Annotated in this window: 54 protein-coding genes and 1 tRNA gene (2 of these 55 cut by a window edge); 24 read left to right on the top strand and 31 right to left on the bottom strand. The window is 33.9% G+C overall.

Features of this window, described 5'->3' with window-relative positions:
• The 3 genes from CDH49_RS08120 to CDH49_RS08105 form a co-directional block, all read right to left on the bottom strand.
• Positions 1-521 carry the 5' portion of an LLM class flavin-dependent oxidoreductase gene (locus CDH49_RS08120; protein WP_100615013.1) on the bottom strand. 487 nt of this gene lie to the left of the window's left edge, so 521 of the gene's 1008 nt are visible here — the first part of the coding sequence; the start codon lies at positions 519-521; its stop codon lies off the left edge, out of view.
• Positions 522-607: 86 nt separating this feature from the next.
• Positions 608-1891: an NAD(P)/FAD-dependent oxidoreductase gene (locus CDH49_RS08115; protein WP_100615235.1), complete on the bottom strand. Its 1284-nt coding sequence runs from the start codon at positions 1889-1891 to the stop codon at positions 608-610.
• 275 nt (positions 1892-2166) lie between these two features.
• Positions 2167-2946 (bottom strand): PIG-L deacetylase family protein, encoded by a 780-nt coding sequence (locus tag CDH49_RS08105; protein ID WP_157805285.1) that lies wholly within the window; start codon positions 2944-2946, stop codon positions 2167-2169.
• A gap of 559 nt (positions 2947-3505) precedes the next feature.
• On the opposite strand from CDH49_RS08105, the gene CDH49_RS08100 reads away from it, so the two are divergent.
• Positions 3506-3874: a cupin domain-containing protein gene (locus CDH49_RS08100; RefSeq protein ID WP_100615010.1), complete on the top strand. Its 369-nt coding sequence runs from the start codon at positions 3506-3508 to the stop codon at positions 3872-3874.
• Positions 3875-3963: 89 nt separating this feature from the next.
• Here CDH49_RS08100 and CDH49_RS08095 read toward each other — a convergent pair whose 3' ends face one another.
• Both CDH49_RS08095 and CDH49_RS08090 read right to left on the bottom strand, forming a co-directional pair.
• Positions 3964-4458 carry a DUF7000 family protein gene (locus tag CDH49_RS08095; protein ID WP_193434724.1) on the bottom strand — a complete coding sequence of 165 codons (495 nt, stop codon included), beginning with the start codon at positions 4456-4458 and terminating at the stop codon, positions 3964-3966.
• Positions 4459-4482: 24 nt separating this feature from the next.
• Positions 4483-4857, bottom strand: a complete 375-nt coding sequence (locus CDH49_RS08090) for a VOC family protein (RefSeq protein ID WP_100615008.1) — start codon at positions 4855-4857, stop codon at positions 4483-4485.
• A gap of 296 nt (positions 4858-5153) precedes the next feature.
• On the opposite strand from CDH49_RS08090, the gene CDH49_RS08085 reads away from it, so the two are divergent.
• Positions 5154-5633, top strand: a complete 480-nt coding sequence (locus CDH49_RS08085) for a hypothetical protein (RefSeq protein WP_100615007.1) — start codon at positions 5154-5156, stop codon at positions 5631-5633.
• A gap of 274 nt (positions 5634-5907) precedes the next feature.
• Here CDH49_RS08085 and CDH49_RS08080 read toward each other — a convergent pair whose 3' ends face one another.
• The 9 genes from CDH49_RS08080 to CDH49_RS08045 form a co-directional block, all read right to left on the bottom strand.
• On the bottom strand, positions 5908-6297 hold the full coding sequence (locus CDH49_RS08080; RefSeq protein ID WP_100615006.1) for a hypothetical protein: 390 nt from the start codon (positions 6295-6297) through the stop codon (positions 5908-5910).
• Entirely contained in the window at positions 6297-6713 is a 417-nt protein-coding gene (locus tag CDH49_RS08075; protein WP_100615005.1) for a GreA/GreB family elongation factor, read from the bottom strand. Before CDH49_RS08075 ends, CDH49_RS08080 begins: the two co-directional genes overlap by 1 nt.
• A gap of 11 nt (positions 6714-6724) precedes the next feature.
• A complete protein-coding gene (locus CDH49_RS08070) occupies positions 6725-8029 on the bottom strand; it encodes a Glu/Leu/Phe/Val family dehydrogenase (RefSeq protein ID WP_100615004.1) in 1305 nt (434 codons plus the stop codon).
• A gap of 113 nt (positions 8030-8142) precedes the next feature.
• A complete protein-coding gene (locus tag CDH49_RS15625; protein ID WP_157805284.1) occupies positions 8143-8322 on the bottom strand; it encodes a hypothetical protein in 180 nt (59 codons plus the stop codon).
• Positions 8323-8513: 191 nt separating this feature from the next.
• Positions 8514-9833 carry a sigma-54-dependent transcriptional regulator gene (locus tag CDH49_RS08065; protein ID WP_100615234.1) on the bottom strand — a complete coding sequence of 440 codons (1320 nt, stop codon included), beginning with the start codon at positions 9831-9833 and terminating at the stop codon, positions 8514-8516.
• Between the two features lie 5 nt (positions 9834-9838).
• A complete protein-coding gene (locus CDH49_RS08060; protein ID WP_100615003.1) occupies positions 9839-10924 on the bottom strand; it encodes a sensor histidine kinase in 1086 nt (361 codons plus the stop codon).
• Positions 10925-11940: 1016 nt separating this feature from the next.
• Positions 11941-13638: a RagB/SusD family nutrient uptake outer membrane protein gene (locus CDH49_RS08055; RefSeq protein WP_100615233.1), complete on the bottom strand. Its 1698-nt coding sequence runs from the start codon at positions 13636-13638 to the stop codon at positions 11941-11943.
• Positions 13639-13651: 13 nt separating this feature from the next.
• The gene (locus CDH49_RS08050) at positions 13652-17032 is read right to left on the bottom strand and encodes a TonB-dependent receptor (RefSeq protein WP_204524809.1); all 3381 of its coding nucleotides are present in this window, start codon (positions 17030-17032) and stop codon (positions 13652-13654) included.
• A 112-nt stretch (positions 17033-17144) separates the two neighbouring features.
• Positions 17145-18287 carry a FecR family protein gene (locus tag CDH49_RS08045; protein ID WP_100615002.1) on the bottom strand — a complete coding sequence of 381 codons (1143 nt, stop codon included), beginning with the start codon at positions 18285-18287 and terminating at the stop codon, positions 17145-17147.
• Positions 18288-18505: 218 nt separating this feature from the next.
• Here CDH49_RS08045 and CDH49_RS08040 point away from each other — a divergent pair, with 218 nt between their 5' ends.
• The 3 genes from CDH49_RS08040 (at position 18506) to trxB (ending at position 21303) form a co-directional block, all read left to right on the top strand.
• A complete protein-coding gene (locus CDH49_RS08040; protein ID WP_239970618.1) occupies positions 18506-19171 on the top strand; it encodes an RNA polymerase sigma factor in 666 nt (221 codons plus the stop codon).
• Positions 19172-19232: 61 nt separating this feature from the next.
• Positions 19233-20096 (top strand): AraC family transcriptional regulator, encoded by an 864-nt coding sequence (locus CDH49_RS08035; RefSeq protein ID WP_100615000.1) that lies wholly within the window; start codon positions 19233-19235, stop codon positions 20094-20096.
• A 226-nt stretch (positions 20097-20322) separates the two neighbouring features.
• The gene (trxB, locus tag CDH49_RS08030) at positions 20323-21303 is read left to right on the top strand and encodes a thioredoxin-disulfide reductase (protein WP_100614999.1); all 981 of its coding nucleotides are present in this window, start codon (positions 20323-20325) and stop codon (positions 21301-21303) included.
• A gap of 78 nt (positions 21304-21381) precedes the next feature.
• On the opposite strand, the gene CDH49_RS08025 is transcribed toward trxB, so the two are convergent.
• Both CDH49_RS08025 and CDH49_RS08020 read right to left on the bottom strand, forming a co-directional pair.
• Complete coding sequence (locus CDH49_RS08025; RefSeq protein WP_239970617.1) at positions 21382-23754, bottom strand: TonB-dependent receptor; 2373 nt, start codon at positions 23752-23754, stop codon at positions 21382-21384.
• Positions 23755-23804: 50 nt separating this feature from the next.
• Positions 23805-24941, bottom strand: a complete 1137-nt coding sequence (locus CDH49_RS08020; protein ID WP_100614997.1) for a DUF4249 domain-containing protein — start codon at positions 24939-24941, stop codon at positions 23805-23807.
• Between the two features lie 297 nt (positions 24942-25238).
• On the opposite strand from CDH49_RS08020, the gene CDH49_RS08015 reads away from it, so the two are divergent.
• From CDH49_RS08015 to CDH49_RS07985, 7 genes are all read left to right on the top strand, one after another.
• A tRNA-Pro gene (locus tag CDH49_RS08015) sits at positions 25239-25312 on the top strand.
• 1052 nt (positions 25313-26364) lie between these two features.
• On the top strand, positions 26365-26718 hold the full coding sequence (locus CDH49_RS08010; RefSeq protein ID WP_100614996.1) for a cupin domain-containing protein: 354 nt from the start codon (positions 26365-26367) through the stop codon (positions 26716-26718).
• A 142-nt stretch (positions 26719-26860) separates the two neighbouring features.
• The gene (locus tag CDH49_RS08005) at positions 26861-27421 is read left to right on the top strand and encodes a helix-turn-helix domain-containing protein (protein WP_100614995.1); all 561 of its coding nucleotides are present in this window, start codon (positions 26861-26863) and stop codon (positions 27419-27421) included.
• 935 nt (positions 27422-28356) lie between these two features.
• Complete coding sequence (locus CDH49_RS08000) at positions 28357-29556, top strand: sensor histidine kinase (RefSeq protein WP_162296712.1); 1200 nt, start codon at positions 28357-28359, stop codon at positions 29554-29556.
• A gap of 471 nt (positions 29557-30027) precedes the next feature.
• A complete protein-coding gene (locus CDH49_RS07995; RefSeq protein WP_239970615.1) occupies positions 30028-30558 on the top strand; it encodes a YceI family protein in 531 nt (176 codons plus the stop codon).
• 48 nt (positions 30559-30606) lie between these two features.
• Positions 30607-31881, top strand: a complete 1275-nt coding sequence (locus tag CDH49_RS07990; RefSeq protein WP_100614993.1) for a hypothetical protein — start codon at positions 30607-30609, stop codon at positions 31879-31881.
• Positions 31882-32004: 123 nt separating this feature from the next.
• Entirely contained in the window at positions 32005-32586 is a 582-nt protein-coding gene (locus CDH49_RS07985) for a YceI family protein (RefSeq protein ID WP_100614992.1), read from the top strand.
• A 71-nt stretch (positions 32587-32657) separates the two neighbouring features.
• Here CDH49_RS07985 and CDH49_RS15620 read toward each other — a convergent pair whose 3' ends face one another.
• The 6 genes from CDH49_RS15620 to CDH49_RS07960 all read right to left on the bottom strand — a co-directional run bounded on the left by CDH49_RS15620 (position 32658) and on the right by CDH49_RS07960 (position 36979).
• Entirely contained in the window at positions 32658-32831 is a 174-nt protein-coding gene (locus CDH49_RS15620) for a hypothetical protein (RefSeq protein ID WP_157805283.1), read from the bottom strand.
• A gap of 11 nt (positions 32832-32842) precedes the next feature.
• On the bottom strand, positions 32843-33316 hold the full coding sequence (locus CDH49_RS07980; RefSeq protein ID WP_100614991.1) for an arsenate reductase family protein: 474 nt from the start codon (positions 33314-33316) through the stop codon (positions 32843-32845).
• Positions 33317-33479: 163 nt separating this feature from the next.
• Positions 33480-34265 (bottom strand): head GIN domain-containing protein, encoded by a 786-nt coding sequence (locus CDH49_RS07975; protein WP_100614990.1) that lies wholly within the window; start codon positions 34263-34265, stop codon positions 33480-33482.
• A gap of 108 nt (positions 34266-34373) precedes the next feature.
• The gene (locus tag CDH49_RS07970; protein ID WP_100614989.1) at positions 34374-36146 is read right to left on the bottom strand and encodes a PspC domain-containing protein; all 1773 of its coding nucleotides are present in this window, start codon (positions 36144-36146) and stop codon (positions 34374-34376) included.
• On the bottom strand, positions 36143-36484 hold the full coding sequence (locus tag CDH49_RS07965; protein WP_100614988.1) for a PadR family transcriptional regulator: 342 nt from the start codon (positions 36482-36484) through the stop codon (positions 36143-36145). Before CDH49_RS07965 ends, CDH49_RS07970 begins: the two co-directional genes overlap by 4 nt.
• A gap of 48 nt (positions 36485-36532) precedes the next feature.
• A complete protein-coding gene (locus tag CDH49_RS07960; RefSeq protein ID WP_100614987.1) occupies positions 36533-36979 on the bottom strand; it encodes a DUF4870 domain-containing protein in 447 nt (148 codons plus the stop codon).
• 168 nt (positions 36980-37147) lie between these two features.
• Here CDH49_RS07960 and CDH49_RS07955 point away from each other — a divergent pair, with 168 nt between their 5' ends.
• Both CDH49_RS07955 and CDH49_RS07950 read left to right on the top strand, forming a co-directional pair.
• Complete coding sequence (locus CDH49_RS07955; protein ID WP_100614986.1) at positions 37148-37603, top strand: DUF4442 domain-containing protein; 456 nt, start codon at positions 37148-37150, stop codon at positions 37601-37603.
• Between the two features lie 127 nt (positions 37604-37730).
• Positions 37731-38531 (top strand): TIGR00266 family protein, encoded by an 801-nt coding sequence (locus CDH49_RS07950; protein ID WP_100614985.1) that lies wholly within the window; start codon positions 37731-37733, stop codon positions 38529-38531.
• 78 nt (positions 38532-38609) lie between these two features.
• On the opposite strand, the gene CDH49_RS07945 is transcribed toward CDH49_RS07950, so the two are convergent.
• Positions 38610-42059: a proprotein convertase P-domain-containing protein gene (locus CDH49_RS07945; protein WP_100614984.1), complete on the bottom strand. Its 3450-nt coding sequence runs from the start codon at positions 42057-42059 to the stop codon at positions 38610-38612.
• A 351-nt stretch (positions 42060-42410) separates the two neighbouring features.
• Here CDH49_RS07945 and CDH49_RS07940 point away from each other — a divergent pair, with 351 nt between their 5' ends.
• From CDH49_RS07940 to CDH49_RS07920, 5 genes are all read left to right on the top strand, one after another.
• On the top strand, positions 42411-42608 hold the full coding sequence (locus CDH49_RS07940) for a hypothetical protein (protein WP_100614983.1): 198 nt from the start codon (positions 42411-42413) through the stop codon (positions 42606-42608).
• A 93-nt stretch (positions 42609-42701) separates the two neighbouring features.
• Positions 42702-43085, top strand: a complete 384-nt coding sequence (locus tag CDH49_RS07935; protein ID WP_100614982.1) for a hypothetical protein — start codon at positions 42702-42704, stop codon at positions 43083-43085.
• Positions 43086-43161: 76 nt separating this feature from the next.
• Positions 43162-43953 carry an MbnP family protein gene (locus tag CDH49_RS07930; RefSeq protein WP_100614981.1) on the top strand — a complete coding sequence of 264 codons (792 nt, stop codon included), beginning with the start codon at positions 43162-43164 and terminating at the stop codon, positions 43951-43953.
• Positions 43954-43983: 30 nt separating this feature from the next.
• The gene (locus tag CDH49_RS07925) at positions 43984-45030 is read left to right on the top strand and encodes a cytochrome-c peroxidase (RefSeq protein ID WP_100615230.1); all 1047 of its coding nucleotides are present in this window, start codon (positions 43984-43986) and stop codon (positions 45028-45030) included.
• On the top strand, positions 45005-46015 hold the full coding sequence (locus CDH49_RS07920) for a transporter family protein (RefSeq protein ID WP_100614980.1): 1011 nt from the start codon (positions 45005-45007) through the stop codon (positions 46013-46015). The genes CDH49_RS07925 and CDH49_RS07920 overlap by 26 nt, the downstream gene beginning before the upstream one ends.
• A 137-nt stretch (positions 46016-46152) precedes the next feature.
• Here the strand turns inward: CDH49_RS07920 and CDH49_RS07915 are convergent, their stop codons facing one another.
• Positions 46153-47094 (bottom strand): LysR substrate-binding domain-containing protein, encoded by a 942-nt coding sequence (locus CDH49_RS07915; RefSeq protein ID WP_100614979.1) that lies wholly within the window; start codon positions 47092-47094, stop codon positions 46153-46155.
• A gap of 105 nt (positions 47095-47199) precedes the next feature.
• Here CDH49_RS07915 and CDH49_RS07910 point away from each other — a divergent pair, with 105 nt between their 5' ends.
• Positions 47200-47679 carry a Dps family protein gene (locus tag CDH49_RS07910; protein WP_100614978.1) on the top strand — a complete coding sequence of 160 codons (480 nt, stop codon included), beginning with the start codon at positions 47200-47202 and terminating at the stop codon, positions 47677-47679.
• Between the two features lie 65 nt (positions 47680-47744).
• Here CDH49_RS07910 and CDH49_RS07905 read toward each other — a convergent pair whose 3' ends face one another.
• The 6 genes from CDH49_RS07905 to CDH49_RS07880 all read right to left on the bottom strand — a co-directional run bounded on the left by CDH49_RS07905 (position 47745) and on the right by CDH49_RS07880 (position 53662).
• Positions 47745-49076 carry a DUF58 domain-containing protein gene (locus CDH49_RS07905; RefSeq protein WP_100614977.1) on the bottom strand — a complete coding sequence of 444 codons (1332 nt, stop codon included), beginning with the start codon at positions 49074-49076 and terminating at the stop codon, positions 47745-47747.
• Positions 49077-49207: 131 nt separating this feature from the next.
• Positions 49208-49567, bottom strand: a complete 360-nt coding sequence (locus CDH49_RS07900) for a DUF805 domain-containing protein (protein ID WP_100614976.1) — start codon at positions 49565-49567, stop codon at positions 49208-49210.
• Positions 49568-49696: 129 nt separating this feature from the next.
• Entirely contained in the window at positions 49697-50764 is a 1068-nt protein-coding gene (locus CDH49_RS07895) for an AAA family ATPase (protein ID WP_193434723.1), read from the bottom strand.
• A 2-nt stretch (positions 50765-50766) separates the two neighbouring features.
• Positions 50767-51969 carry a DUF4350 domain-containing protein gene (locus CDH49_RS07890; protein ID WP_100614975.1) on the bottom strand — a complete coding sequence of 401 codons (1203 nt, stop codon included), beginning with the start codon at positions 51967-51969 and terminating at the stop codon, positions 50767-50769.
• Entirely contained in the window at positions 51969-52637 is a 669-nt protein-coding gene (locus tag CDH49_RS07885) for a hypothetical protein (protein WP_100614974.1), read from the bottom strand. Before CDH49_RS07885 ends, CDH49_RS07890 begins: the two co-directional genes overlap by 1 nt.
• A gap of 50 nt (positions 52638-52687) precedes the next feature.
• Complete coding sequence (locus tag CDH49_RS07880) at positions 52688-53662, bottom strand: stage II sporulation protein M (protein WP_100614973.1); 975 nt, start codon at positions 53660-53662, stop codon at positions 52688-52690.
• A gap of 24 nt (positions 53663-53686) precedes the next feature.
• Here CDH49_RS07880 and CDH49_RS07875 point away from each other — a divergent pair, with 24 nt between their 5' ends.
• Positions 53687-54406, top strand: a complete 720-nt coding sequence (locus tag CDH49_RS07875; protein WP_100614972.1) for an RDD family protein — start codon at positions 53687-53689, stop codon at positions 54404-54406.
• A gap of 140 nt (positions 54407-54546) precedes the next feature.
• Here the strand turns inward: CDH49_RS07875 and CDH49_RS07870 are convergent, their stop codons facing one another.
• Positions 54547-55254 carry a peptidylprolyl isomerase gene (locus CDH49_RS07870; protein WP_100614971.1) on the bottom strand — a complete coding sequence of 236 codons (708 nt, stop codon included), beginning with the start codon at positions 55252-55254 and terminating at the stop codon, positions 54547-54549.
• A 5-nt stretch (positions 55255-55259) separates the two neighbouring features.
• Between CDH49_RS07870 and CDH49_RS07865 the strand changes: the two genes are divergently transcribed.
• From CDH49_RS07865 to CDH49_RS07855, 3 genes are all read left to right on the top strand, one after another.
• Complete coding sequence (locus tag CDH49_RS07865; protein ID WP_100614970.1) at positions 55260-55901, top strand: NUDIX hydrolase; 642 nt, start codon at positions 55260-55262, stop codon at positions 55899-55901.
• Positions 55902-55950: 49 nt separating this feature from the next.
• Positions 55951-56748, top strand: a complete 798-nt coding sequence (locus CDH49_RS07860; RefSeq protein ID WP_100614969.1) for a lysophospholipid acyltransferase family protein — start codon at positions 55951-55953, stop codon at positions 56746-56748.
• Positions 56749-56894: 146 nt separating this feature from the next.
• Positions 56895-57671 carry the start of a SulP family inorganic anion transporter gene (locus CDH49_RS07855; protein WP_100615228.1) on the top strand. The gene runs 870 nt beyond the window's last position, so 777 of the gene's 1647 nt are visible here — the first part of the coding sequence; its start codon is at positions 56895-56897; its stop codon lies beyond the right edge, outside the window.

Below are 57671 nucleotides of genomic sequence, written 5' to 3'. Positions count from 1 at the left end.
GTGCTTGATCCTAAAATATACAGCGGTACATCCACGCCTTCTGCTACGGTGGCGCGTACCTTTTCGTTGAGGTTGTCTAGTGAAAAGTAGTTTTGTATCTGTTGCACGTTGTCTGGAAAGGACATCGCTGCTTCGTAAAAGTCGGAGCGAATGGCTTGTGCCGTTTCTCTATCGGTGCCCGGAGCGCGTCCCAATCCCAAATCAATGCGATGGGGATATAAGATTCCCATGGTGCCAAATTGTTCGGCAATGATTAATGGGGAATGGTTTGGTAACATGATGCCACCCGATCCCACACGGATGTGCTTGGTGCCTTCGGCAATCTTACCGATTAAAATGGACGTCGCACTGCTACCAATGGCATCGGAGTTATGGTGTTCTGCCAACCAATAGCGCGTATAGCCCACTTCCTCGGCAGCTTGTGCCAATGCTAGCGAATCGTTAAAGGTGTCTTGCAACGAGCGTCCTTTAGATACAATGGCAAGGTCTAATATAGAATAAGCAATTTTTTTATTTTGCATGAATTTTTGTGTTTATACATTTAAAAAGCAACATGTATTAAAGCATCTGAAAAGGTTCTAGTTATGGGTGATGCAACTAAAAATAGCTACTTTTTTTGTTCACTCTTCCTTTCAGTGGGTTTAATAATCATTCTAAAAGATTGGTCTTTATAAATGTAATAACCTAACCAATTGTACAAGGTTCTTATCTTATTTTTAAAATTGACAAGACTCATGATGTGTACAAAAATCCAAATCAACCAAGCGCTAAAACCTTTTAAGTATTGTTTTTGATTTGGAAAATCCAATACCGCTTTGTTTCTTCCTATGATGGCCATCGCTCCTTTATCGGTGTATTGAAATGGCTTCCAATTGGTGTCTTTCCTAAGTAAGTTGTCTGCCAAATTTTTAGCCTGTTGTAACGCGGGTTGTGCTAATTGCGGATGTCCGTTGGGATACTTTTCATCACCAACAATCAAAGCACAATCGCCCAAAGCATAAATGTTATCGTAGGACTGAACAAGATTGAACCGATTTGTTTTCATGCGTCTGCCCGCCCCAAAACAGTCTTTTGAAAATCCGTCAAATGTTTTTGCCGATACGCCTGCTGCCCAAATAAGGTTTTTCGATGGAATTTCATGTCCGTTGGATAAATACACAGTTTCCCCATTAAAATCCTTCACCAAGGCATTCATGGTTAAGGTCACGCCAAAATCGGTTAATTTTTTAGAGGTGTATGCTTGGGCATTTTTAGACATGGCTGCCAACACAGAAGCCTGTCCGTCAACCAAATGAATGTCTCCCAAGTCTTGTGCTATTAATTCAGGATAGTCTTGTAAAATAATGGACGCTTTCATTTCAGATAATATGCCCGAAAGCTCCACGCCCGTTGGCCCAGCCCCTGCAATAACAAAGGTTAGGTATTTTTTCCGTTCTTCAAGGTCATGGATGCGTGTGGCACGGTCTAGTCGGGTAAGAATCACATTTCGTAGTGACAAGGCATCACTAATCGTTTTCATTGGTAAACTTTTTTCCTCAATGTTTTTGTTGCCAAAAAAGTTGGTTTCCGTACCAGTTGCCATCACCAAAATATCGTATGTCAACTCACCGTTACTTAATATCAATTTGTTCTCTTCCGGAACTACTTTTATAAGAGCGCCCAGTCTAAAACGGACGTTTTTTAATTTCCTTAAAATTTTCCGGAACGGATAACTAATGGCAGAGGGTTCCATAAAACCTGTGGATACCTGATAAATTAAAGGTGGAAAGAAATTATAGTTGTTACAGTCAACCAAAACAATCTGGTAATTGGGATAATTACCCAATCTTTTCACCAATTCCAAGCCTGCGAAACCACCGCCAACAACCACTAGCTTTTTAGTGTTTTTCATAACCATCTTGCTGTTTTTTATATAACGCAAAGGTAGTTAAATGAGGTATTTTAAATAGTGGGTTGGTTTAATAATGTTGGTTTTGTTTTTATTGGAATGGGGTGGTTTTATTTAATGTTGGATTTTTGGGTTTTGAGATTTTCTTGTGAGGCTGTTGTTAAATTGTCTAACGTGTTCGTGTATGGAAAGTTGAGTGTTTGGAGGCGAGGACTTTCCGCGAGGAAAGTTAGAAGCAAAGAGCTATGGCCGGTGTTGTACGCAGTTATTATTAATTATTAAAATTTTTCCTTTCGTTTCTTCGATAGAATTAACTGTCTAAAATACAGAGTATTTGTGGTGTCTTTTATTTCGGCCGTTTTCCACTCACTAATTTCATTTTCACTAAACTGACTTTTATAGCAATCTAGAATTTTCAAGGCTTCATTTTCTTCATCTTGAGAATATTTAATAGAAACGTTTAAATAGTCAGGATGTACGGTATTTAAACCACCAATCATTTTAAATTTTTCGCTATCAGCTTTGGTCCATCCCAGATAGTACAATGGATAAGTGCTTGCCCATTTATTGCTCAAAATGATTTCAGTAGTCATATCGCTTACCATTCGATGGTCTGAATGCCCCGTATCGCCATCTGGACCAAAAGTCAAAATAAATTCAGGGTTAATATCCTTAATTTTCTCAGTAATTTTTTCTTTGAGTAGTTTTGATTGTTTGAAATATTCAGGAATTCCTAAACTCGAATCAAAACCATCAGTAAATCCTAAAAAGACGGGTGTCTCCAGGCCAAGAAGGTTACAAGCACATCTGGTTTCATTTTTTCTTATCTCAATTAAGGAATCGACCGGAATAGCCTTTTTGGGCTGTCCATATCTGCCGTCTGTAGCAATTAAAAGATATATTTTATGCGTCTTACTATATTTTTTCAAGACGGGTGAAAATGCAGTTTCATCATCTGGGTGTGCTAAAACCACCAAAATGTTCTCTTTTTTAATGTGACTTGTTTTGAATGAAAAAAGAAAAACCATAAAAAATATAATTGAGAATAGTCTTTTCACATCTAGATTTGTTTTAATTGCATACAACTAGTTTATATGCGAAACTTTTTCTTCTTTTTTATAAATCAACCAAACTTAGCCTTTTCTTACAACAAATCCAAGCACTGACTTACTATTTTAGAATGTCATTTTCCTAGGTTTTATCGATGGTCTTGTACGTCGAAGCTATCCGTCATTGCGAAGGAGGCACTAATGCGGCAATCTGTTTGTTGCGTCATTGCGAGGAGGTACGACTAAGCAATCTTTTTAATGGTAGTTCTGCATCATGAGATTGCTTCGTGCCTCGCAATGACGTTGGTGAGATTGCTTCGTGCCTCGCAATGACGTTGCCGTAGAGAATTAGTTTACTCCACCCATTGTTCGTACAAAGCCCCATTTTTAAAAAATACACCAAACCTGTCCTCGAACAAGACACCAACAAAACCCTCTTTGTTATATTGATAGAGGGTGTTGCTAAGCAAGAATGATACAACCTTTTCCCTAAATCATGTAACTGTTTTTCAGCATAATAGCTTGAAATTTGTTATTAACGGACGTTTACACCTTAAAATGAGATACCATGGATACAAAAGAACTGGAAAAATTACCAAGCAAAGATGGAGCGATTGATAAAGGCGATGCCCATATTATTGTGGAGTTAATAGAATATGAACATGATTCTGTGGTAAGTAAGTCCATCATGAAAAAAGCAACTGGTTCTATAAATGCGCTCTCTTTTGCCAGTGGCGAAGGACTAAATGAGCGGACGTCTCCTTACGATACTTACGTACAACTTATTGATGGCAGCGCCATTATTGAGATTGATGGTAAGGCATCTACACTTCAAACGGGTGATGGCATTTTGATACCCGCCGATAAACCTAGTCATATTAAACCTAACGGACGTTTTAAATTAATCTTAACCGTTATAAAAAGTGGCTATGAATAAAACAAAGTATGTTCAACTTTATGTGAGGCGTTGTTTAGTGGTTTATTGCCACTAAGGGCAGACTTTAAAACATACAACTGGCTGTGCTTTTAGGTTAGTTTACTTCTTTTTATGTCTTGTATGATGTCTTGGGTTACCAACACTAAATTGTCTTCAATTTGTTTAGAAAGCACGTCCAAATCGTTAAAGTTTGGATTTTCAATTAACACAGTCTCGAGAATGGCATATTGGGGTTTGGTTGTTCTGTGTTCATTCCACTTAGTTGTTTTAAAATAGTGCCAGTATTTTTCTTGGATGGGAATCGTTTGTCCTAAAAGCCAAACTTCAAATTGCATTTTCGAATGATTTAATACAAGTCCCATTTTCAGTTTTCTCTTTTTTAAGAAATCGTTGGAGTAATAAAAATAGGTATAATCCATATAACCTTGGAATAGGCTTCCAAATGAATAGCTTTCAGAAAGATTCTTGGAAAGCGTTGTGCCAAGTCGCGTTACATACTTTACAAGTGCTGTATAGGCTTCTTGAATGTCGCCCTTTTTCAGCTGTTCTTTATATATATCTACGTAATGATTTAAATCTTTCATTATGCAAAATCCTGGTTCATTAGTTTACTTTATGGTTCTATCTTGCACGTTAAATACGGTTCCTGCCGGATCTTGAATCCAGTGCATGTTTTTTGGAAGTTCTTCAATGTCGTCGCAAGTCTCCACACCATTTGTTTGTAAATACAGTGTTGCTTCTTCTATATCAGGAACGGTAAGTTGTAACCACGTTTCGGAATGGGTGTAGTTGTCCACACAGTCCAACCAAAGAATATTATTGCCGAATGTCACTTCATGGGTTCTTGAAACGGTTGGATTATCTATGGGTTTTTCTTCGACTTTCAGCTTTAAAATATCCCTGTAAAAAGCAATTGTTTGTTCGTATTTGTGTTTAGGTATTTTTATGGCGATGTTAATGCCTGCTTCAAATTTTGGGTTCATTGTTTTTAGTTTTTCAAGTTGCTTTTTTCTTTTTTAATACAAACCAAACATAGCCCTTTCCTACAAAACATCCAAACAATTTCTGTTTTTCGCAAATCAGTTTATTTGGTTTTTTCGCTGTTTTGCAACTTGGTATTCGCCTAGCTTAAAGTATGTAATAGGCATATTTGTCAATCATCTTCTTATTTCAATTGTGTTAATAACCTATTGTTTTTGAGGTACTTATTAAATAGATAAAGCACGTACATTTTATAAAGTAGTCTTAATTTGGCGGTTAAACTTAAAAACAAATAGATATGAAAAATGGGATCAAAATTTTACTGAGCATGTTTGCTTTATTAGCAATTTCATGTGGCAATTCAACCAAACAGGCGGGAACAGAGGGGGCGTCAGATACCTCTTACACGAGAGATGCTCAAGAAATTGATAATTTGAACGGGGAGGATAATATCAATAGCGGTAGTAGTGCTATGAATACTGAGGCAACAAATAGCTCCCTACAAGATCGAGGTCTTACTCAAGAAGAACAAGAAGCATATGATAAACAAAGGAATGCGCAAATGTATACGTCTTTAAATATGACAGAGGAACAAATTGGGAAATATGAAACCGAAACACGTATGTCCATGGATGCATGGAAGCAAGATAATCCTCAAAAAATGATGGCCATAGAAGATAGAATGAAACATCAAAGCGATCATTTGAAAACCATTCTAAATGAGTCACAGTTTATAAGCTATGGGCAATGGACCACTTCCAATCCCTATAGAAATTAATTTATTCATAAATCAAAAAAAGAGCCCTTTGTACCTAGTGTATAAAGGGTTTTTTAATTTATAGTAGACGTTTGCGAGCCTCTGTATTGGTTGAAGTTTGTCAATTTGGGCTATCAGAATAAAAAAGCCGCAGAAAAATAGTCTTCCACGGCTTTAAAAACACACTAACATAATAAAATCAACTCTCACATCTGGTCTATAGAAGATTTGGAATTTCTATTTACAAGATACCATCAAACTATAAAATAGTTGTTGGCAATCCTGGTACCTAACATTATAATTTTTGAAACGCATTGTCATACAAGGTATTTTTAAGCCTTTGGTATTTTTCAAGATGGTATTGAAAACTTTTTCGAAGTTGTTCGTACTCTCTTAAATAAGCAATATCACATTGTATATCATCACATTCCGTTACTTTTGTATAGGTGTTGGAATATGATAGAACGGTCTCTAAAAGTTGTTTATTGGCTTTTTTACGTTTAGAAAATAGCATTAAAATGTTCTTTGGAATCTCATTGCCATGAATAGATTGCGCATATAAATTCAACAGTTTATCTATTTCATTATCTATGTATTGCAGCTGATTTGCCCAGCCTTTTAGTTCTATAAAGTTGTATTTGTGTAACACATCTACATCGGAGTCGTGATTTTCAATTTTTTCCATTAGTAGTATATTAAATTTTTTTCTTGTGCTTGTTGATTAACATCAATCACCTTTAGTTCTATCTCTCCCGTTGGGAATTCCCAATGTACAATATCATTTACGGAATACCCAAACAAAGCGGCTCCCATGGGTGTAAGTATGGAAACCTTATTGTTTTTTATATCTTTCTCTGAAGGTTGAACAATCTGAATGGTTTTTTCCCATTTATTATCAGACGTTACGGTTACGATACTATTTAAGCGTACCACATCTTGGGGCATGTCTTCTTCGTCCAGAATGTGCGCCGTTTTTAACTCTTCTGTAAATTTTCTCAATGATTTTTGAATTTCATGATCCCCTACATATCCAGAAATGTTGAGTATGCGCTTAATATATACATACTCCTTTTTTTCTAACATTAAATTTCCGTATTTCATTTTTTCATTATTTATGGGAAAATCCCGCGTTGTACATAAGCTTTTTCAATTCTTGTGATGGCAATGCAATAGGCCGCTGTTCGCATATCTATGCCTTCATTTTTGGCATATTCATGAACTTTATCAAAGGAATTTTTTAATTTCTTTTCCAGTTTATCCATAACCTCGTCTATATGCCACATTTCACCACTTCGGTTTTGTAGCCACTCAAAATAGCTAGCAATAACACCTCCCGAATTACATAAAATATCAGGTATGATGGTAATTCCTTTGGCTAAAAGAATTTTTTCGCCTTCTATATCTGTAGGTCCGTTGGCGCCTTCAGCTACTAATCTTGCCTTAATTTTTGGTGCGGTTTCTTTTGTTATTTGATTCCCGAGGGCTGCTGGAATACAAATATCACAGTCCACGCCAAAGAAATCATCCTTGTCTATAATGGATGCTTCTGGAAAACCTGCAATGTTTCCTTTGTTGGATGTGCTATAGTTATATAGCTTTTCTACCTGAATTCCTTCAGGGTTATAGAGGCTTCCAAAAACATCTTGAACCGCTACTAGTTTAGCGCCTTCTTGTTCTAAAAAGTAAGCCGCCCAATATCCAACATTACCGAAACCTTGTACAATAAAGCGCTTTCCTTTTAGTGTCTCATGGTTACCATGTAGCCAGAATTTAATACTCAAATACACACCGAACCCTGTTGCTCTATCACGGCCTTCCAATCCGCCACTTTCTACAGGTTTACCTGTTACAACGTGTTGGTTTGCCGAACGTTCGGCTGGTGGTCTGGTACTCATATAGGTATCAGCAATCCAAGCCATGGTTTGGCTGTTCGTATTAAGATCGGGTGCAGGAATATCATGCTCTGGTCCTATATTGTCAGCCAAGGCAAACGTGAATCTTCTCGTAATACGTTCCAATTCACCTTGCGAATATTTTGAAGGATCTAATTGGATACCACCTTTACCACCACCATAGGGCAAACCGGCAAGCGACGTTTTCCAGGTCATCCACATAGCAAGGGCTCTTGCTGCATCAATATCAACCGTGGGATGGTAACGTAAACCGCCTTTATAAGGGCCTAATGCGTTATTATGTTGCACACGATACCCTCTAAATATCTCAACGTCCCCATTATCCATTTTTACTGGAAAATGAATGACGAGTTCATTGTTGGTGATGCTTAAAATCTTACGGATGTTTGGGTTTAAATGGATGTGATTGGCTGCACGGTTAAATTGCTCCATCACATTATCCATCATCCCTCTTTTTAACACATTTTTTGTCTTAGAATTTAATTCTTCTGTCATTATTTCCATGATGCTGTTCTTATATTTTTTAATACTTCTAAAGTCTGTTCCAACTAATGTTGGTTATATGTAACTCAGTAGTTTACTTTTTTATCCTTACCGTTGTTTAATAATGAATTTTATTAATAATGTATCTGTTGATAATCTATGTTTTGATTTATATCCATTTTGTTGGATACCATAGGTTTTACTATCAATTCATCATATTCACTGCATGCCCATACCAGACTTTTTTGCTTGGTAAGCACACAAGTCGTTACATGCATACAGGAGGGGCATATATTAAATTGATTTGTCTTCATAGGTATAATTGTTTTTCTACAATAAGACAATATATATGCCAGTGCGTGCCATAAAAAGCCCAAACACAGTAAACCCCTTTAAACACAAGGGGTTTAAGGGTTTTATGATTGTAAATAAAAAGTAGAGGAGTGGTACATATTTACCCAGCTGGGGCAAAATGTTCCAAAAATGCTATTATAATTTAGTTAGTTTATTCTGAAAGCTTTTGACGAATGGTCTTTCTGTCAATTCCAAGAATTTCAGCAGCTTTGGTTTTATTGTTATTGGTACTATTCAAGACCTTTTGGATGTACCGTTTTTCCATGTCCTTCAGCGACATGAGTTTTTCACTTGAAAATTCAATAGTATGCTTTAGGGCGTGGGGAAGATGTTCTACGTCTATTATTTTATCGCACATGATTACGGCACGTTGAATCACGTTTTCCAATTCCCGGATGTTTCCAGGCCAATCGTAGCGTTGCAGTATATTTAATGCTTCCGGACTTATCTTCACAAAGCGGTCTTTGTATTCTACGCCGTATTTAAATAGAAACTTATCTACCAACAACGGAATATCTTCTTTGCGTTCCCTTAACGGTGCTACATGGATTTCCACAACGGTAAGTCGATAATACAAATCCTCCCTAAATGTTTGTTTTTTTATTAGGTCCCTTAAGTTGCTATTGGTGGCTGCAATAATACGTACATCTACTTTTTCGGTTTTTTGGGAACCTACTTTGACAACCTCTTTTTCCTGTAAAACACGTAATAATCTGGATTGAACCGCTAAGGACGCATTGCCAATTTCATCCAAGAAAATGGTGCCTCCATGGGCGGCCTGAAAATAACCATCCCTATTGGTATCCGCTCCTGTAAATGCGCCTTTAACATAGCCAAAGAGTTCAGCTTCCAATAGGTTTTCGGGAATGCCTCCACAATTCACCGAAATAAACGGAGCTCTGGCATATTTACCTTGATAATGAATGGCACGTGCCACTAATTCTTTACCAGTACCACTTTCGCCATTTATAAAAACAGTGGCTTTGTTGTCCTTTACCCGTTCAATAATTTGAATGACTTTATCAATCTTTTGGGAAGCGCCTATAATGTCCCCGTATGCTTTTTTATCTTCTGGCTGAATGATGGTTTTAGAGTGTTTTTCACTTTTGGACAAACTATTATCCATAGCAGCCTTTAGCTCTTCTTTTGTAAAAGGTTTTGTAAGATAGTGTACATTAGATTTTATGGCCGCTAACGAATCCTGTATGGATGGGTACCCTGTAACCACTAATTTAGGAAGTTTGGGGTAATGTTCAGAAACAAATTTAATGAGTTCAAACCCATCTATCTCTGGCATTTTTAAATCCGTAATCAGTAAATCAATAGACGTGTCCCTTAAAATAGCAACCGCTTCTTTTACCGAAACAGCTTTATAGGTATGATAGTTCCATGATTGCAAATGACGATGTAATAACTCCAAAATATGGATATCATCATCTACAACCAATATATTTTCTTTTCGGAACTGCATCATGGTTATTTTGGTAATGTGACTGTAAAGGTAGAGCCTTTAAGCGGATTATTCTTTACTAAAATAGTACCCTTATGACTCATAACAATACCATGAACTACGCTTAAACCCAAGCCCGAACCTTCTCCAACAGGCTTTGTACTGTAAAAAGGTTGAAATACTTTTTCTAAAGCCTCATCACTTAACCCAGTGCCTTCATCAGAAATTTTAATGATGACGGCCTTTTTATTTTGTGAGGCCGATATGGTTACCAATCCGTTTTCTGGTGAAAAGTAGATCGCATTGATTAATAAATTAAAAATTATTTGGGTCAATTGAACCGAATCTGCCCGCAACATGATGACGTCGTCATCAATCGTAGCAATGTATTTAACTTGGTTTTTTCGAAACGTTAACTCCAACAAATTCATCGCATTTTTTATGATGGGCACAATGTTTACACGTTTCATTTCCTGCGGCATTTCACAAGCAAAAAACATTAGTTTTTTAACAACTTCTCGAGAATAAATAGCACTATTAATGATTTTATCTAAATCGGCTACCGACGCTTCATCTGTCTTTAGTTTTGACTTTAACAATTCTGAAAAGCCTAAAATATTAGCAAGCGGAGTATTTAGTTCGTGGGCGATACCAGCTGTTAGTTCACCTAAAATAGCCAATCTGTCGGCTTTCTCCATTTGGCGTTTTAAGGCTATTTCATTATTCCTGATTTCAATACGTTCTAATAAATCACCAATTTTTAATGCCACATTATTAATTAAAAGTTGTTCTTCTTTTAAAAAAACAAATGGGGTATTTACGTCTTCTTTATACGTCACATAAATGCAGCCATTTTTTTTATTAAAAACCAAAATATCACTATGTATGGAAACGGCTTCCGTTTTATCTAAAACTTGACTGATGGCATCTTGCGTGTCAATAATGACTTCCATCTGCTCAGGAAACTGAAAGGCCTCTTTCAAACAGGAAGCGATCGCCTTTAATGTATTGTCAATACTTTCAGCATGAGCCATTGAAATTATGGACGACACTTTATAAAGACAGGTTAATTCCTTAATACGCTCTTTTAATGCCGTTTCGGTTGAATTCATGATACTGTATTTAATTGATAAACCTTTGTGTTATTTGGAAACCTCGGGCTTTATGAAAATAATCAAAAAATTATCATTGTAGCGAAACTTTCATCAATTTTTTAAATATGTCTAAACACATAATTATATAATGGTTCCTTTTAATCCTAATTTATATTGATGGTCACAATGATTATTGGCATTAATAATTAGGATTCATTTTAACTACCTGGAATTTAAGAATATATTAACTGTCTATGATATATAATTTTTTATGTTTGCAGTTAATCTTCTAGGTTTGCTATGGTATTTAGAAATTTTAAAAATAGTAGTAGTTTTCTAAAAAGTAGTAAGGCTTTTGGCTATTGTTTTACAAGTCAAAAAATCTTTCAAATCCATAAATTGAAAATCATCTTCCCGGCTTTATAAGCACGACGAGGGTGCTTCATACAGTCCGATAATCTTAATACTTATTATAACTATATCAATCGTGAGAACTATTGATAGATGCCTCGTGGTTTAAGGTTTGGTCTGCAATACATTGTAATCATATATAACATTAAATTTTATAAGTTATGGCAAGAGGAAAAACTTTAAAAGCTCCTAAAGTTGACTTAAAAACTAAGAAACAGGAGAAAATTAAAATGAAACTGGAAGCTCAGCAAACTAGAAAACGCAAATAGACCTATTTGCAAACCAAAGTAAGATTAACTTAATATAATAATGTAGAAACCCTGAAGTTTAAGTTTTAAGCTTCGGGGTTTTTTATCACATTTAATTATTTTAATTCTTGAGCCGTGAAACCCTGAAACACAAATCCCTGCATTAATTATTGTGAATGACTATATAACACCATAGACCATGACAAAAGAAACCAAAGCAAAAGTATTCTCAAACGGCCTAAGAAATACTCAGTTTTTTGGTTAATATTTAGCTTGTAAAGTTGTTCTTAGGGTGAAAAAAAAATGTGCCATTTGAACAAAGCAAATGACACACTTTTATTAACTAAATATATAAACTAACTAAAATTTTAATTATTACCAACCAGGTGTTTGGCTTATACTATTATTGTTCCTATTAAGTTCATTTGTCTCAATGGGTAGTAAATACATTTCTGGCAAAAATGTTCTCTCTAGTAGTAAAATAGGTGTATACGTTTTTGTACTACCATCTAGAATAATATCCATACCATAAATGGGCCTACTTTCAATATCCTCGGCAATTTTCCATCTTCTAACATCCCAATATCTATGCTCTTCAAACGCTAATTCTATTCTACGCTCGTTGTATATCCTTTGTCTTAATTCCTCCCCTGTAACGGTATCTGGAATTTCAGGCATATTTACCGTAGGTCTTGCTCTAACCATTGAAACATAGTCTCTAGCCGTGTCTTCATCACCAAGTTCAAATTTAGCTTCAGCATAGTTTAGGTAAATTTCACCCAAACGGAAGAATATCCATGGGTTGGTATAGTTATATTGCCAACTAATGTCAGTATTATCATCTGGCATAAACTTTCTCATTTGATAATTTGAACGGGGGTTGTCACTGCTGTTTTTGTAGGAATCATATCCATATGTGCTACCATTGGGAGATACCCACATTTCAAAAGTGTCTCCGTGATATATGCTAGCATCATGAATGATTGAAGCCTCTAAACGGGGGTCTCTATTAGCATAAGGATTTTGAGGGTCATAACCCGATGTTGGGTTGATGGTTTTCGTGTATGAAGCACCAGAGCCAGAATAGATAAAGGGAGGCTCACCATTAGTCATATCATAATCATCTACTAAGTTTTGAGAAGGTCCATTGCTGGACCACCATCCACCGTAAGCTCCATAACGGCGCCCTAAATTGTGCATAGGGGCTTGGTGAAAATTAGTGACTGAAAACTGCCTAGTAAATATTAGTTCATTGTTTGCAGAACCGCTCGGTTGGTTAAACAAAGTAGTGTAATCTGGATGTAATGAGTAGCTAGTTAACAAGTCCTCAGCGGCATCTGCAGCTTTTTGCCATTTTGTTAAATCATTGGATGGGTTCCAAAGCGGTGAAGCTGCATATAAAAACATACGGGATTTTAATGCTTTACAAGCATCTGCAGTAGCTCTACCAAAATTACCATCCGTTGAGGCATATTTGGCAGGTAAATCTGGAATAGCAGCATTTAAATCATTCTCTATGAATGTTAGGCATTCATCAAAAGTGTTTCTTGTAAAGCTAAACTCATCACCTAAATTATAGGTTTTATCTATAATAGGTACACCTCCAAATCTTTTAATAAATTCAAAATAAATAAAAGCTCTCAAAAATTTTGCTTCGGCAATTAACTGGTCTTTATTGCTAAACTCTAAAGTGCTAATTTCCATTTGCTCAAGGAAAAGGTTTATTTTTCTTAGATAGGAAAAACCCGTATTCCAAAAATAAACATTACCGCCTCCAGTCCAATGGTTGTTTGCTACACTGCCAACATTGTCGGCATTCATATTGCCTCTAGGTATGTTGCCAATATCCCATGAGATACTGTTGAAAGCTTCATCTGTTGCTTTAGACTGCATGTGTATTTTATACCCATGCTGTAAAACATTATATAATTCGGTATGGTATGCCGTTGTAAGTTTGGCATCACTCCATACTGAAGCTTCGCTAATTCGATCAATTGGCGTGAGGTCAAGAATGTCATCACTACATGAATAACATGCAAAAAACACTGTGATTAATAAAATTAATTTTTTCATTTTTCTGCTTTTTTTAAAATTTAACATTAACACCTAAGTTTATAGTTCTTAGTTGAGGATAAACCAATGCGGTTGTACCTTCAGGGTCAGACCATTTCTTTTCTTTAGCCCAAGTAAGTAGATTGAATCCACTAGCGTAGAAACGAACACCAGTAACACCGGTTGACTCAATTAATTTATTTGGTAACGTCCAACCCAATTCCATACTTTTCAACCTAACAAAAGTAGCGTCATATAAAAAGAATGTATTGGCTCCAGGAGACCAACTATCTGCTCTAGGCATAGTACCATTGGGATTGCCCGGAGTCCAACGATTAGCAGCTCTTGAAACAAAACCATTACTGAAATCTGCATTTCCTAAATTGGCAAAATCACCATCATAGGTATAAGCATTAGTTTGTCCTTGAAAGAAAAGATTTAAGTCTATGTTACGCCATTCAAAATTCATGCTCATACCAAATACAATTTCAGGAGTCGCCGTTTTATCAAACCTAAATTGATCATCTTGGTTAATAACGCCATCGCCATTATAATCAACAATTTTAACGTCTCCAAGTTGGGTGCCATTTTGATGCGGATATGCATCCAATTCTTCTTGGTTATTGAATATACCATCAGCTTGATAATATAAACCGGCACCTACTGGATGGCCTTCCACACTTTTCCATAGTGCGTTAGGATTTGGCGTTTCATCCAAAAACACAACATTACTCCTTACATAACCCATATTTGCTGAAACACTATATGTTAAATCTTTAATGGTGTTTCTGTGGTTTAATATAATTTCAAAACCTTTATTGTCAACCTTTCCAATATTTTCAGGTGGTAAGCCAGGAAACCCTAAAATGCTTGGTATGGAAAGATTTCTAGCTGTTAAAATTTCAGTTCTTTTTTCCATGAAATAGGTAAAATCAAATCCTAACAATCCATTCCAAAGAGAGCCAGATAATCCAACGTCTGTTTTCCGACTCACTTCCCAAGTTACATTGGGATTGGGTAACACATTTGATGTTACACCAGGTGCATCACTGCTGCCAAACACATAATTGCCTCCTAAAGAAAATAATTGTAAATATTGAAATTGCCCTATACGGTCGTTACCAACTTCTCCATAGGTTGCTCTCACTTTTAAGTTACTAACAAATGGAAGCGCCTCTTGAATGAATTTCTCTTGAGATAAAACCCATCCACCTTGAATAGCAGGGAAGAAGCCGTAACGTTTACCTTCAGGGAAATTTTGAGAACCTTCATAGCGGAAAGAAAACTCAAATAAGTATTTGGATTGAAAATCATAATTAAAACGACCAAAATAATTATTTCGAGCCGTAGCCGTAGCATTACCACTATTATTTTTATCGTCTGGATCAGTGCTTCCCGCATTGATTTGGTGAATGGCCGGGCTTACAAAATTTCTACGGTAGGCTTCGGCAAAAGAAGAGGTATTTTGTTGAGTTTCTTGACCAACCATAGCCGCTAAATGATGATCTCCAAATGTATTATCATAAGAAAACCTATAGTTAAACAATTTAGTTGTATATCTGGTATATCTATCCCAAAGTTCTACAGTTGAAGCCCCAGTACCTTGTTTTAAATCATATTCTTGCGTATTAACATTATACTCATGATACGTATAGGGTAAACTAAGTCTTTTTTGAAATACATGGCTTAAATCGTAATTGTATGAAGCATCAATACTTAATCCTTTTACAAAAGGTACCTTATAAGCAAGTGTAAATGTAGAATAGATAGGCTCATCATAAGTTTTGTCATAACCTCTTTGGTCTAATAACAGAGGGCTTTCACCAAATCTACCAGGTGCAATCAATCCGTTTGGATACTTAGCCACTAACAACGGACTAGCTTGTAATAAGTTTACGAAATTAACATTATTTGGAATGTTTGTGTATTCTTTTTTTGAAAAGATGCCACTTATATTTGCACCTATACTAAGATTTTCATTAACATCTACATCAATTTTTCCTCTAAAATTAAATTGTTTATAATCAGTAGGATTGTATTTGAAATCTCCATCTTGAGTGATGGCGCCAAAAGTAAGCAAATATCTAACAGCTTCCGATCCACCGGTTACTTGCATATTGAGGCGTTGTTGAAGAGAGTAATCCTTCAATACTTCACCCATCCAATCTGTGTTTGGAAATAAAATTGGATCTGAACCATCAGCGTATTTTTGAATATCACTATCAGAATAAAAAGGAGTATAGCCACTAGCGGGTCTGCCGGCTCTATAAAAGGCACCTTCGTTATAAACTTGAGCATAAGTTGGTGCATCAAGCATATTAGGAATTTGTGCTGGACGGTTAAAAGCACTATTATAAGACACACTAAATTCTGGTTTTCCTATTTTGCCCTTTTTAGTAGTTACCAGAATAACGCCATTTCCACCACGTGCACCATAAATAGCGGCAGAGGCATCTTTTAAAACAGAGATACTTTCAATGTCTTCTGGATTTAATCTTCCTATTAAACTACGTTCTACACCATCTATAATTATGAGAGGTGAATTGTTACCGGTTGTTCCATTACCACGAATTAAAATGTTGGCGTCATCTCTACCAGGTTCACCAGAACGTTGTACGGCAACTAAACCAGGTAATCTACCTTGAAGTGTTGCCGTAACGTTGGGATTTGGTGATTTTGTTAGTTCTTCACCATCTACATCCACCACAGATCCCGTAAGGGTTATTTTTTTCTGAGTTCCATATCCAACGACTATGGTTTCTTCAAGACTCATAGCGTCCCCTGCCAATACTATGTCAATTGTTGATCTATTATTAATATTTATAGTTTGAGTTGTATAGCCTATATAACTTATTATTAGTTGGCCATTGTTGGGGGCTGAAATGGTAAAATTTCCATCAAAATCGGTTGTTGTTCCTGTTGACGTCCCAGAAACAATTATAGTAGCACCAAGTAATGGTTCACCAAATTCATCTTTTACGGTTCCAGAAACTTGAAATTGTGGAGGTTCTGTACTAAGGACCGGTTCTGAAATTTTTTCTGGAACCGATGTTTCAGAATAAGAGAGGACTATTTGTTTTTCAACGACCTCATATTTGGTATTTGTGTTAGTGAATAATAAATTTAATATGATATTAATGGGTTGTTTTTTTACTTTTATGTTCGTCAACCTGGTAACATCAAGTTTTTTTGGATTGTAAAGAAATCTGAATTCAGTAGTGCTTTCTATTTCGTCAATGACACTAGCTAAAGTCGCGCCTTTCATGTCTAGAGAGATTTTTGTGTTTTGGCCATACGTACTGCTAGCTTGTACTTGTAGTAGAGCCATGATTAGAAACAGAAAAAAAAGATTGATTTTTAATTTAAAATTAGGAATAGAACAATAGTCAATTCCGTTAGGATTGATTTTTTTCATAATTAGTTAAATTTGTTTTAGTTTAGTTTGATTTTAATTATTTTAATAATCGAAAAATGTGGCTTTTATCGAGTATTATTTTGGCTTGAGTTTTTTTATCATAGGCAAATTATTATTTAGTTATTGTTATAGTAGTTCCTTCATAGGTATAATTAAATGCAGTATAAGTTTGAAACGTTTTCAAAATTTGATTTAGATTCTCAGTTTCAAATGTGCCAGTTAAATATTCTTTATCTAGGGCTGCATAGGTATTGTTGATTGAAACGTTAAAGTGGCGTTCCAGTTTTTTAAGAATCAAATCAAACCTGTCTTCAACAAAAAACAGCTTTCCCTCAGTCCAAGCAGTATACTTTAGAATATTAACTTGTTCTACGTTAATATTGTTTTCATCAAAATAAGCACGTTGACCAGGTTTAATACTGATAGCCTTATTTAGGTTATAATTTTCTGAAGCGTTGTAAACATGAATAGCTCCAGAAACCAAAACAGAGGATGTGTTGTCCTCATTTTTATAACTTGATACATTGAATTTTGTTCCAAGAACACGGGTGTTCATTTTCTCAGTAATAACGGTAAAAGGATGTGCCGCATCTTTTTTTACTTCAAAATAAGCTTCTCCATCCAAATAGACATCTCTGTTTAGTTTATCAATAAATTTTACAGGGTAGCGCAATGAAGATCCAGAATTAAGAAATACATGCGTGCCATCAGATAGTACTATTTGGAATTTTTTTCCGTAAGGAATCGTTAATTTATTGTAAACAAGTTTTTGTTCCTCATGATGGACTTCGTTAGAATATAATAGAAGATTTTGTTCTTGACTCACTATTTTTTCGCCTTTTGAATCGGTAATTATTTCTGAGTTAGTTTCGTTAAGGGTTTTAATACTGCCATCTTCTAATTCTAAAGTTATAAGAGGAGCCGTATTTAATATAGGTGTTTCACTTTGCTTTGTGATTATATAAAAGCCTACGTATGATATTGATAGAGAGATTAATACAGCGGCAACAAATTTAAACCAGTTAATGTTTAAAATCTTTGCAGGCTGGTTTTTGGGTTGACCCAAAAGTTTTTTTATTTTAGAGTAAGTTTGTATTGAACTTGGTTCTTGCAAAGCAGCATAAGTGTCTCTAAGGTCCCGTAAATAAGCCTCAAACGCTTCTTTGTTTTTTTTGTCTTTTAACAAAAATTGTAACTCTTCTTCCTCTTCAGGAGTTAGGGAATCACTTAAAAATTTATCGTAAAAATTATACATATACGTTTTTAAAAAAATGTAATGGTTGGTATATGTTTACGTATGGGTTTTTAAAATCCCGTAATTTTTTTAACAAAAAATTTTAGTTTGGCGGGTTTTAGTGATACAGAAAATGATTTTATAGGTGTCTTTTATTACTATTTGTTTTTTTAAGGCAAAAAAAGTATCACTAGTGGTCAAATATTAGGAAGTAACACCTTTTGATAATTTGTACTATTGTGAAGGAGATCTTGTTGATTAAAGACTATCAAAGCAAATATTGTACAGACGTGAAGGTAAAATGTGTTGAAAATAAACGATTTGAGTTTTCTATGGATTCGTCAATGGATAGCGAAAAATTGGTTACGGCTTTAAAGCATGGTGATGAATTGGCGTTTGAGTTTTTATTTAATCGCTACTACAAATCTTTAGTGGCATTTATTACAACTTATACAAGAAGCACTGAACTATCTGAAGACATCGTACAGCAAAGTTTTATTTTATTATGGAACAAAAAAGAGGATTTGCAACTTAAAAGATCTCCCAAAAATTATTTGTATACCATAGCCTATAACCAATTTGTAGACCACCATAGAAAATCTATACGCAAGAATGATTTTTTAGAAGAATTGAGGTATGAGTTTTTACAAAATTCAATTGAAGAGAATGATGAGCTTTTAGAAAAACGGATTAATAAGCTAAAAACAATAATAGAAAAGTTACCGCCAAAATGTAAAAGGATACTTATTATGAGCAAGCAAGAAGGGCTTAAATATAAAGAAATTGCAGATAAACTGGATATTTCCCCTAGGACGGTGGAAGAACAAGTTCGTATTGCATTCAAAAAAATAAGAAAAGCATTTGAAGAAGATAACCTATTTTTGTTCTTTATGTTCAAAAAATAGAAGTATTTTTCGCGTATTGCAAAGCGCTGTTTTTTAGTGTTAATTTTAAGTAAAAACCTTTATGAAACTTCATTTTTTAGATAGAAGTTGTTTAGATAATACTTCTTTTAGTACTCAGGTTAATAAAATGCCTTATTTTTTAAAAATATGGCATTACCACCCAGAGCTAGAACTTGCTCTTAATTTAGAAAGTGAGGGTACCCGTTTTATAGGTGATAGCATAGAAAAATTCGAACCTGGTGAGCTCATTTTAATTGGAGAAAACTTGCCACACATGTGGTTGAATGATGAAAAATATTTTAAAAAGGACTCTAACCTTTTGGCAAGAAATATAGGGGTTCACTTCAAAAAAAACTATTTAGGAAACACCTTTTTTTCAACCCCAGAAATGTCACATCTTTTGGAACTTTTTAACAGGGCTCAATATGGGATTAAATTTTTGGGGGTAGACCAAGAATTAATTGATGAGATTCAAGAAATGGCCAGCTTGGAAGGTTTTAATAAATCTGTAAAGTTTTTAATAATTCTAGATAAATTGGCAAGGCATAAAGAGTATAAGTTTTTGGCTAGCCAAGGATATATTAATTCATTTAAGATAAACGAAAACGAGACTCTAGATAAAGTATATGCTTATATATTTAAAAATTTCAATAAGGCAATTACTTTGCAAAATGTCGCAGAAATAGCGCATATGAATGCCTCTGCCTTTAGTAGGTTTTTTAAACGGGTAAACAATAAAACATTTTCTCAATATGTTGCCGAAATTAGAATTGGATATGCCTGTAAACTATTAATTGAAAACAAATATAACATCACCGAAATTTGCTACGAATCAGGGTTTAACAATATTTCTAATTTCAACCGAAAATTCAAGTTAATTAAAAACTGTACGCCTTCAATGTATACCAAGCAGCATAAAAAGTAGAGGGTATATTTTCTAGAAAACTTTACTCATATAGTATACATTCTGCTCGATGAGTATAATTTCGATCTAGCAGTGTTTTTATAGCGGTCCCATTTCAACAAAATGCCTAAAAGCTTTTTGGTTTGAAATAGATTTTAAATATGGCATTATAACCAAGTGTTAATAAATTACTAGTAAGGTTTAAAACAAAAAAACTACTTTTACAGTATTAAAAGAATTATTGATTATGGCAGAACCTATTGAAAAAGTAAAATGTTTAATTATTGGGTCTGGACCTGCAGGTTACACAGCAGCAATTTATGCAGCGAGAGCTAATATGGCTCCTGTTTTATACCAAGGGACACAACCAGGAGGACAATTAACAACCACCAATGAAGTTGAGAATTTCCCTGGCTATCCAACAGGGATTACCGGACCGGAAATGATGATGGAATTACAAAAACAAGCAGAGCGATTTGAAACCGATGTGCGACATGGTTGGATAACTAAAGTTGATTTTTCAGGTGATATCCATAAAGTTTGGGTGAATGATGAAAAAGAAATTCATTCTGAAACCATTATCATTGCAACAGGCGCTTCAGCAAAATATTTAGGATTGGAATCTGAACAAAAATATTTGAAATTAGGAGGCGGCGTATCTGCTTGTGCTGTGTGCGACGGTTTCTTTTATAGAAATCAAGAAGTCGTTATTGTTGGGGCGGGCGATTCAGCTTGTGAGGAAGCCCATTATCTATCCAAACTTTGTAAAAAAGTAACCATGATTGTAAGACGTGATGAATTCAGGGCTTCTAAAATCATGGCAGACCGTGTTAAGAAAACACCTAATATTGAGATATTGTTTAATACGGAAACGGATGAGGTTTTGGGTGACGGACAAGTAGTCACAGGTGTTAGGGTGTTTAATAATATAACTAATGAAAAACACGAAATTCCAGCAACTGGGTTTTTTGTTGCCATAGGACATAAGCCTAATACCGATATTTTTAAGGACTATTTAGAATTAGACGAAACGGGTTATATCATTAATGTTCCGGGAACATCAAAAACCAATATTGAAGGGGTATTTGTTTCGGGTGATGCAGCAGACCATGTGTATAGACAAGCAGTTACTGCAGCGGGCACGGGCTGTATGGCAGCTTTAGATGCGGAACGTTATTTAGCGGCGAAAGATTCTACTTTTGAAGTATCTACATCTACTTACAATTAATAATTGTATTAATTGTAAGTAGAATATGCCTTAAAGTATTTAGTATTTATAGAACCTAGTGAGCCCTAAAGAGCAAATTTAATCAAATACAAAATTGTAAGTTAGGGCAAATAGGGGACTATTCATTATAGTTAGTTCATAAGAACCTAGAGGGCTTCCAAGAAAAATATGGGAATTCACATCACCAGTTCGTTGTGTATAATAAACATTATATGAATTCTTTCTGGCGTATAGATTGTAAATGGTAAATGTCCAATCACCTACCCAGCGTCTATTTAATTTTTTGCTATACTTTACTTTCCAAGATAGATCAAGACGGTGATAAGGTTTTAAACGCGCATTATTACGTTCTAAGAATATAGGTATGTCAATGCCTTCTAAATCGAAATAACCATTGGCGACAGAGTATGGGCGACCAGTTTGGGCGGTAAAATTGAAACTCCAAGTATTGTATTTATCACTTTCAATATTTATGGTGCCGTTAAAAACATGGGGCCTATCAAAATCTGAAGGATGCCATTGGTTGTTGTTAATTCTATCACTTAATTTTAAGCTGTTTGTTTTCATAAAGCTCCTAGACCACGTATAGTTAAGCCAACCATTAACTGGTCCATTAGGTTTTTTTAAACTAAATTCCACACCATAGGCTTTGCCTTGAGCTTGCACAATATCGCGCTCTAAAAATTCCTCTAAAAAGAAATCGGCTCCTGGTTTGTAAGTTAAATTGTTTTGAATGTCTCTATAATAGCCTTCAACACCAAGTTCTAAATTATTGTCATCTAAATTTTGATATACACCAAAGCTGTAGGTATCGCTTTTTTGAGGATCTATATTTGGATCCGATGTTTTCCAACGTGAGGTTGGCAAGGGCGTGGTAGAATTATAAATATTTTGTAGGTACTGGTTCAAACGAGCGTAGCTAGCTTTAACCGAAGTGTTTTCTCCTAGTTTTAAATTCGCACCCAATCGAGGTTCTATAGAATTGAATGTTTTAATCTTTTCACCTTTGCCAAATTCGGTAATGTTGGTGATTTCTTCTGTACTTTCATCAAAAGTGGCTTGGGTATAAGGGCCGACAAAAGAAAAATTATTCAATCGCAGTCCACCAGATAGCGCTAGTTGCTCAAAAGGACTCCAATTAACATTGGTGTAAGCCGATAACTCGTAACTTGTTTCATCATCTAAAGTAACTGGTAGAATGCTGTTACCGTTACCAGGGTCTAGTTTGCCAGGTTTAATTTTATATCTGTTGCCTTGTATGCCTACGTAATAATTTAACTTATCATTTATTCTTTTAGAGTATTCAGAAAAGAGACTTAAAAAATTAATTTGAGATTCATACTCAATGACATTACTATTCTCACTTTCAGGAAATAATGTTTTTGGAGTATATCTACTATGCAATAAAACAGTTCTTATACTTGAATCATCAGTAAATGAGTGCGTCCAGTTAAGCGTGTTGTTGAAGGTTTTAAAATCGTATTGATTGCTTTTGGCATTGATATTCTCAATTTGGGAAATCAAATCAAGTTGGTAAAAATCCTTGCTGTAAAAATTTGTAAACGAAATTTGGTCTTTGTCCGTTGGTAAATAAAGTAACTTTATGGTATGATCATAAAACCGAGCTTTCGTGTTTTCAAGCCGTTTCGAAACAATGGGCAATAAAAAGTCAGTAAATCCAGCTCTTGTACCAGCATATAAAAAAAGCTTATCCTTAATTAAGGGTGCTTCAACAGATAATCTGCTGGAAACAAGTCCGATGCCACCACTTAATTTTAACTTATCAACGTAAGGGTTTTTTACCTTAACATCTAGTACAGAAGTAATTCTTCCTCCATAACGTGCAGGTATATTGGCGCGATAAAGGTCGGTTGAGGCAATGGCTTCTGGTGTAAATATGGAGAATAAACCAAATAAGTGGGTAGGATTAAATACTGGGGCATAATCGTATAGCAAAAGGTTTTGGTCTAGTGAGCCACCTCGAACCGATAAGCCATTGCTAACTTCTCCAGCATTATTTACCCCAGGTAAAAGTGTCATGCTTCTTAATAAGTCTACTTCTCCTATGGCTGCGGGCATTTTATTAAGTTCTACAGCCGTCATTTGTACGGCACCCATTTGTGGAGATTCCAAACGTTCGCTAACCCGTTTAGCCCTTAGCACAACCTCCGATAGTTGTTGTTCTTCATCGGCAAGTGTTAAACGCAATCTTTTGTCTTGGTCGAGTGTAACTTCTCTTTCCGCTGTTTTGAAGCCAATGAAAGAGACTTTTACTAAATACGTATTTTTGGGTAAATTAATTGAAAATTCCCCATTAGTATCTGTAACACCGCCACATGCACAAGGCGTGATTATTATTTGAGCATTATCAATAGGCCTATTATCAGCTTCACTTAGTATCTGGAAAGATAGTTTGTATTCTTGAGCTGAAAGTAGCTGAGTTGTAAACAAAAAAACTATTATTACAAACCAGCTTCGGATTTGGTTAATCTGTAATGATATCATTCTATCCATCCTTCTGGTTCGGTTGAGGTTCTATATTTACTTTCTTCACATGGAGCCACTAAAAGTATATCCACTGGTAAGCCTGGATCGCCTTGATTTTCTGAAACAGTCTTTAGTTGGGTACCCACAACTTGGTCTTCTATCATGGTGCGGTCTATCATAATCTGTTTTGTAGTGGCTGATGAAGCCGTAAACCTTCCTAAAACGTATTCATTTGAATCTTCTGGGTTGTACATGTTACCAATAAGTGCAGCTGGTAAAGGTGCGTTAAATCCACCATTGTTATCAATTAAATCCTTGATTGTTCGATAATATTCATATGCTTTAGGAGTAAGTGAAAACTGCTGTAATTCCACAAGAATTTTTGATTTTCTAGTTAAATACACGTTTGCTACAGGTAGGGATGAGGTTGTGGCTCCGTTGGAGAACTCATCTGAAAAAATATGGATTTTATTCCCAAATTCTATTTGCCAACAATCAGATTCGCACCAATAAGTATAGTACTCCCTATATCCGAGGAAAAATGGATCAAACGGAATACAATTGTCTCTAAAGTAACCTCTTTCACAAATTTTACAAATTTGAGCTTTATCATAGGTTTTAAAACGCCAATAATAATAATTGGTTTGGTTTTCGGGATCATCAAAAGTTACAGATACTTCGTGTCCCGGAGCGTATTTTTTATAATCTTCAACAAACTCCAATTGTTTATCATATCTAACATTAATTTCCTTTATGGGAACGGATGGATTTATAGTTTCAATTTCGGATAGATATTGTTTTCCATTGGGCAAATTCACTTCTAAAAACCAATTTTCACCTAATTCTCCTTTAAAATTAGGATCGGGGATGTATTGCGAGTTATCTTCAAACAAAGGAATTTTTTCTGCAGAATTTGCATTTACAAAATAGACATTAGCTCCGCTGACAAAGATATTTCTATAGTACACAGCTACATCTGATTCTGTTATTGTTACAAATGATGACCCCTCGGTAGTTCCCACAAAGCCTTCAATATAAATCAATCCCTCAATAAATTGGTATTCTGGACTAACTGGATTTGTACAGGTTAATAATGTAAACGATAGTGTAAGTACGATGATTTTGTGGAATAAAATTGGTTTAGTGGGCATACATTTACAAGGATGAATCGATTCTCAAATATAGAAAATGAGAATAAGATCCTGTACGTATTATCTGTTAAAAATTAAAAAGATTGTTTTTTTGTTTTGAAAAACAAGATAAGTATCGGTTTATTCTAGAAAAGCTATAGAAATTAGAATTTTATATGGAGCATCAAAGGAAAGACATCCAAAAGAACGGAAGAAGAGAAACCAGTAGAAAGAGCTATTTAAAAAATACTTTTTTTTAATGACAATTAATTTTTAATTTTTTAATAAAATGTGTTTTCTTTGAACCCACTTTTAAAACGGGATGTGGCGCAGTCCGGTAGCGTACACGGCTGGGGGCCGTGTGGTCGCAGGTTCAAATCCTGTCATCCCGACAAAACCAAGGGTTTATAAATTAAAGACACTGTTAAGGATTTGATTTTCAGTGTCTTTTTTATTTAAATCATTCGAAATATAAAAAGGCCATACGCTTGAATTGAACTTCCTATTTGAGAGTTTTTAAACCAAGTTTTGAGATCTTTATAGATAGTAGAAATAAAATAAAGATTTAGGAAGCTGCTATGTTTTCATTATTGAAACATGTGATTTATGTAAATCTAAACAAAAACTGTGTAACTAAATCTACGACCTAACAATTATCTTTATTGCTGTTAATCAATTGGTTGGTTGGTTGGTTAGTTAGTTAGTTAGTTTGTCGGTTAGAAATTCTATTGAATATTTTAATGTGACATTTGTTAAAAGGCAGGCTTTTAAGCCTGCTTTTTTTTGTTCTTCATATAAAAACCCACAACGCTGAGAGACAGATTTAGTTGATTGCCAAACTTGATTTTCATACAGAATTTACATGAAGGTTCAGTTTTATGCAGAAATACAAAAAGACTAGGAGTGCTGCATAATTTTGCTCATAAAAGCTTACTTAATTACAGAACTGCACGAAAAAATATCTGTAGATTATGTAACTATTTAAACATGTTATGTAATCCATACGGCATAGTATTGCACCACCTTTGCTATATTATTAATTTTGAAGATTTATAAATAAATCGTATTACATTTTAAGGTAGGAGCAATTTTAATAATTGTTTATATGCTCTTAAAATAAGTAAGTGTTTATTATTAAAGTAGTGTGTAAAAAAGTAAAATAAAAACCCTCAATGGAATCAATCTTTTTAAAATATAGAATAATGAGGTTTGTTTTAATAGCCTTAACCTTAACAACCCTTATTTTGTTATTTGTTTTTATTATTAAGAACATTAAAATATAAAATCGTAGTATTACAATATGCTTGCTTTTTTTACTCTGTATAGATGAAATAAAGATTTAGCTAAACTAATTGGTAGATGGCTATTATAGCTATTAACTAAATAGCCCATTTATGTGCTCTTGGTCTACTATAATCGTTAACAGTGAATAAAAAGCAACACAATGAAATCAATAGGTAATGAAATGGAGAAAGCCACTCCGCATATTATAGTAGAAATCATACAATATATACCAAACGCCGTGGTGAGTAAAACCATTATTAAAAAAGTTACTGGAAATATTACCGCTTTGTCTTTTGATATTGGCGAAGAATTGGCTGAAAAAACGTCACCTTTTGATACCTATATTCAAATTATAGATGGTACCGCCAATCTGACCATTAACAAAATTGAGTACCAACTTGGTCTCGGACAGGGTATTGTTATTCCTAGTAATCAAAGGCATCACTTTACTGCCAATGAGCAATTTAAGATGATATCCACCGTCATAAAAAGCGGTTATGAAGATTTTGATTAGTGTCTTGTTTTTTAGGTGTTCTATCTTGTAAGGATGTAGGTTATGTAACTATGCATGAAAGTTGTGTAACACACTTGATGTAGAATGCGTGTACCTTTCACCATCCAAACAAATAATTATACATCCTATTGAAAACTTTCACATGAAATTATATATAAAGTACATGGTAAGTTTACGATGCAAACTTATGGTGAAGCAAGAATTGGAAAGACTGGGTTTGCATTATACAAGTATTGAACTGGGTGCGATTGAAATTGTAGAGACCATAAACGACGAACAAAAAGTAAAACTTAAACGCAATCTAGCATTGTCGGGGTTGGAATTGCTAGATGATAAAAAAAACATTCTTATTGATAAAATTAAAAATGTTATCATAGAAATGGTTCATTATACCGATGAGGTTCCCAAAGTCAACTATTCTGAATATATCAGCGAAAAACTCAATTACGATTATACTTATTTATCCAACTTGTTTTCAGAGGTAAAAGGTATTACCATTCAGCATTTCATCATAAAGCATAAAATAGAAAGAGCAAAAGAACTCATACTTTATGACCAATTAAATCTTTCGGAAATATCATATAAGTTGCATTATAGTAGTGTGGCCCATTTATCCACTCAATTTAAAAAAGTAACGGGTCATTCTCCAACTTTTTATAAAAAACTAGGAAAGACACGAAGAGGTAATTTAGAAAATCTGTAACATCTATAAATTTCTTTATGAGTTATGTAATAGGAGCCATATAATTTTAACCATCTTTGTGTCAGTTCTTAAAGTAATATGAGGACATGGAGAGTAAATAACAAGATTTTTTTTTATATAAAGTGGTGACTCAAATAAACAACCCAAATCTACAGGAGCCAAAAGCAAACCAGGAAAGATTAAAACTGGTATAGCGTTAGATTTACTTTAAAAGGTTAGCAAAATAAATTATAAAGCCTAAATGAAGTTGTTAGTATTTAAAAAGCTAATTCAAACATGTAGTTTAAGCAAAAGTAATAAATTGAACTTGACCTAAATTAAAAGAGCAGAGATTTAAAAAGCTGCTCTTTTTTTTGCCTTAATATTTTCTGTGATTTATGTAAATATCTTTAAAGAAGGTATAACTTAATGCGTTATTTCTTGATTAAGTTTGTAGTGCTATTATTAATTAATTGTCCGGTGAAAGCCAAGTAAACAATTTATTTGGTATTAGGAAGCAGACTTGAATGTCTGCTTTTTTTTTAAAATTATTTGAAACTATTCTTAAAAACATGGAATAATTTCAGGCCGTTCAAATCTAATCATAAGTCGAGTTATTCACTTCAAATATGTGATTTATGAAAATTTTCACCACTTAAATGTAAAGCCTCAAGGGATTAAATTAACCACCTTTATATAAATACATAAAAATTATAAAAATAAAATTTATAAAAAAGAGAAAATTAAATTTCACAAAAAGCTGAAAAAGTTTGTTTGATAGCCCATTACTGTAAGTTAAAAGTCAGTATGGATACCATCTTCGAGTAAAACCCTAATTAATCGAAAGCACATGAAAAATACATAAATCATAATGCTCAGATATCATTTTTCAGGACTCAGCACAATAAAATATATTCATGCTGATATTGAAGTTATTAACATTAAATCCATTAATCATGAACAATAAGCAGCCTTTAAATTCAAAGCCGATATATAATAACCCCGAAACGATTTTTACGGATATCAAAGAGATGAAAAAGTATTTTAATACGGCTTTGCAATTTGATAAAGAACGACAATCGGTGATCCTTCAAAGTATTGGCGATGGTGTCATTGCAACAGATTTGGAGGGAAATGTTATTTTGATGAATGCCATAGCTGAAAATCTTACCGGATGGAAATCCGAAGAAGCAGAAGGCAAGCCCATAGTTGAGGTGTTTCATATCATCCATAAACTAACAAGGGAAGAAGGAGACAATCCAGTTGAATCAGTTCTCAAAACAGGAAAAACATTATTATTGGCTCCAGATACCGTATTGATTTCCCATGATAAAAAAAAGGAATATGCAATAAACGACAGTTGTGCGCCTATTCTTGACACAAAAGGAAATATTATGGGGGTTGTGCTTGTTTTTAGGGATGTGACCAAACAAAAAGAAGAGGAAGCGCTTAAAGAAAAAATCACAGCAGATTTGGTTCAGCGAAATAAGGACCACGAGCACTTTGATAATATCATTTCCCATGATTTAAGAGGTCCTGTTTCAAATATCATAAGTTTGACAGCATTAATAAATGATAAAGACTTAGAGGTAGGTGAAAAAGAATTTATCATGAATGCACTTACTACATCTGCGGAAAGATTAGATGAGGTCATTGTTGATTTAAATCTTATTTTAAGTCTTGGAAAGCAGCTAAACGAAAAAAAGGAACTGATCCATTTTTCAAAACTGGTTAGTGATATTCAACAAAGCATTAGGAACATTCTGGAAAAAGAAAAAGCCGATTTTAAAATAGATTTTACCAGAGTGGATGAAATCTTTACAATTAAAAGTCACATGTATAGCATTTTTTACAATCTTATTTCAAATAGCGTCAAATATAGGAGACCTAATGTGCCACTGGAGATTTCAATTGAAAGCGACCTAGTCGATGATAAAATTGTACTCAAATTTAAAGATAACGGTATGGGAATTGACCTAAATAAAAGTGGAGACGATGTTTTCGGATTATATAAACGCTTTCATGTTGAGAAAGCCGAAGGAAAAGGAATGGGACTGTATATGGTAAAAGTTCAAGTGGAAAAATTAGGAGGAAAAATAAGTGTGAAGAGCATAGTAAACCAAGAAACAGAATTCACAATAGTATTAATTCCCTAAGATTTGCATTGTTTATTATGAGTAAAGCTATTTGGAGATTACGATTTTCATTATCCCCAATTCTCCATTATTTTTTTAAATCTTTTTAATTTATTCTCTATCGTAGTTTATTTCAATCAAAAAATTTAAGGACTTTAGAAAATGCTAATTAAATATTTATACTTTTTTTGATTCACAAAATTTTTAAAATCAATACAACGTTTTTAAAGTTTTAATTTCTTTCTATTTTATGCCATTCAGGTTCTTAGCACGAAATGAGTTGTATTTAATATTGCCAAATTGTTAAAATCCCCACAGCAATTTTAATTTAATAAATGTATTATTATTTTTACAACATGTTTTGATATGACGAAAATCATAGTTTGACTTATGCTTTGTACTGAAATTTGTCCCATAATTAATAAAAACAATACCGATATGAATACCTGTAAAAAAATAAGCAAGAGAGTTTTTAGTTTAATGGTTCTTTTTATGATAACAGTTAATTTAACTCAAGCACAAGAGTTCAATTTAGCAAATGGAGAATCAACTTTAACGATTTTAGGAACGTCCAGTTTACATGACTGGGAAATTGTTTCCGAGAACAAAAGCGGGAAAATAAGTTTCAAAAATCTGGAAGCTGGTCAAATAGAAAAATTAACTATTGACATAGTTGCCGAAAGTTTAAAAAGTGGAAAATCTGCTATGGACAAGAACACCTATAAAGCTTTAAAAACCAATAGTCATAAAAATATTTCATTTCAATTGGTAGAAGTTAAAAATGTGGTTAGTAAAGGAAATGGCGCGTTCTCTATTTCAGCAACAGGAAATTTAACCATTGCGGGAACCAAAAAACTAATTCCATTGGATTTTACCATTAACACAACAAAATCAAGTGTAAAATTAACCGGTGAGAAAAAAATTAAGATGACCGATTTTAATGTAGATCCACCTAAAGCATTGTTAGGCACTGTAACTACTGGCAATGATATTACTATTAAATTTTCAACCGTATTCAAATAAATTAAATTAATCAAATTAATCAATAACAACCTTTAAAAAACAGAAATTATGAAATCAATTTTTAAACAAGCAATATTATTAGTAATCGTATTAACTGGATTCAGTTTTTATGGCCAGAGTAGAGATTTGGACAATTACAGGCTACCAGACCAAAGAGGCGTTCATGTATTTGAAGCTCCCAAAGATACCATATCTACTTTCGATGATATACAAGTAAGAATAGGAGGCGCATCTACCCTTCAATACCAAGCTATAGATCATGAAAACTCAGGCGCGGTAGGTTTAGAATTAAAAGAAATTGGAGCAAACTTTAATTTAGCAACAGCTAATTTAGATTTAGACGTTGTTCTTTTTGATGGTGTTAGAATGCACTTACGTACTTATTTATCTTCTCGTCACCACCCAGAACCTTATGTAAAAGGTGGCTATTTTCAAATAGACAAGTTGGATTTTATAAGTGAAGGTTTCATGGAGGATTTTATGAAATATACTACAATCAAAATTGGGCATATGGAAAATAACTATGGTGATGCCCATTTTAGAAGAACCGATAATGCACAAGCCATTTATAACCCATTCGTTGGAAATTTAATTATGGACGCTTTTACTACCGAAGTTGGTGCAGAACTTTATTATAGAAGAAATGGTTTTATAGTTATGTTAGGACTTGCTAATGGTAAATTAAACCAATCTATAAACAAATCAGCTGCTGGCAATACTGGTGGGGCTTCGTTCTTGGCTAAGTTAGGTTATGATAAACAGATTAACGAAGATTTGAGATTCAGATTAACAGGGTCACTTTACAATACTGGTTATGTGCCTATGTCTTACTTGTATAATGCAGATAGAGCAGGTTCTAGATACTATGGTGTTATGATACCAGCAACTGCAACAGCAGATGATTTTAGATCTGGTAGATACAACCCTAACTTAAGAAACGAAATTACAGCTATTATGATTAACCCATTCATAAAATACAAAGGGTTAGAGTTTTTTGGAACTATTGAAACTGCAAAAGGTAAAGCATCAACTGAAGTTGAAGATAGAACAGCTAATCAGTTTGCTAGTGAATTAATCTATAGATTTGGAAACACAGAGAACTTTTTCATAGGAGGACGTTATAATGTAGTTGATTCTGAAGAAGCTAGTGGTGCTGATATAAAAATTAAAAGAACTCAACTAGGTGCTGGTTGGTTTATGACAAAAAACATTTTAATGAAATTGGAATATGTAAACCAAACTTATGATGGTTACGCAATATCAAGCCCATTTAATGAAGGTAAATTTAAAGGACTAATGGCAGAGGCTGTTATTAGTTTCTAAATAATTAAAGCATAATAAAGTAAGTCTGAAAGTATCAATGAGCCATTAATAACAAAAACTCATACATTTTTAGACTTACTTTTATTAAATTTAGAAAAGCATTGGTTACATAAAATTAAGGAGATGAAAAAAATACTAATCTTTATTACTGTTTTAACAGCGATGGCTTTTACAGATTCTTTTGTTGGAAAAGCCTCGGTAATAATTACTCCCAATAGTAAATTGCTTATTAATGTAAAAACCAATGTTAATAGTTTTAAATGCCAATATGATGTATTAAAATTAAATAAGCCAATACCTATTTCTTTTAAAAGTCATGGTGATAAAATTAGTTTTGAAAAAACCACTTTAATTCTAGAGAATGTTAATTTTGATTGTGGTGGTCCTGGTATAAATAATGATTTTAAAGAATTATTAAAAACAAAAACCTACCCAAAAATATTCATTAAGCTAAGAGAGATAAATAAAGACCAAAACAATGATGGTCTTATTAATGCCTTGGTTGATTTAGAGATTGCCGGTATAACAAAATCTTATACGGTACCTATTGAATTAAAGGAAGAGGGAACATTGTATATTAAAGGTGTTTTAGCCTTAAATATTAGGGATTTTAATTTAGAACCTCCCAAAAAAGCATTAGGACTTATAGTGGTTAAAGATGTTATTGAAATTAATTTTGAATTAGCCGTTAAAAACATTAAGTAGTGGTTTAATTTATATAAAAAGCCTAAACAAATTAATTTGTTTAGGCTTTTTATTTTTAATGAAATGATATTCTATTCCAGAGTTTGTAAACCATAGTATATTGTGGCTGTTATTAAAATGATTAATATAACGGCGATAATATAAAATCCTGTTTTTGTTACATTATCTTTTTTAAAAATGTAATTTTTTTTCTTGTCGTTTTTTTCTTTTACAACTTCAAAATCTTCTTTTCCTTGAGTTTCCATAATTCAATAATTTAAAAATTAATGGTGTCGTCCAAATCATCATCATCTCCCGTGGTGTCTACATGTTCTCCATTTTTAATAGCTTCTGGTGATTTGTCAAAGTTGCTACCATCTTTTTTGTAAAATTTAAAAAAATCATACCTGTCCTTTATAGAAATGGCCTTTTTTCCGTTTATAGCAATGGGATATTGTAATAAGGATGGATTTTTATTAACTATTTTAAGTAAATCATCTGTGTTATAATCTAAGGCATTATCAATTCCATGACTGTCTGTTAGCTCGGGAGAGAATAATTCGGCTAAGGGTTTATTAACCATATCTGCAATTTCCAACCAGATGGTATCAGATATTTTTTCTTTATCAATATTAATGGCTCGCAAAACTTTATCACTGCTTTGTGCATAGGCTAATACTTTTTTCCCAAGATTAGATTGATTAGAATAGATGTAAATTAATTCCTTGTCATCTGTTGCTAGAACTCCCATTTTATTTAAATCATTTAAAATTTGATAATTATAAATTACCAACAATTAAAAGGTTTTTACGTTATACAATTTTTAATTTGTGTTATAGGATTTTTGTTTCCAATAAAAAAGTAAGCCTGAATAGTTAACTATTCAGGCTTACCTATACGTATAAATTTTAAGGTTATTTTTTTCTAATGCTACCGGAAGGATTATCACTTTTTTCCACTCTTTCGGGATTTCCATAATAATTTATACCACCACCGCTAGTGGCCTTTGCAATAAGTTCTTTTGATGTGTTTATCGTAATATTGGAACCAGAGCTGGCATTTGCTCGACTGGATTCAGCAATTAAATCGCCCGCTATTATATTGCTGCCGCTAGAAGCATCAGCGGTAATTTTTATAGCTTCTCCCGTTAGTTTAATATTGCTACCACTCGAGGAATGACATTCTAAAATCTCAGTGTTTAATTGTAATATCATATTGCTCCCACTTGAAGTGTTACATTTTAAAGACGTGGTACTAACATCTAACGTCATATTGCTTCCACTACTGCTTTCCAGTACTAAATTTTGGACTGTAATGGGGTTGGTGGAGTGCACGTTGCTACCACTAGTTGATGCAATACGCGATACATTTTTAAAGCTTACCATAACTTTTTTTGAAGTGGCATTTCCAATATTCTTTTTTGTATGGATTTTTAAAACGTTATCTACCACTTCGGTAATTATAAGATCTTGTAAATTCTCATCAGCTTCAACAATAACGGATTCGTTATCGCTTTGTGTTACATATACATCAAGTCCTTCACTAGCCTTTATGGCATTAAATGAGCCGTTAATGGTTCGCGTTACTTCCACAACATGTCCATTGCCTGCAATTCCTGGACCTATATTAATATCAAAGTTGCAAGAGAAAAACAACAGACTTAAAAGCGTTGTTACAATAATTTTTGTTAGTGTTGTCATAATTGATTTTATTTGATTGATTTTATTTTACAGTTCAAATATCTATTTATTGATTATTGATTTATAAATTAAATATCTGATTTGTTGTTTTTTAGCGATGAATTGTAATCACTCTTCAGATTTCACACTAACACCTTCAGAATTAATATTTACTTTAACATCTTCAGACTCGGCCTTAACACCGTTTGAATCAATTTTTAATGTGTTTCCATCACTATTGATTTCAACACCATTTTCATCAATTTTTATATTAGGAGTGTCAACTTGGATTTCAAATTCTTCACCAGTACAATCATCGCATTCAACACCATCTTCGGTTATTTTTATATAATGATTGGTGTATTTGGATGACACGATGTAGTCGTTATTCGAATAATGATTTAAATATGCCTTGGTGCTTTTATCGAAATACACTACGGAATTGACAGGTAAATAAAGTGTAATTACCACTTCTTGATCACTCATTTTATTATCGGGGCTGGTTGAAAGGAAAGAATCCAATACCAATTGATTGTTAGTAAATGAGTAATTATAGTTTATGTTCTTAGCACGTGTAATGGCTTTTTCATAATTTCTGCCATCAGCACTTTTTTCAATACCAATGGTGGCAATCGTATCCGTTGTATATTTTACTAAAATAGAGATGTCTTGCCTATAAATGGTTTTATCTCCGTTCTCGTTATTTGCAATTTTAAAACCATTGGTTCTATACGAATTTCTATATAAATCATTTTCTGCCATTGTAACTCTTAATGTGTCCATGGGTTTTATTTGAAGGTATTGTTTTTCAATGGTACGTTCGTTAAAAGCATGTTCGCTGGCTTCTCTAATGCCAATAATTACTAATGCAATAATGGAGAATAACCACAAACCTAACAAAGTGAATTTAGCTATGTTGCCAATGGATTTTAAGTTATTGATTAAGATTTTCAATCCCAAATAGAATAGGAAGAAAAATGGAATGCCAACGGCAAAAAATACAAATAAAGAGATTAACCATATAGGGGTATTTCCAGAATTAGCAATGTCTACAAAATCTATCCCTGGTATATGTACAATATCTGCAACACCTAGTGAGAATAAAGCTATAATTAAGCCAACTAGGGCAGAAGCACCAATGATTATAAAGAGAATACCAATAAATTTCGCAATGATTTTAAAGAAAAACATAATGATGTCTGCAAGCGTATCAAAAAAGTTTTTAGAACTGGATTTTATGGAACTACTCCCTTTTTTTGCTGCACCAGAAACCGATTTAGAAACATTTTTAGCCGCCTCCGAAACATTATCTGCGACATTTTCAAAGCCGTCTTTGATTTTTTTTTCAATGTTGCTAATGTTAACAGGTTCTCCCGTCATCATTATTTTTTCCGCAGTAGTTATAGCCGCTGGAACTAAAATCCAAAAAAGGATATAAATAACAATAAAGGTGCCTCCAGATGCAATAGTTAGAATTATCCATAATAAACGCATCCAAACGGCATCAATACCCAAATAATGTCCCAAACCAGAAGATACACCGCTTATATACGAGTTGTCAGTATCTCTAAATAGTTTTTTGCTAGATCCAGATTTTTTGTATGAAGTCGATTGTGGTTCATCCTCAAAAATATCATCATCCACAAGGTAGTCTTCGGGTTGTCCCATAATGGCAATAACCTCGTCCACTTCTTTAGTGCCTATCACTTGTTTATCGTGTATAACACGTTCGCTAAATAGTTCGGCAATACGAGCTTCAATATCTGAAATGATTTCAGAACGGCCTTGAGAATCTGTAAATGAACGTTTTATAGACTCAAGATAGCGTTGTAATTTTAAGTATGCATCTTCATCAATGTGGAAGAATATACCAGCTAAATTTATGTTGACAGTTTTATTCATTTTTTTGGTGTTTTTTGGCTTGTTACTAAGTTTACCGCATTTTGCAGTTCACTCCAGGTTGTGTTTAATTCTTTTAAAAATAGTTTACCGGTTTCGGTTAAACCGTAGTACTTTCTTGGTGGACCCGACAAGGATTCTTCCCATCGGTAATTTAAAAGTCCAGCGTTTTTCAATCTTGTTAGTAGTGGGTAAATGGTACCTTCTACAACAAGCAACTTGGCGTCTTTAAGTGTGTCTAGAATTTCGGCAACATACGCGTCTTCATCTTTTAAGACCGATAGTATGCAGTATTCTAAAACACCTTTACGCATTTGTGCTTTTGTGTTTTCTATTTTCATAGTGTCATTCGTTTAATTTGGTGAAACTGTTCATTTTTTGATTGATGATTATTTGATGAAATTTATGCTTAATGGATATTGATAGTGTTCGCCATCCCTTGCTTTTAAACTAGCCTTTACTATTAATACAAGTTCTATGATGAAACCTACAACGGCTATAACTCCTAGGCCGCCACCTATATATAACAATGGCGAGGGTTTGCCCAAACTAATATGAAAATCATTAAAACCATTAAAATCTATAAAGTCTAAACCATGAAATAGTTTGAAAACAAAAAAGGGAATGGAAATGGTTCCTAGAATAATGGTATAAAGTAAAACACTCAATTGAAAGTTGATGGCTTGTTTTCCGTGGTTATCTATAAACTCCGATTTTTCTTTGTTGGCTATCCAAAGAATGATGGGGCCTATAAAATTCCCTAACGGAATTATAAACCTACTAAACGTGGATAAGTGAATAAATGTGGCGATGTTTTTTTGGTGCGTGTCTAACATGATTTTTTTGATTGATGTTGTGTTTTCTTGAAACGTATAATAGTTTCTTATGCAAATATATGTCTTTAAGAAGGTATTATGTTACGCATAGTAGTATTATTTAACATAATATTAACATTTATAGTTAGATGATATTTTTATAACTTAGTAAAAATTAAATGTTTCTAAATGAAAATAATACCAAGTAAGCTAAATACATATACCATGTTCAAATTGCCATCTGCTTATTTTTGTGGTGTTCGAGCAAAATATATAGATAGTGGTAAATGCGTTGTAACTGTTCGGCATCGATGGATTAACCAAAATCCTTTTAAATCCATGTTTTGGGCTGTGCAAGGTATGGCAGCGGAGTTCTCAACCGGTGCTTTAATGATGATGAAAATTCAAGAATCAAGTAAGCCCATATCCATGCTAGTTGTAAAAAATGAATCTACGTTCACTAAAAAAGCAACAGGTTTAATCACGTTTGTTTGTAATGAGGGTCAGATGATTGAAGATGCTATAAATAAAGCCATTGAAACAGGGGAAGGGCAAACGCTTTGGATGACATCTGTTGGAACCAACGAAGAAGGATTAGAAGTCTCTACCTTTAAATTTCAATGGAGTATAAAAGTAAAGGGGTAAGTCGTTTGTCGTAGAGTCGTTTAGTTGATTTACAACTCAACAATAAACATCTCAACAACTAACAAAAAAACTGTAACAAATATTCAAAACTGTCAACAAATCAACGAATCAACAAATCAACAATAATATGACCGCACACGAAATTGATTATACCATCTACGGCGAAGAAATGCAATACGTAGAAATAGAATTAGACCCACAGGAAGGGGTAGTTGCCGAAGCAGGCAGTTTTATGATGATGGACGATGGTATTAAAATGGAAACCATTTTTGGCGATGGTTCGCAAAACGATTCGGGTTTTTTAGGGAAAATTTTAGGAGCAGGAAAACGTATTCTTACTGGAGAGAGTTTGTTTATGACAGCTTTCTATAATAATGTGATAGGTAAAAGAAAAGTATCCTTCGCGTCCCCATATCCAGGAAAAATAATCCCAATAAATTTAACAGAGTACAGAGGCAAATTTATATGCCAAAAGGATGCTTTTCTATGCGCTGCTAAAGGTGTAAGCATTGGTATTGAATTTAGCAAACGTTTAGGGCGCGGCCTTTTTGGTGGTGAAGGATTCATCATGCAAAAATTGGAAGGTGATGGTATGGCATTTGTGCATGCTGGTGGTACCATGGCTAAAAAAGTATTGCAACGTGGTGAGGTTTTAAGGGTCGATACTGGTTGTATTGTTGGTTTTACCCAAGAAGTGGATTACGATATTGAATTTATTGGAGGTATTAAAAATACCATTTTTGGTGGTGAAGGATTATTTTATGCCAAACTTCAAGGCCCGGGTACCGTTTATGTCCAATCCTTACCGTTTAGTAGGTTGGCGGGTAGGGTATTAGCATCCGCGCCACAAGGAGGAGGAAAGGATAAAGGTGAAGGCAGTATTTTGGGCGGCTTGGGTAATATTTTAGATGGTGATAACCGTTTTTGAAAGTTATGATATTGTTTAATAAAAGCAAAAAGCTTGGAAATCATTTCCAAGCTTTTTGCTTTTACAGTTAATCGCATATTAATACTTAACAAATTTTATACTTTTTGAATTTTCATTATGTATTGTATTTACTTTAAGAAAGTAAATGCTATTTGGTAAACTAGAGATATCAATACTATTGGATTCAGGTGTTTTTATATTTAAAATGGCTTGCCCTAGGGTATTGTAAATTTGAAAACTTTCTATATCATTCAATGGCTGTTTGATATAAAGTTTAAGGGTTTTGGTATTCGAATTATAGGATACAAATATGTTTTTATCTTCAATAGGTGTTGTGCCTAACGATTGATCTTCCGTAAAAACAATAGAATAGTCATTAAAAATGCCTTTATCCAATAAGAGATGAGCTTCAGTATTCCTTAAATTATAATAGATGTTTTGGTTTTTATCCAATAAATAAATATTTAGATTGTCAGGAAGGTTTTCCATTTTGTTAATCGAAAATTTATACAAACCAGCATCGGCAGTTTTTATCTCTAAAGGTAAATCATCTTCTATATTTATGCTTGGAAGGGCTTGAATAACTAAGGCCTCATCGTCTAATAACCAATATAAATCATTCTTTAAGTTATCATAGGATTTAGCATCGTAGCCCTTATCATAGCCTTTTGTTGTATGGCTGTCATATCCAAGTGCTATTATTCTAATTTGACCTTTGGGAGTTGTGAATGAAAACCAAATTTTAGGTCTATCATCTATGGTTTCCTTAGTGTTATTGGTTTTATAGTATACTGTAGCGCCTAGGGATTCTCTTGCAAAGGCACGTTGGGCATTGGTAAAAGTTAGAGTTCCCGAATTTGTTATGGTTGTAAAGAACCCTTGGCCAACATTGATAAATGGCGTAGGAGCAGGCTTAGCTGGAACACCTAAACCACTTGTTAGTCCAGAGTTGTCTGCCACAGCTGGTATGGCGAGCAGTAAGTTTCGAGCTGCATAACCACCTTCATAATCAGATAAGTAATGGCTATTATTGGTGGTAAATGATTCCCAAAAATACAGGGAGCCATCGATAACGGACAAATTATCTGTAATAAATTGATTGGCGTTTAATGCCGATGGATATGGATTTCCTGTTAAAAAATCTGTCCCTGCTGTTACTGGAATGTTATAAGTCCCATCGTTGGGAATACCTCTAAAAATATATTCTTCTTCTGAAGCTGATCCTCCAGAACCTTTCATGGTATATCCAACGCCGGGCGATAAATTAGTGGTAGGGGATAGCTTTGACCAAACATTATAATTCCCAGAAGGACCCTTGTAGCTATATAGCCATCTGCTACTTAATGTTATGGGAGATGTTGCAGGGTTTGGGTTTATGCCAGGTGTAAAAAACAGTGGCCCATGGGCATCTTCTAAATAACCAATTTGCCAATTACCACTTCTAGCTACTGGAGAACTCCAATAATTATAATTAAAAGCGTTCGTGGTGCCTTGTTGCTTGGCCCTTAAACTTCCAGTCCCAGAATTTAAACTGGGGCCAGCATGGTTTTGAATCAGTTGGGCTTCGCCTAACAGGTCTAAAATTCCATTTATAACAACTTGGTTTTCTGTTTCTAGTAATACACCGTTGGCTATGTTTAAAGTGGCTCCTGATTCTATTTCAACTTCTCTCACATGGGCATCAAAAATTAAATTAGCCGCAACTCCAGATTTCACGGTTAATTTTAAACATGAATCGGTATTGTTTGGAGCATTTCCAGCACCTGCACCATTATAAAAGTTTGAGCCATTCCAAACAATTTGATCGGTGTAGCGTAATGTGAAATAGCGATTGTTTAGCAATTCAACTCCAGTAGCTGTAGCAGTATTACCAACAATGGTTAAAGGATAAACATTACTTGGTGATGAAAAATCATAATTATTATCAATTACCAATTCTAAATCTACACAACTTTGTTTTCCCGATAAATCTATACCACTAATATCGAAGGAAATTGTTACGTTTCCAATGTTATTTCCTGGTTGACTCACACGCCATCTAGAGTTTAGCTGTTCTGTATAATTTGTGGTATTTGTGCTAAAATTATAAGTAGGGTTTATAGTTTCTTCACCCCAAAATAAAAATTTATTATTAGATAATGTCGATGGATTGCTTATGCGTACAATACCAGTGCCTTGAGAATCGGTGTGGTTAGAACCATCGTTAGCCTGTCCTATACCGGCCACATGATGGTCAAAATCTCCATTACCAGGATTGTCTCTAGAGTAAATATCATTTGATGCTAGCGGTTGGTTGTATTTAGCTGATAGATAATTGTTTATTATAATGCGTTGCGCTGTATTCACTTTAGTTTTAAAAATTATTAGCTCGCCAACATCTCCCATAAATCCATTTGACCCAGAAGTATTGCCCCCCAAATTAAACTGATGTCCTGCATAATTTGTGAAGGTTGAAGAGCTTGCCCTATCCTGTAGTAAATCTTCATTACGGTACAGTTGTTTGCCTGAAGCTGGGTTTGCATCATAAGACCAAATGGAGTAGTTGTTTAAACCAGTTAATCCACCAACCTCAATTCTTGCATCAGTACCGCAGCAGTTTCCTATATCAAAATAAACGCTTCCAGCCCAAGGGATATGGTTAGAAAATCTATTTCCATCAAGACCATCTGTTAGATAAACTGATGATGTTTGCCATATATTATCTGCTCTTGTAATAATGAAAGAGGATGCTTGGTTTACTATAAAATTGGAAGAATTAAGTGTTAGTCCTGTTCTTAATCTATTGCTTCCGTTAAAACTTACTTCATCATAACCGTTAATGGCTCCTGAAATTAGTGTAGGTCTTTGTGTTCCTGTTTCACTAATATCGAATGCAGGAACTCCTGCTGAATTTATCCAACTATCAATTAAAGTGCCTGTAGTTGAAATGCCGTTATCAGGTCTGTACCATATTATTAAATCCGAAGTGCCATCATTTGAGCCAACACCACCAGGCCCAGAGTAACCACCTATAGGAGTAGGGGCATAGCACAAGTTTAAAGTGATACTGTTAATGGTTCCTCCGTTTGTGTTTCTATCATCTATAACTCTTAAAATCCAGTTGCCACTAGAATTTTCTCCATTAAAATCGGCTAAAGAGCCTTCTGGACGATACGAGCCAGAAAGAGAGGTGTTGCCATTAGGCAAATTATTTACTGAGGCATCATCAAAAGTAACATTGTTGTAATTGTCTCCATTTCCTCCATTATCAGTAGATAATTCTACGATTGTACCAGATGGTGATATTAAATAAATATCTAAATCATCATTCCGTGTGTGAGAAATATTAACAGTAACATTTATATCAATAATTACATAAGAATCTGGCACATTGATGACAGAGTTATATGTATTGCCAGCTCCGCTACTGGAAATTGTTGTGTTTGGAGTTGTTGCGTAATTGGTACATATGTCTTGGCCAAAAAGGATTCTAGGATTTAAAAAAAACAAAAAAATAATGAGTGTTGAAAATAATTTAAAAATTTTCATTGTGTGAGAGACATTGAGGGTTGAGGGATAATACTGGTTTACTTAGCAATTTACTATTTGAGAGATTTATTGCCGTAAAACTATAGATTTAAGGGGATTTTTAAAAATATTTACTGAACAGAAAGTTACTAAAACAGCGAAATTAATTACTAAAAAGCTTAATTCATTTAAAATATCATATAAAAGAACTTGTTTAGCCCTAATTTTAGTTAATTAATTTAAAAGTTAATTTTAATTAAAATTTAAAATTCTTTGATATTTTTTATTAAATTTATGAACGGAATTTTAAATTTACAGCTTATAATACAAATCTACCTTTTATTGTAAACCTAATAAAACCGATAAAAAACCATGGCTAGAGCAATGCTTGAGTATACCAAGACCATACTTAATAAAGTTAGTTTTGATGCGACACTGTTCTGTAAAGAAGTTCAAAAAGCAGTAGAACGATTGTTACCTTATGAGATCGAAGAATTAAAAGAGTTTATTCTTTCACTAGTAAGGCAAAATCCAGATCTTGATAAATGTTTAATTTATCTGAAATCATAGAAAAAGCGACCTTTTGGTCGCTTTTTTATTTTCATATTATTTCATGGTGATTGTTTTCGGTTGAATTGTATATTTGCGAAAAACAAACTACTAGTGAAAAAGCTTATTGTTATATCCTTGCTATTGGTTTTTTCCTTACGCCCCATGTATTACTTAGGGTGTTTGGCTTATTATGGGCTAAATATAAATTCAATTATAGAACAATATTGCGTTAATAAAAACAAACCCGAGTTACAATGCGACGGTAAATGCTTTTTAGCGCAAAAGTTAAACAAAGCTTCAGATTCCGATCAAGGAAACAGTAACAAATTCTTAAATAGCATATTCGAATCATTCATTCCTGTATATATTTCTATTCAATCAGATATGAAATTCAATAATTTTTATGCCCAAGTTTCTAATAAAAACATATTTGGGTATACTGCTAATTACACGTTTCTATCGGAATTCAATAATTTCAAACCTCCCATTTCATAAAATTTAATATTTAGTTTTTTACAAGGCTTTTTCAAGTGCTTGCCTTCAATGGCACTTAAATATTAAATTTATAACAATGACAATTACAAAATTAGCATTGGCATTATTGCTATGCATATCTATTATATCATGTTCTTCAGATGATAAAGAAGACTTAACAGGGCAAACGGGAACTTTAGACTTAAAATTCGATAATGGGGTGGGTGATCAAGATTTTATTTTTGGAACTTCCTACAACAAATCCAATGGCGAATCTTACAAACTTACTACACTAAAATATATCATTAGTAATGTTAGAGTTAAGGATTCCAAAGGCAACATGTTCATCTATCCAACAGCCAATAATGTGTTTATTATTGATGAGGCTAATGGTAACAATGCAGGTGAAATATTTATAACATTAAACAATGTTTTTGCGGCAGATTATACCGAAATCACCTTTGGTATTGGGATAGACCAAGAACGATTCTTGTTGGGAGCAGAAGATCAGGGCGATTTTTTAGCTGAAGCAGAAGAGGCAGGGATGTTATGGGCTTGGGCCACCGGTTATAGATTTATGCGTTTTGATGGAACATACTCCAGTAGTTCTGTAACCGATGAAGCTCTAGCAATACACATGGGTAGCGTTGGTACATCTTTAGATAATTATAGGGAAGTTACATTAACACTGCCAAATACAGCAAGAGTTCGGGAAACTGCTCATCCGGAGATTCATATAAAAGCAGATATTTCTAAAGTTTTTGATGGTGCAACTTCTGTAAACTTTGCAGATGGCTATAGTCAAGTGCACACAAGTTCAGAAACCACACCTGTTATTGCCGATAACTTGAAAGGTATTTTTGAGGTACACCATGTACATAACAACTAATGTAATGTAATGGGTAAAAAAAGCTCAAAAATGAAAAAAATACTAATCATAGTTGTTTTTAGTCAGTTCCTTTTTTTGTCATGCTCAAAAGAGGATACAATAGTTTACGTGGCAAAACCTTTAAACTTCGATGTGCCTTCCAATTTCCCGGATATGGTTTATAATTTAAGCAACAATCCATTAACGGAAGCAGGCTTTGAATTGGGAAGAAAACTATTTTACGATGGTAAATTGTCGGCTAACAATGCCATTCCTTGTGCTTTTTGTCATGAGCAAGCCTTTGCTTTTACCCATCATGGGCATACATTAAGCCATGGTGTAAATGGCGGCATCGGATTAAGAAATGCGCAGCCCCTTCAAAATATGGCATTCCAAAAGGATTTTATGTGGGATGGTGCAGCATCTCATTTAGATTTGCAACCCATCATTCCACTTACAAGCGAATTGGAAATGGGAGAAACCCTGAGTAATGTTATTGAAAAATTAAAGGCAGATAGTTATTATCAAAAACAATTTACTCTTGCTTTTGAAGATGGTGAAATTAATACATCCAACATGTTAAAAGCCTTATCACAGTTTATGGTGATGATGGTGTCTTCAAATTCTAAATATGATAAATATGTTAGACATGAAGATAATGTAAGTCTAACACAAATCGAACAGGATGGTTTAACCACGTTTCAGAATAAATGCTCTTCCTGCCATGCAACCGATTTATTTTCAGATCAATCGTATAGAAACAACGGATTATCTATTAACCCCCGACTTAATGATAAAGGACGTTTTGTGGTTTTAGAGAACCCTGAAGATTTATATAAGTTTAAAGTGCCCAGTTTAAGGAATATAGAATTTACATTTCCATATATGCATGATGGTAGATTTGACACGCTTGAAACCGTCTTGGATTTTTACGATTCTGGTATGGTAGATAATGGCAATGTGGACGCATCTCTAAAAAGAGCTGATGGTTCTTTAGGGATAACTCTTTCAGATTACGAAAAGGAAAGTATTATTGCTTTTCTAAAAACATTAACCGATAACGAATTTTTAAATGATACACGTTTTTCAGAATTTTAAAATACAAACCATTTTGCTTGGCTTGTTTGCATTATTTTGCTCTATTCAAAATCAAGCAGCAACCATTCCACCACATGTACACACTCCGTTAAAGGTTTTTTGCGATTTGTGTGGTTGTTCTACAAGTAGTGGCAGCTCAGGTTTTGGAACTTTAGATAACCTTAGCTTTGTTGGTTTAAGATATATTTATCAGGATTATGAATCCAAAGATGGTATTTTTAGCAATTCGCCAACAAGTAAAGAACGGTTTAATACCTATCAGGTTTGGGGAAGAATTCCTGTAAATGATAAATTTTATTTTAATGCCATTGTCCCTTACCAAGATTTATATAGGCATTTTGAAGATAGAACAGAACATATTAATGGTTTGGGAGATATCACGGTAATAGGATGGTACCAATTGAAATTTTTTAAAAAGCACAAAGCCCACGAGGTTGATTTTAATCATGTGGAAGGAGAAGATGATGAAAGGGAATTATCTGCACACCGATTAAATGTTGGTATTGGTTTAAAATTGCCAACAGGTGAATTTGAAGACATGTTAACTGATAGAATAAATCCTGGATTTCAAGTGGGTACGGGAACTTTAGATGCCATTTTTTCTGTGTTGCATTCGTATTCAAAAAATAAGTTAGGCGTTAATACATCGGCAACCTATTATTTGAAAACTGAAAATAAAAATGAGTATCGTTTTGGAAACCAGTTTAGTTTTTCATCCAATGTGTATTACAATTTACCTTTAGAAAAATCAGCTTTCAGTCCGTTTTTAGGCATATCCGGCGACGTATATAATTCCATTAAGCAATTTAATGAAGCGTTGCCGGAAACCAATGGAAACATTGTTAACGGTGCTTTTGGGTCAGAGTTTATGATTGACCAATTTATTATTGGAGCGAATTACACTTTTCCCATAAGTCAGAACCTTTTTGGAGAAAATGTCACCTCTAAAAACAGATTTATGGTCTATTTGAATTATGTTTTATAGAATAAAAACGTCATTTCAAGGAGTCCCGATAGCTATCGGGACGACGAAGCAATCTTATGATATTAGTTTATCACAAATAAACAGATTACTTCACTACGTTCGTAATGACGACTAATTTAGCTTTTCAGACAATCTTTTTATTTTGATGGTAAAGGACTTATAATTTTTACATTCTGAAATGCGATGGCACCTCTAATTATACCTGAGATAACACTTTGCATGGCTTCAATAATTTGAATTTTTAATTCACTTTTATGATAAATGATGCTGACTTCCCTAGCAGGACTTGGTTCATTGAAATAATGTAAATTCTTTTTAGCTTTCTCATTTAAATCTAAGGTATGTAAATAGGGCAGTAGTGTCATGCCCAAACCTTCATCCGATAGTTTTATAAGCGTTTCTATACTACCACTTTCCAACTGAAAGGTTTCTTCGGTCTGATTTTTAAAAGCCTTACATAGGTTTATAACGCCGTCTCGAAAGCAATGGCCATCTTCCAGCAAAAGCATATCATCAATTTCTAAATCAATAGTATTAATTTTTTGTTTGGTATGTAATCTGTGGTTTTCAGGAATATAACCTACAAAAGGCTCATAATATAATACACGCTCTTTTATAAAATCACTTTCCAGAGGTGTTGCAGCAATGGCAGCATCTAAATGCCCTTCTTTGATTCTGTTTATGATTTCATCGGTGGTTAATTCTTCAATTTTAAGCTTAATTTTCGGGTATTTCTTTATAAAAGCTTTTAAGAACATTGGTAATAAGGTTGGCATGACCGTTGGGATAATGCCCAGTTTGAACTCGCCACCTATAAACCCTTTTTGCTGGTCTACAATATCTTGTATTCTATAAGATTCATTTACGATGTTTTTTGCTTGAATGACTATTTTTCTGCCAACGTCGGTTAATTCAATGGGTTTTTTGCTCCTGTCAAAAATTTGAATGTTTAATTCATCCTCCAATTTTTGAATTTGCATGCTCAAGGTTGGTTGTGTTACAAAGCATTTTTCAGCAGCTTTGGTAAAGTTTTGGTTTTCTGCTACTGCCAAAACATAGTATAATTGTGTAATTGTCATTGCGCATCGATTTAGACTATAAAAATATAAAAACTATCAATAAAATTTATTATTATAACCGTTAATTATAGAGTAAATTAGTGGTAATATTAAAAACCCTTAATTATGAAATTAAATAGTATAGGTTTAGATACCTCAAAAACCAAAGATTTAGCAAAAGATTTAAATAATTTGTTAGCAAATTTTCAAATATATTATCAGAACCTTAGAGGCATCCATTGGAACATTAAAGGAAAACGTTTTTTCGATTTACATGTTAAGTTTGAAGAGCTATACACCGATGCTAATATGAAAGTTGATATGATTGCAGAACGTATTTTAACATTAGGCGAAACGCCTTTTCATACGTTCTCTGATTATGTTGAAAATGCCAAAATACCTATTGGTAAAAACATTTCGCAAGATGAAAAATCAGTTGCTTTAATTGTGGATTCCCTATCGGGATTATTAAAAATTGAACGTGCCATTTTGGACAAATCCGATGAAGCCCATGATGAAGGAACAAACTCCATGATGAGTGATTTTATTACTGAACAGGAAAAAACAGTCTGGATGATGAAAGCCTGGTTGAACGAAACGGTTTAAATTGATTTGATTAATAGCAAAAAAGCGACCTCAGGGTCGCTTTTTATTTTATGCGTTTGTTTGAGTTATAATAAGCCTCTTGCTTTTATTTCCAAATATTTATTTATGGTATCTACAGTTAGATTTTCTGGAGTTGTTAGAATAGAGTGAATACCGTATTTTTTTAATTCGTTTACAATCAAGCGTTTTTCGAATGCGAATTTTTCAGCAATAACCTTGTCGTAAACTTGTTGTATGGTTTGCGCTTTGTCGTTAATTAAACTATCAAGCTCAGTATTTTTAAAAAAGATAACTACTAGCAAATGACTTTTGGCAATGGCTTTTAAATAAGGTAATTGCCTATCCAAACCATCTAAAGTTTCAAAATTTGTATATAATAATAGTAGGCTTCGCTGGGTAATATTGTTTTTTATACTCGTGTATAATCGGCTAAAATCACTTTCAAAAAAATCGGTTTTAATATTGTAAAGCGCTTCTAAAACATATTGCATTTGCGAATTCCTTCTTTCTGCAACCACCATATTTTCAACTTTTTTGGAAAAGGAAAATAATCCTGCTTTATCCTGTTTTTTTAAAGCAATGCTACTGATGATTAACGTGGCATTAATGGCATAATCTAAGAGGCTTAAACCATTAAAAGGCATTTTCATAGTACGCCCTTTGTCGATTACCGAATAAATGGGTTGCGATTTCTCATCTTGAAATTGATTCACCATTAATTGATTTTTCTTTGCTGTGGCTTTCCAATTAATGGTTCTTAGATCATCACCCAAAACATAATCCTTTATTTGTTCAAACTCCATAGTATGCCCAAGACGTCGCACTTTTTTTAAACCATAATCCAAAGAGTTTTGGTTAATGTTTAAAAGTTCAAACTTTTTTAATTGTTTAAAACTAGGGTAGGTTGGCACCATAGCACCATTATTGAATTTGAATCGTTTGGCGACTAAATTTATAACTGATGATGCATATATGTTTAGGTTACCAAAATGGTATTCGCCACGTTTTGTTGGTGTTAGGTGGTATTGTATTGATTTCGATTTTTTGGGCGGAATAGTTTCCCTAAGTTTAAAATCCCTAACTTGAAATTGTTCTGGGATTTCATCAATAATTTCTAAATAGATTAAAAAAGGATAGTTGTTTGAGATGTTTATCTGAATGGTATTGTCATCGCCGTTAGAAAATTTATCAGGTAATAGTCGCGTGGCATCCATTTTGTTTTTTCCGATGAAAATAATTAGAAAATCCACAACGAATAAGAGAGTTAGTACAATTAAAGAAAGTTGGGCAATATTAAATAAAACAGGTATAAAATAACTTAAACCAAATAATGCCACAATACCAATGCCGACATAGAAAAATCGTGGTTGTATGTAAAATGGTTTAAGAAGTTTCAAAACTTTGTTAGATGTTAGATGTTAGATGTTAGATGTTAGATGTTAGATGTTGGGTGTTGGTTGTTTGTCGTTTAGTTAATAGTTTATTCGACTAAACGACAAATAACCAAACAAATCAACGACGAGCTTAATTATTCATTTTCGACCGATTGTCCTATATCTTCAATAGCACCATGGTTGCCTTGTCTTTTAGGATTATCACCATATTCGTTTGAACCATAATCACTTTCTCCAAACAGCATCCATAAGCCATAAAATGGTATGATTTGATACCAGCCACTGTTACCTCTATCATGGCAACGTTTTGCTCCTTGTGCCAACAGAAACCATAATAATGGAATTAATAAAAAAGGAAATATTATGGAATAAGATTCACCAGCACGTGAAACAAACATGGCTACACCTAAATAAATTGCCATATAAATTAAATAACTTAGTCCGTACTCGGTTCTCCGAATTCTACCTTCAAATGAAAATGGATTTTTAAACATAATTTTGGTTTTTTAGTTAGTTGGTTATTTCGGTTTTCAACCGTTTCAATTTTAAAAAAGTTAAAAGTTAAAAGTTACTTCAACTACACGACTAAACAAATCAACGCCAAACAGCTAAACAACAAACACCTACCTCGGTATTTCAACCGTTTCAATAATTTGTGTGATAACTTGTTTACTAGAAACACCTTCCATTTCACGCTCGGGGGTTACAATCACACGGTGGTGTAACACAGGAATAGCGGCGCGTTTTATATCTTCTGGAGTCACGAAATCCCTGCCAGACATGGCTGCAAATGCTTTACTGGCTTTTAAAATTGCAATGGAAGCTCTGGGCGATGCTCCTAAATATAAAAATGGATTGTTACGGGTCGCTACGATGAGCTCGGCAATATATTTTAACAAGTGCTCTTCAACTAAAATTTGTGTCACCAACTTTTGATAGTTAGAAATTTGTGTTGCCGTTAAAAATGAGGCGATTTCTTCTATTTTTACTCTTTCTTTTAATTGATGTTCCCTGGAAAGGATTTCAATTTCTTCACCCAAATTAGGGTATTCGACATCTATTTTAAATAAAAAACGGTCCAATTGAGCTTCTGGCAAACGATACGTGCCTTCTTGTTCTATAGGGTTTTGGGTAGCAAGAACCATAAATGGGGATTCCAGCGTAAATTTATTGCCATCAATGGTAATTTGCTGTTCTTCCATAACCTCAAATAAGGCGGCTTGCGTTTTTGCAGGAGCACGGTTTATTTCATCAATCAGCACCATATTTGAGAAAATAGGCCCTTTTTTAAACTCAAATTCTGAGGTTTTTAGATTAAAAATAGAGGTTCCTAAAATATCACTCGGCATTAAATCTGGAGTAAATTGAATTCTGCTAAAACCAACACTCAACGATTTAGCAATAAGCTTAGCCGTTATGGTTTTTGCAACACCAGGGACGCCTTCTATAAGCGAATGGCCTTTTGCTAATAGTGATGCAATAAGCATGTCTATCATGTCTTTTTGACCGACGATAACTTTACCAATTTCTTCTTTTATCTTATTGACACTGTGTTGCAGCTCTCTTAAGTCTAATCTACTTTGAAACTGTAATTCATTATTTATTTCCTCAGAAATGACAGGAACAGATGCTGTTATCTTATCATTTGGTATATAAGAACTAGGGTCCAGTGGTTCTTTGTTGTCTTCCATAATTAATTTGAATAAAAAGTTTCTATATGTTTATTGAGCGTTAGAAGATTGCCTTCAAAATACTCATTTCTCGATTTTAACCAATTTATATAATCTATAAGTTGTTTAACATCTTCTTTTTTCTTGCCTGTTTTAGAAGCTAATTTGGCAATAAATTCATCATTTAAAACCGAGGTGTCTAAATTATAGTCGGTTCTAATTTTTTCTAAAAAGTAAGTTATTTTTTTGTGAATTAAGTTTTTATGATCTTGAATATCAAAATATAAGTGAGATATGGTTTTAACAAAAGCAACAGTTGTATTAGGTAAAGGCTTAATAATCTTAATGATGCGCTGTCTGCGTTTTGCATTAAAAACCATGAATAAAACAGTAAAAACCAAAGCTGTATACCATGCCCATCTAAATGATAATTGCTCCAAAAACCAACTTAAATTCGATTTTTTCTCAACATCACCATAACTCGATTGTATTTTGGTATATGAATCGAAGTAAATGTCCGCATTTGGTAAATAGGAGATAACGCCTTCCGCATATCTATATCTATCATCTTTTAGCATGTTATAATTTGTAAACGCCTTGGGTTCTAAATGCAGATAAATATGCCCTTTGCCAAAAGGGATTTGAATAAAATTGACGTGTTCTTCATCCGTTTTTGTATATCCAAGAATACGATAGTTGATGGAGTCGAAACTTGAAAAATAATTAACGCCTGCATTTTTATCAATATGGGCATTTGCTAATGTTTTGTTTTCAAATGCCATATAAGACATACTGTCTTTTGATGTGGAAGCGTAATCGACGCTTATTTGCAAAGTGTCATGTATTTTTTGAACAAAATAGTAATCGGATATAAAAAGTGTATTTCCTTTACCAACAAAATACAATAATTCATCAACCGACTCATCACCTAGATAATCCGAATTGCCAATAATTATAAAGCTTCCCTTGGCCACATGATCACCATAACCGTCTTCGGAGTTTGCTCTTAAATAACTTTCGGGAGTGTGATAAACAGTTCTTATTTTATGGTTTTTAAATAGTTTAGGTAGCTCACTATAAAATACACTAACACCATAAGGTTTACTGCTTTTTTCGTTAAAGGATTCTTCCCAATCCACCGTTTTTGTTTTTTTTATGCCAAGGGCAATGGCCGCAGTGATTACCAATGCAATAATAACGAGAAGTATGGGCCATATTTTCCTCATTATTTTACTTGATTTAAAAGGGTTACAAATCTACCCTTAGCTTGATTATATTGCTTAACATCTAAAGGGAATTCGCCATACCAAATATAGTTGTATAGATAGGAAGTGTATTCAAAGGCACTGCTAAATGATTTTGATTTAATATCATTTAAATAGTCTGCATTGGTTTTGTCGTCTTCAAACTTAATATGGTTTTTTAGAGTCAAGGTTTTTAAAACGAGTAAGTAATAATATCGAATCGCCAGCCTATAGTCTTGATTGTTTTCAGCCCAGTTTATAAGCGCGGTGATGTCTGCATTTTCAATATTTTCTGAAGTGATGTCCTCAAAATTATCTACTTTTTTATGTCTTTTTGAAGAAAATAAACCAGAGCCACCCTCATTCAATAAAATATAAATTAAATAACCAACTGCGACAAAAAGAGCTAAGTAAAATAGCCAACCTAAAGAACCTAAATTTACCGAAAAACTATTGCTACGTTCGTCCTCTTTTATTTTAGGGTTTTTATTTTTATAATCTTCATAATTACCAGAACCTTGTGGTGTTTTAGTGATAATCTTTTTGCCTTCATAATCATATTTGTTTCCAGAATAACGGTCTTTAAAATTGGCATCAAAGGTTCTGTTTGTGTTTGGTTCTTGCAAAGCCGTCACAAAACAGTTTCCCATATTGAAGACAAAAAGGAATACGACTAAAATGATATGTGATTTTCTGAATCTCAAATAGTGTTGGTTTTTGTAATTCTTTTTTGAACCTGAAACGGATAAATTAAATAATAAAAACTAATGATGCCTAGTGTTATGATGATGATGCCGACCGATAACCAGTTAGGCATCATATTAGAATAACGCGTTACAAACCCTTCTAAAAACCCAGCAGAGAAAGTAAAAGGAAACGTGCTTATTAAAATTTTAATGCCTGTTATTGCGCCGTGTTTAAAAGAGGTAAACCTAGAATGGGTTCCCGGAAATAAAATGCTCGCACCTAAAAGTAAACCCGCAGCAGCTTCGATAATAATGGCAAAAATTTCCATGGAACCATGAATCCATATGCCACGAACACTTTCCCACAAAACACCTTTTTCATAAAAAAAATACTGAAAAGAGCCCAACATTATACAGTTCTGAAATAAAATGTAAACAGTGCCAATACCGCCAAAAACACCTAATATAAAAGATAAAACCCCAACTTTTAAGTTGTTAACGGTAATGCCAATAAAACTGCCCCAATTACTACCGCTTTTATAGACAGCCACAGGATCTCCAGCCTCAATATTTACTAAGGTTTGGTTTACATAATCATCCCCTAAAATGGAACGTACAAATTCACCATCATTCGCCGCGGAGATAGCCCCAATAAATGTAAATGTGGAAAAAATAATAAATGCCACATAGATAAATGTTCTATATTGATAACAGATTAATGGGACTTCGGTTTTCCAAAAGGCAAAAATTCTATTAGTGTCCTCGCGCTTGGTTTTATAAATTTTCTGATAGGCTTTAGCGGCCAATTGATTAAGATAATCTACGATTTTACTTTTAGGATAATACGTTTGCGCGTATGCTAAATCGTTTATTAAATGAACGTATTGTGACGCCAATGCGTCAGGGTCTTTAAAATCATTATTGAAAATGGCATTTTCAAAACTCAGCCATTTTTCCTTATTTTGTTTGATGAATGAAACTTCCCTCATATATTTGATAAATTAAAATATAAAATGTCAGAGTTACAAATTAACACGACCCAAAATGTAAAAATTAAGTTCAACGCTGCTGGAGCAGGGGAACGGTTGTTGGCATTTATGATTGACACGACAATTAAAATCGGCTATTTACTTCTAGTGGGAAACATATTCAATGCGTTTCAGAATATGGACCAATGGTCACAAATTGGCATTAATACGGTGCTTAGTTTGCCCGTGATGTTTTACACCTTGGTTTTGGAATCTTTTTTACAAGGACAAACTATTGGTAAACGGATTTTTAAAATACGGGTTGTAAAGATTGATGGCTACCAAGCCTCCATATCAGATTATGTGGTACGTTGGTTTTTTAGAATCGTGGATGTTTATATTCTTGGTTTAGGATTTTTTGTGATGCTCTTCAATAGTAAAACGCAACGTTTGGGTGATATGGCTGCGGGAACAGCCGTTATAAGCTTAAAAGACAATGTTACTATTAACCATACCATTCTGGAAAATTTAAGGGAAGATTATAAACCAACCTACTTGAACGTTATTAAATTATCCGATAACGATGCACGTATTATTAAAGAGACTTACTCTTTAGCCAAAACATCTAAAGATTATCAAACCTTGATAAAATTGCGTTCAAAAATCATGGAGGTTACAGATATCAAGGAAATGAAACAAAAAACGGATATGGAGTTTATAGACGTGGTTTTAAAAGATTATAATTTTTACACACAGGATATGTAATTTTGTTTAAAAGTTTAAAAGTTAAATAGTTAGAAGGTTAAATAGTTAGAAAGTTTAATTTTACGAACAGCGAACAGCGAACAGCGAACAGCGAACAGCGAACAGCGAACAGTGAACAGTGAACAGTGAACAGCCAAAACCTATTCAATAATCTCTACTTTTCTAATATAAATATTATTTAAAGGCCAATCACCATCATCGGTTTCAACAGCTGCAATCTTGTCAACGACATCCATGCCTTTGGTGACTTCGCCAAAAATGGTAAAATCACCATCTAGATGAGGGGCACCACCTTGTTGTTGTACAATAAAGAACTCGAAAGGCGAGGCTAATTTATAAGGATTCTCAATATCGCTACTGGGCATTGAAATGACACCTCTGTTGTGTTTGTAACCTTTTTTAGTATCGGTAGGTAGCAAATATTGACCGATTTCAGAACGTTTTTTTGCTATTTTTTTATCATCGCTATTACCTGCTTGTATCATGAAATTATCAATAACACGATAAAATTGTGTGTCAACATAATATTGGCGTTTGGTTAAATAGATGAAATTAGAACGATGATATTTGGTGTCATTGTAAAGAAGGATGTCAATAGCGCCAAAATCAGTAGTGATACGCACCTTATTTTCTTTGTGCTTTTTATCATATTCAGCAAAAAAAGGCACAGCGTTTTTGTCATCTAAAATAGGGAAATCCGTTTCAGGTTCTTCCTTTGTATCTTCAGTAGGTGTTTTAATAATTGTCTCTTTAGTTTCAATGATATTCGTTTCCATTTTCTTTTTTGATTGTTTATCTTCACAATTCAGAAATAAAAGAAAAACAAACAAGAATAAGATAACGCGCATAAGAAATGGATTTTAATGAATTTTCAGGATTATCTTCAAAAATAAAAAATATACAGCTTCCAGGCGAAGGATCACATCTTAAAATGATACCGCCATCCCGTAAGGCATTCTTAAACATTCAAAATGAAGCTATTAATCAAGCTAAAAAAGCAGGTGTTTTAGCATTGTTTTATCCAGATGAAAACAATCAAACAAAGTTTATTTTAATACTAAGAAAGACTTATGAAGGCATTCATTCGGCACAAGTGGGCTTCCCGGGCGGAAAATTAGAAACTCAAGATACCTCTTTAATGGAAGCAGCTATTAGGGAAACCTTTGAAGAAGTAGGGGTATTAAAAAGCACTATTGAAATTTTAACAGCATTAACAGAGGTTTACATTGCGCCTAGTAACTTTTATGTGCATCCATTTATTGCAATAACGCCAAAAACACCATTTTTTAAGCTTCAAGAAGAGGAGGTTGAAGCGCTTATAGAGGTTGATTTGCAGCATTTTTTAGATGAAAACGTCATTATGACCAACAGAGTTAAGGCATCCTATAACATTGATGTTGAAGTGCCTACCTTCCTATTAAATGGCCATATTGTTTGGGGAGCAACCGCTATGATATTAAGCGAAATAAAAGACTTGCTAAAAGAATTAATCTAGTTTATAGATTTATTACATTTGTAATCTCTAACTAATTGAAGCATGATGCATGGGATTGTTTAAGCGAAATCCATTCGGACATATACTTTTTGTGAAAAAATGGCTCATACGTATTTTGGGTGTCATGACTCACAGACGCTTTCGTGGGTTTAATGAATTACAAATTGAAGGTTCTGAAATTATTAAAAAATTACCAGATACCAATGTCCTGTTTATATCCAATCACCAAACTTATTTTGCCGACGTTGTGGCGATGTTTCATGTATTTAACGCCAGTTTAAGCGGAAGAACAGATTCTATAAAAAATGTGGGTTATTTATGGAACCCCAAACTTAATATCTATTATGTGGCTGCTAAAGAAACCATGAAAGCTGGACTGTTACCAAAAATTTTGGCTTATGTGGGATCTATTAGTATTGAACGTACTTGGCGTGCCGAAGGTAAAGATGTGAATAGACAGGTTAAAATGAGTGATATCTCAAGTATTGCCAAAGCATTGGATGATGGTTGGGTCATCACATTTCCCCAAGGCACAACTACACCTTTTAAGCCTATTAGAAAAGGAACCGCGTTTATTATTAAAAACTATAGACCTATTGTAGTTCCTATTGTTATTGATGGTTTTAGACGTTCGTTTGATAAAAAGGGACTTCGGATTAAAAAGAAAAACATTCTTCAATCTATGGAGATTAAAGAGCCTTTGGTGATTGATTATGATAACGAAACCACCGACGATATCGTTAAAAGAATCGAATATGCCATAGAGCAACATCCTTCATTTTTAAAAGTCATTTCCCAAGAAGAAGTAGAAGCCCAAGAAGCTTTGAATAAACTTCGTGAATGGTAATAAATGCCTTATTATTGTTAATAAGACAATAAATAATTAATCTCTTTTCATGATTCATGATCTGTGAAAATTAGTTAACTTCGTTATAGCTGACTTCAACTTTAAAAATCTGAATATCAATAATGTTTGGGTTGTTTTGCGACACCATGAAAAAAGAATTTACCCCCAAATTATTTTCTCTTATAAAAGAAGGCATTTCTAAGGAAACTATTGTAAAGGACGTGCTTTCAGGAGTCATTGTGGGCATCGTAGCCCTGCCTCTTGCTATTGCTTTTGCCATAGCTTCTGGTGTGTCCCCAGAAAAAGGTATCATAACAGCTATTATTGCAGGCATCATCATCTCAACCTTTGGAGGTAGCCGCGTACAAATAGGAGGGCCAACGGGTGCTTTTATTGTCATAGTTTACGGTATTGTTCAGGAATTTGGCATAAACGGATTAACCATTGCCACTTTTATGGCCGGATTTATAATAATAGGATTGGGCTTGGCACGTTTGGGTAACTTGCTGAAGTTTATTCCATATTCGCTTATTGTTGGTTTTACAAGCGGTATTGCTTTAATTATTTTTTCCTCACAAATCAATGATTTTTTTGGTTTGCACATTGCCAAAGTCCCAGCCGATTTCATTGATAAATGGAAAGTCTATTTTGAGAATTTCAATAAAGTGAATTGGTATGCCATAGCCATTGCTGCAGCAACTATCCTCCTTACCATATATTTTCAAAAACTTATAAAAAAAATACCAGGATCCATCGTTGCTATTTTAGTGTCGACCATTGTAGTCAAGCTGTTTGAAATCCCTGTAGATACTATAGAAAGTAATTTTGGTAACATTCCAAATCATTTTAGTGCACCATCATTACCGAGTGTGGACTTTGAAACCGTAAAACTACTCATCGCTCCCGCTTTTGCCATTGCCTTG

The organism is Confluentibacter citreus, from assembly GCF_002807055.1.
In the GTDB taxonomy this organism is placed as follows: Bacteria; Bacteroidota; Bacteroidia; order Flavobacteriales; family Flavobacteriaceae; genus Confluentibacter; species Confluentibacter citreus.
Note: the sequence above shows the minus strand (reverse complement) of the source record. Positions and strands in the feature narration are given on the sequence as shown.

Excerpts from the sequence above, each read along its gene's own strand:
- CDH49_RS08115 (WP_100615235.1), bottom strand. The coding sequence starts at position 1,891 with ATGAAAAACACTAAAAAGCTAGTGGTTGTTGGCGGTGGTTTCGCAGGC.
- CDH49_RS08100 (WP_100615010.1), top strand. The coding sequence starts at position 3,506 with ATGGATACAAAAGAACTGGAAAAATTACCAAGCAAAGATGGAGCGATT.
- CDH49_RS08095 (WP_193434724.1), bottom strand. The coding sequence starts at position 4,458 with ATGAAAGATTTAAATCATTACGTAGATATATATAAAGAACAGCTGAAA.
- CDH49_RS08090 (WP_100615008.1), bottom strand. The coding sequence starts at position 4,857 with ATGAACCCAAAATTTGAAGCAGGCATTAACATCGCCATAAAAATACCT.
- CDH49_RS08085 (WP_100615007.1), top strand. The coding sequence starts at position 5,154 with ATGAAAAATGGGATCAAAATTTTACTGAGCATGTTTGCTTTATTAGCA.
- CDH49_RS08080 (WP_100615006.1), bottom strand. The coding sequence starts at position 6,297 with ATGGAAAAAATTGAAAATCACGACTCCGATGTAGATGTGTTACACAAA.
- CDH49_RS08075 (WP_100615005.1), bottom strand. The coding sequence starts at position 6,713 with ATGAAATACGGAAATTTAATGTTAGAAAAAAAGGAGTATGTATATATT.
- CDH49_RS08070 (WP_100615004.1), bottom strand. The coding sequence starts at position 8,029 with ATGGAAATAATGACAGAAGAATTAAATTCTAAGACAAAAAATGTGTTA.
- CDH49_RS15625 (WP_157805284.1), bottom strand. The coding sequence starts at position 8,322 with ATGAAGACAAATCAATTTAATATATGCCCCTCCTGTATGCATGTAACG.
- CDH49_RS08065 (WP_100615234.1), bottom strand. The coding sequence starts at position 9,833 with ATGCAGTTCCGAAAAGAAAATATATTGGTTGTAGATGATGATATCCAT.
- CDH49_RS08060 (WP_100615003.1), bottom strand. The coding sequence starts at position 10,924 with ATGAATTCAACCGAAACGGCATTAAAAGAGCGTATTAAGGAATTAACC.
- CDH49_RS08055 (WP_100615233.1), bottom strand. The coding sequence starts at position 13,638 with ATGAAAAAATTAATTTTATTAATCACAGTGTTTTTTGCATGTTATTCA.
- CDH49_RS08050 (WP_204524809.1), bottom strand. The coding sequence starts at position 17,032 with ATGAAAAAAATCAATCCTAACGGAATTGACTATTGTTCTATTCCTAAT.
- CDH49_RS08045 (WP_100615002.1), bottom strand. The coding sequence starts at position 18,287 with ATGTATAATTTTTACGATAAATTTTTAAGTGATTCCCTAACTCCTGAA.
- CDH49_RS08035 (WP_100615000.1), top strand. The coding sequence starts at position 19,233 with ATGAAACTTCATTTTTTAGATAGAAGTTGTTTAGATAATACTTCTTTT.
- trxB (WP_100614999.1), top strand. The coding sequence starts at position 20,323 with ATGGCAGAACCTATTGAAAAAGTAAAATGTTTAATTATTGGGTCTGGA.
- CDH49_RS08020 (WP_100614997.1), bottom strand. The coding sequence starts at position 24,941 with ATGCCCACTAAACCAATTTTATTCCACAAAATCATCGTACTTACACTA.
- CDH49_RS08010 (WP_100614996.1), top strand. The coding sequence starts at position 26,365 with ATGAAATCAATAGGTAATGAAATGGAGAAAGCCACTCCGCATATTATA.
- CDH49_RS08005 (WP_100614995.1), top strand. The coding sequence starts at position 26,861 with ATGAAATTATATATAAAGTACATGGTAAGTTTACGATGCAAACTTATG.
- CDH49_RS08000 (WP_162296712.1), top strand. The coding sequence starts at position 28,357 with ATGAACAATAAGCAGCCTTTAAATTCAAAGCCGATATATAATAACCCC.
- CDH49_RS07995 (WP_239970615.1), top strand. The coding sequence starts at position 30,028 with ATGATAACAGTTAATTTAACTCAAGCACAAGAGTTCAATTTAGCAAAT.
- CDH49_RS07990 (WP_100614993.1), top strand. The coding sequence starts at position 30,607 with ATGAAATCAATTTTTAAACAAGCAATATTATTAGTAATCGTATTAACT.
- CDH49_RS07985 (WP_100614992.1), top strand. The coding sequence starts at position 32,005 with ATGAAAAAAATACTAATCTTTATTACTGTTTTAACAGCGATGGCTTTT.
- CDH49_RS15620 (WP_157805283.1), bottom strand. The coding sequence starts at position 32,831 with ATGGAAACTCAAGGAAAAGAAGATTTTGAAGTTGTAAAAGAAAAAAAC.
- CDH49_RS07980 (WP_100614991.1), bottom strand. The coding sequence starts at position 33,316 with ATGGGAGTTCTAGCAACAGATGACAAGGAATTAATTTACATCTATTCT.
- CDH49_RS07975 (WP_100614990.1), bottom strand. The coding sequence starts at position 34,265 with ATGACAACACTAACAAAAATTATTGTAACAACGCTTTTAAGTCTGTTG.
- CDH49_RS07970 (WP_100614989.1), bottom strand. The coding sequence starts at position 36,146 with ATGAATAAAACTGTCAACATAAATTTAGCTGGTATATTCTTCCACATT.
- CDH49_RS07965 (WP_100614988.1), bottom strand. The coding sequence starts at position 36,484 with ATGAAAATAGAAAACACAAAAGCACAAATGCGTAAAGGTGTTTTAGAA.
- CDH49_RS07960 (WP_100614987.1), bottom strand. The coding sequence starts at position 36,979 with ATGTTAGACACGCACCAAAAAAACATCGCCACATTTATTCACTTATCC.
- CDH49_RS07955 (WP_100614986.1), top strand. The coding sequence starts at position 37,148 with ATGAAAATAATACCAAGTAAGCTAAATACATATACCATGTTCAAATTG.
- CDH49_RS07950 (WP_100614985.1), top strand. The coding sequence starts at position 37,731 with ATGACCGCACACGAAATTGATTATACCATCTACGGCGAAGAAATGCAA.
- CDH49_RS07945 (WP_100614984.1), bottom strand. The coding sequence starts at position 42,059 with ATGAAAATTTTTAAATTATTTTCAACACTCATTATTTTTTTGTTTTTT.
- CDH49_RS07940 (WP_100614983.1), top strand. The coding sequence starts at position 42,411 with ATGGCTAGAGCAATGCTTGAGTATACCAAGACCATACTTAATAAAGTT.
- CDH49_RS07930 (WP_100614981.1), top strand. The coding sequence starts at position 43,162 with ATGACAATTACAAAATTAGCATTGGCATTATTGCTATGCATATCTATT.
- CDH49_RS07925 (WP_100615230.1), top strand. The coding sequence starts at position 43,984 with ATGAAAAAAATACTAATCATAGTTGTTTTTAGTCAGTTCCTTTTTTTG.
- CDH49_RS07920 (WP_100614980.1), top strand. The coding sequence starts at position 45,005 with ATGATACACGTTTTTCAGAATTTTAAAATACAAACCATTTTGCTTGGC.
- CDH49_RS07915 (WP_100614979.1), bottom strand. The coding sequence starts at position 47,094 with ATGACAATTACACAATTATACTATGTTTTGGCAGTAGCAGAAAACCAA.
- CDH49_RS07910 (WP_100614978.1), top strand. The coding sequence starts at position 47,200 with ATGAAATTAAATAGTATAGGTTTAGATACCTCAAAAACCAAAGATTTA.
- CDH49_RS07900 (WP_100614976.1), bottom strand. The coding sequence starts at position 49,567 with ATGTTTAAAAATCCATTTTCATTTGAAGGTAGAATTCGGAGAACCGAG.
- CDH49_RS07895 (WP_193434723.1), bottom strand. The coding sequence starts at position 50,764 with ATGGAAGACAACAAAGAACCACTGGACCCTAGTTCTTATATACCAAAT.
- CDH49_RS07890 (WP_100614975.1), bottom strand. The coding sequence starts at position 51,969 with ATGAGGAAAATATGGCCCATACTTCTCGTTATTATTGCATTGGTAATC.
- CDH49_RS07885 (WP_100614974.1), bottom strand. The coding sequence starts at position 52,637 with ATGGGAAACTGTTTTGTGACGGCTTTGCAAGAACCAAACACAAACAGA.
- CDH49_RS07880 (WP_100614973.1), bottom strand. The coding sequence starts at position 53,662 with ATGAGGGAAGTTTCATTCATCAAACAAAATAAGGAAAAATGGCTGAGT.
- CDH49_RS07875 (WP_100614972.1), top strand. The coding sequence starts at position 53,687 with ATGTCAGAGTTACAAATTAACACGACCCAAAATGTAAAAATTAAGTTC.
- CDH49_RS07870 (WP_100614971.1), bottom strand. The coding sequence starts at position 55,254 with ATGCGCGTTATCTTATTCTTGTTTGTTTTTCTTTTATTTCTGAATTGT.
- CDH49_RS07865 (WP_100614970.1), top strand. The coding sequence starts at position 55,260 with ATGGATTTTAATGAATTTTCAGGATTATCTTCAAAAATAAAAAATATA.
- CDH49_RS07860 (WP_100614969.1), top strand. The coding sequence starts at position 55,951 with ATGGGATTGTTTAAGCGAAATCCATTCGGACATATACTTTTTGTGAAA.